Here is a 57,671-nt window from a genome sequence, read left to right as displayed (position 1 = left end):
GTCGGCAGCGCGACCTTCGCCAACTTCACCTCCCTCGGCTGCGCCACCCAGTGGTGGGGCGAGCGCCACGGCGCCGACACCGTCCGCGACGGACTGTCCGGGCTGCCGCGGATGCCGGTGCTCTCCGGGGGCTACGTGCACGCCTCCGCCCGCAAGGCCCTGCAGATGCTCGGACACGGACGGGAAGCGGTCGAGGTCTTCGCCCGCGACGACGTGGGCCGGGTCGACCTCGACGCCGTCGAACGGCGGCTGGCCGAGCTCGGTGGCGCCCCGGCGGTGCTCATCGCCAACGCCGGCGAGGTCAACGCCGGCGACTTCGACCCGGTCGACGCGCTGGCCGCCCTGGCCGAACGGTACGGCGCCTGGCTGCACGTCGACGGCGCGTTCGGGCTGTTCGCCGCCCTGTCGCCGCGCAGCGAGCACCTCGTGCGGGGGATCGAGCGGGCGCAATCCATCGCCGCCGACGGGCACAAGTGGCTCAACGTGCCGTACGAGAGCGGGTTCGCGCTGATCCGGGAGCCGGAGCGGCTGGGCACCGCGTTCGGGATGCCGGGGGCCGCGTACCTGCCCGGACCGCAGGACCCGGGTGGCGGCTACGGCCTGTACGGGCCCGAGTCGTCGCGGCGGGCCCGGTCGCTGCCGATCTGGGCGACGCTGACCGCGTACGGGCGGCAGGGTCACCGGGCCATGGTGGAGCGCCACCTCGACCTGGCCCGGCACCTGGCCCGGCGGGTCGACGAGGCGCCCGAGCTGGAGCGCCTCGCCGACGTGCCGCTGTGCATCGTGTGCTTCCGGGTCGCCCGCCCCGGCCTGGCCGAGCAGGACCTGGACCGGTGGAACCGGGCCGTCGGCGAAGCCCTGATCGCCGACGGCCGGGTCTTCTGCGGCACCACCGTCTACGGCGGCCGGGTGGCGCTGCGGCCGGCGATCGTCAACTGGCGCACGACCGAGGCCGACATCGACCTGTTCGTCGACGTGGTCCGGGAGCTCGCCGCCCGCACCCGGCCGGACGCACCTTCCTCCTAGCGGGTGGTCGCCGCGCTGTCGCGGGCGATGCGGACCAGTTCGAGCAGGCCGTCCGCGTACTCCTGGGATTCGGCGTGGGCCTCGTCGAACGGGGGCTGGAAGCCCACGCCCTCCCACTGCTGGGTGTCCTCGTTCCAGATGTCGTTGCCGACCTCGAAGTCCCAGGCCGCGATGCCCAGTTCGTAGTAGAGCTGGTCGGCCGAGTTGCCCGCCGCCGAGTACAGGACGTCGGCGACCGGGCCCGTGTACGCCGGCCAGGTCACCGTGCCGCGCGAGGCGGAGATCGCCCCGACGATGCGGCGGGCGCTGTCCTGGAAGTACTTCGCCTCGTCGATCGACGGCCGGGGCAGGGTGACCCGGCCCGCCGCCTTGTACGCCCCCGGTGACCACATGAAGTAGCCGCCGTAGCTGTGCACGTTCAGGGCGTACTTGATGTGCGGGTTGGCCTTGGCCAGCGCGATCACGTTGTTGCTCTCGGCCTCCGACAGCTCGCCGGTGCCGGCGTACGTGCCGGACAGGCAGTTCGGGCTGCCACCCACGTAACCGTCGAAGTAGGAGCCGACCGTGTAGTTGCGGTTGATGTCGACGCCCCACGAGTTGCGCAGGGCGGGGTCGCGGGATGCGCCCGTGCAGTGGTTGACCAGGTTCTTGCGCTGGAAGTTGTAGTCGTTGAACGAGTAGTTCGCGCCGTCCGGGTTGACCGTCGGGATGACGAAGACCTCGACCGAGTTCAGCAGCTCGCGGGTCGCCGGGTCGGTCGCGTAGTTGGCCAGCAGGCGCTCGGCGAACTCCAGCGTGACCAGCGGCGTCGCCCATTCCCGGGCGTGCTCCTGCGAGTAGGCCAGCACGCCGACCTTGGAGCCGTCGCGCACCGCGCCGATCCGCAGCGCCTGCACCGTCCACGGCCGCTGCGGCACCTCGCTGCCGGCCAGGCCGTCGTCGAGCCGGGCCGGGCCGGTGACCGGCATCGGCACGCCCGCCGAGCCCTCCTCGACGAACGCGGTGAAGCGCTGCGGGTAGCGCGCGGTGATGAACGCGGCCACGTCGTCGGTCGTGCTGATCACCTTGCCGCCGGCGTCGGTCGCCAGCGACACGGTCAGCACCCGGTCCCGGTACGTCGCACCGAGCGGCCTGTTCGCCCGCCCCGGGTCCACCGTGCGCACCTGCACGCCGTTCATCCCCTGGTCACCGAACTTGACCGACTCGACCACGACGGCCGCCGCGGCCGGGTCGCCGAGGTACGCCGCCGCCGTACGCCGGTATCCCTGGGTGCGGCGCGGCAGATCGACCACGTCGACCAGGTCGTCGTACTGCCGGCCCAGCCGCTGGATCCGTGCCCTGATGTCGATGGGCGTCATGTACGCGTCGATGAAGTCCTTCTGGTAGCCCGTCGGCAGCGGCGGCGGGGTCGCGTTCGGCCAGGCTGTCGGCGTGACCACGCGGGACCGGCCGCCGAGACTGGAGGTGGCGCTGACCTTGACCGGCTTCGCGGGCAGCCGCTGCGGGACCTCCACGTGGTACTGGTATTCGCCCGAGTCCTCGAAGCGGTAGAGCGGGTAGCTGCCGGTGGTGCCGTCGGCGGTCGTCCAGGTCACGGTGATCTCGACGTCCGGGTCGTCGGAGGCGGAGGTGGCGACCTGGGTCTGCAGGAAGGTCCGCCCGTTGCTGGTCCACCAGTACGCCTGCAGGAACTGCAGGGTGTCCTCGCCGGCCAGGCGCGCCGAGCGCCGGCCCTCGGCGAGCCGGCGGGCACCGTCGGCCTCGGTCTGGATCACCTGGACGGCCACCGCGCCGCGCCGGGTGAGCGCGGCCAGCTCGGCGGACGTCACCACGACGTCGGCCATGACCTGCCCGTCGGTGGTGCGCGGCCGGGTGGCGACGTCCGCTCCGGAGGCGACGAGCTGCTGGAACGCGGCCTCGTCGGGCAGCCGGAAACGGATGAGGGCACTCTGGCCGGGGTCGAGGGCGATCTCCGGCGCGGTGGCCGGCGCGCTCGGTGGAGCCGCGGCACTCGCACCGGGGTGGGTGAGTAGTCCGACGGTCAGCACGGCTGTTGCGGCGGTGGCCGCCCAGCGGCGTCTGGATGACATCGAGCCTCCTGCGACATCGAAGGATGATGACACCCAGACCAGTCCATCCATCGACCTGTGTCAACTGCCGCCGGCGCGCTCCCGGAAGTGGCCGCGGGCGCTGGCCGGGCGGCTCCCGTCGAGGTCGGTGAAGCCGTACTCCTCGGCGAGCTCGGCCGCCACCAGGCAATGTCCGGTGTGGCGGGCCACCGCGGGATCGCCCGCCAGGGCCACCACCGCGCGCCCCACGAACTCCGGTGACTCCGAGTTGGACAGGTCCATGAACTCCGCCGCCCTCAGGACGCCCTCGGTGCGGACCAGGCCGGGGTAGAGGCTCACAGCGGTGACCTGCCGCGGCCGCAGCTGCTCGGCCATCACCGCGATCATGCGGTCGTCCGCGGCCTTGGCCACGCTGTACGCCACCTGGTCCTCGCCGCTGAGATAGCTGCCGGGGAAGAACGACACCGTGACGACCAGGGCGCCCGGGCGCAGCACCGGCACGGCCAGCACGGTGGTGGTGTAGTGGGCGCGGACGCCGCCGGTGAACATGTCGTCCCAGACCGACAGCGGCTGCTCCCAGAACACGCCCTCCATGTCGGTGTGCCTGTCCTCGTGGTACGGCCGGTAGCCGGCCCAGACGTTGTTGACCAGCAGGTCGAGGCCGCCGCTGCGGTCGCGGACCGCGTCGATCACGTCCGCGACCCGGCTGTCGTCGGTGTGGTCGCACACCATCGGGACGCCCCGGCCGCCGGCCGCCGTGACCTCCCGCGCGGTCTGCTCGACGCTGCCCCCGACGCGCGGATAGGTGATGCTGCCGCCGGTGGACCGGCCGGTGACGTACACGGTGTGGCCGGCCGCGCCGAGGGCCAGCGCGATGCCCTTGCCGACCCCGCGGCTGGCCCCGGTCACCAACGCGATGCGCTCATCAGTCATGCCGGGATCCTGCCGCGGGGGTACGACAAGAACGGGCTATCCGACCGGCGCGGGGACCGCGGGCCGGCTGCCGTCGCGCAGCCGCAGGAACAGCCCGGCCGAGGCGAGCAGGACCACCGCGCTGATGGTGTAGCCGGCCTCGATGCCGTGGCGGGTGGCCTGCCAGCCGATCACCGGGATGGCCACCGCACCCACCGCCTGCATGAGCAGCGACTGCACCGACAGCATCGTGGCGCGTTCGCCCGGCTCGACCCGCTCGTGCAGCAGGTGGGCCTGCGCCGGGAAGGCGGCGCCCAGCCCGATGAAGAGCACGCAGTACGCGATCCCGGCGAGCACCAGGGCCACCGTCCCGGACAGCATCGCGCAGCCCGCCAGCCCGGCCAGGGCCACCGCCGACACGGTCCAGCCGGCCGTCGCCGCCCGGGCGTGCGAGGCGAAACGGCGTACCGCCCCGGCGGCCAGCATGCCGCCGATCGCGTCCGCGCCGAAGCCGGCCGCCGCGACCACCGCGTACGTGGCGGCGGCCCGGGGCCCGGTGGAGAGGCCGGCCAGCCAGGCGGGCGTGAGCAGTTCGATCGTGCCCAGCGCCACGCCCGCCCCGCCCGCGGCCAGCATGAGCCGGGTCAGGGCCCGGTCGCGGCCGGCCATCCGCAGCCCGGTGACCACGGTGGCCGGCACGCCCCGCAGCACGACACCGAGTGCCGGACGCGCGTGCGGCGGCTCGGGCAGGCTGGTGGTGAGCACCGCCCGCAGCACCTCGACGCCGGCGGCCATCAGTACCGGCACGGCCAGGGCCGGCAGCGGACCGACCCGGCCCAGGACCAGCGGCAGCAGCCCGCCGATCAGGGTGCCCGCGCCCAGGGCCAGCGACGCGGCGACCTCGCCGCGGGCCAGACCGGCGGTCAGGTCGGTCTCGCGTCCCCGCTCGGCGTGCACGGTGTCGACGTACCAGGCTTCGAGCGGGCCGGTGGACAGGGCCCGGGCCGCGCCGCGCAGCACGGCCGAGGCCAGGAACAGGGCGACCGTGTCGGCCAGACCGAGCAGCAGCAGGCCGGCGGCGCCCGCGACCGCCGAGGCGATCAGCACCGGCCGGCGTCCGAGCACGTCGGCCAGCCCGCCGGTGGGCAGCTCGAGCACGGCGATGGTGAGGCCGTAGGCGACGCCGACGACCGCGATCGTCGACACCGTCAGGCCGCGGTCGAGCATCAGCAGGACCAGGGGGACCAGGTAGAGCCCGGCCGGCAGCCAGAGCAGAGCGTTCAGCAACGCGTAGCGGCGCGCGGCCGCGACGGCGGTCATCGGTCCGCGGCGCGGGGGAACCCGGCCACCACGACGGAGACCACGGCGGCCGCCGGATCGTCGGAGTCACGGGCGCGCAGCTCGTCGAGGTGGGCGTAGAAGCGGTCCCACAGCTCGCTCAAGGACGGCTCGGTCAGCCGGACCACGAGGTCGCCGATGCCCGCGGCCTCGACCCACGCCGGGGCGAGCCGGTCCTGCTCGGCCTCGAAGCGTTCGACGTCGCCGATCAGGACCTCGACCTGGCGGCGGCGCATCATCGCGGCCGCTTCCCGCCCGGCGTCGGTGGCCGCGAGCTGGGTGTTGCTCCAGCCGGTCGTGCGGTGCACGGCGGCCCAGCGGCGTTCGCGGGGATGTCGGCGCTCCCGCGGCTCGGCCGGCGCCTCGGCGACGAATCCGTGCCTGGCCAGGATGCGCAGGTGGTAGCTGGTGGATCCGGTCTCGGTGTCGAGCCGGTGAGCCAGCTCGGTGGCGGTCGCCGGGCCGTGCCGGCGCAACAGCGCGAGCATGCGCACCCGCAGCGGGTGGGCGACGGCCTTGAGGTCGGCGGGATCGGTGACGTGGCGCTCCTGCTGAGGATCGGTCATGGGCTCACCCTAGACCGTGCAGAGACTTCTATGCAGAGATTATTCTGCAAGGATTCCGACCGGGCGGCGGCGGGCCGCCCACCGCGTCACCGGTACGGTGGCCAGCCCGGCCACCGCGATCAGGACGCCCAGGATCAGCCAGCCCGTCGCGCCGTACCCCAGGATCAGACCGGTCAGCGCGGCCGGGCCGAGAATCCGGGCCAGCGGGATGCCGCTGTTGTACATGCCCTGGTAGAGGCCGTGGCGTCCGGCCGGGGCCAGCCCGAAGCTGAGCTCCCAGCTGCCGGCCGCCTGCAACATCTCGGCCAGCACCTGCAGCAGTCCGGCCACCACGAGCACCACGCAGGTCAGACCGGGGGAGGGAGTGCTGCCCGTGACCGCGAAGACAGCACAGGCGCCGAGCATCACCAGCCCAGCGGTACGGACAGTGCGCGCTGCCGACGACACATCGGTGACCCGGCGGGCCACCCGCATCTGCCAGAGCATCACGCTGACCGTGTTGAGCGCCAGCACGACCGCCGCCATCCACGTCGGCGCCTCGGTGGCCGCCACGATCCACAGCGGAATCACCAGGCTGAGCAGCGGCATGTAGAGCAGCATCACGGCGTTGAGCAAGGTCAGCACCGCGTACGGGCGGTCCCGCAGGACCGTCAGCGCCCGCTCGCCCCCGGCCACCGGCGTCGGCGCCGTGCCGCTCGGCAGCCGGCTCAGCAGCAGCGCGGCGATCCCGAACGCGACGGCGTCGAGGGCCAGCACCGTCACGTACGCCGCCCGGGTGTCCAGGGCGAGAGCGATCGCGCCGACGACCGAGCCCAGGGCCAGCCCGCCGTTGATCCGCGACTGCAGCCGGGCCCGGACCCGGGTCCGTTCCGCGGGCTCGACCAGCCGGGTCAGCAGCGCCTGGCGGGCGGCGATCAGGCCGGACTGGCAGACGCCGTACGCGCAGATGACCACCAGGAAGGCCGGGAAGCCACGCGCCACCGGCAGCACCGCCACCGCCACCGCGGTGCCCGCCGCCAGGGCGACCGCGGCGCGACGAGGGCCGATCCGGTCGGCCAGATGGCCCAGCGGCATGCTGGCCAGGAACCCGGCGCCCCAGGCGAGCGACACACCCAGCCCGAACCGGGTCGCGGACAACCCGACCACGTGCGTGAAGTACAGCGCGAACGTGACGTAGAAGGCGCCGTCCCCGATCGCGTTGACCAGGTGGGTACGCGCCAGCGTGGTGGCGACCCGGGCGGTGTCGGCGTTCATGGTCTCCACCTTCGGCGTTGATCGGTACGCCGCAGAAGTGCCAATGACCGCCGAACCGTTCGGGCCAATCCGGCTCACGGGGTGAAGCAGCGGGCCAGCCGGCGCAGTGCCTCGGGGAGGCGGTCGGTGGGGATGCTGCCGTACCCGATCACCAGGCCGTCGCGTTCCGGCGGCGCCGCGCAGAAGTCGGCCAGGCTCTGCACGCCGACCCCGGCGCGCTCGGCCCGGGCGACCACGGTGGCGGCGTCCACCCCGGCGTCCGGGCGCAGGTGGGCGGTCAGGTGCAGGCCGGCCACCGAGGGCACCGGAACGAGCCGGCGGCCCAGGTCGCCGTCCAGCGCGGCGAGCAGCAGGGCGCGGCGGGCGCCGTACACCTTGGTGGCCGTGCGCAGGTGCCGGCCGAACAGGCCCTCCTCGATGAAGGCCGCCAGGGCCGCCTGGGTGCCGATGTCGCCGTGCCAGTCAGCGACCTGCCGGGCCAGCCGCAGGGCCGGGAGCAGCGTGGCCGGCGCGACCAGGAAGCCCAGCCGCAGCGCCGGCAGCATGGTCTTGGAGAAGGAACCGACGTAGCTGACGTGACCGCCGCGGTCGAGGCTCTGCAACGGCTCCAGCGGCCTCTTCTCGAAGCGGAACTCACTGTCGTAGTCGTCCTCGACGACGGCGCTGCCGTGCCGTTCCGCCCATGACAGCAGCTCTCTGCGCCGGGCGTGCGACATCGGGACGCCCAGCGGGAACTGGTGTGACGGTGTCGTGTAGACGATCCGCGCCCGCGGTGGCAGCGCGTCGACGACCAGCCCTTCGTCGTCGACGGGCACACCGACCACGGTGGCGCCGTGGGACCGGAACAACCGGCGGGCGGGCGGATAGCCCGGCTCCTCCACCGCCACGACGTCACCGGGCTCCACCAGCACCCGGGCGATGAGGTCGAGCGCCTGCTGGGCGCCGTCGGTGACCAGCACGTCGCCGGGCCCGGTGCGCACCGAGCGGGAGATGCCGAGCCAGCGGGCCACCGCGGCGCGCAACGCGGGATGCCCGGCCGGGTCGGCGTAGCTGCCCGCGGCCAGGGTGCCGGTGCGCAGCTCCCGGTTGACCAGGCGACGCCACGACGGCAACGGGAACAGCGCCGGGTCCGGGGTGCCGACCCGCAGGTCGTACCGGGGCTCCGGGCGCTGCGGAGGAGCCGAGGCGAGCTCCGGCCAGATCCCGCGGGGCTGGAGGCTGCCACCGGGCGCGGCGCCGGCGGGCCGGTCCAGGGCGGCAGAGCCGTCGACGAAGGTGCCCGAGCCGACCCGCGCCGTGACGAAACCCTCCGCCAGCAGCCGCTCGTACGCCGTCGAGACGGTGTTGCGGGACACCGCCGCGCTGCGGGCGAGCTCACGGGTGGGCGGCAGCCGCTCGCCGGGGCGCAGCCGGCCGTCCAGGATGGCCTCCCGGAGCTGCCGGTACACCTGGACGACAAGATCCCCGGAACCGGTCAGGTGCACCTGGAAGCTCATCGTCCCCGCGATTGGTCTGCTCGGAAGGCGCCGAATTGGCCCTTGGGAGGTGCCACTCTACCGTCGTAGGCTCGGCCGGCCAACGAGAAGAGGAGCTGACGTGACCAGGGTGGATTTCTACTTCGACGCGGCCTGCCCGTTCGCCTGGATCACCTCCCGCTGGATTCTGGAGGTCCAGCGGCTGCGCGAGCTGGAGCTGCGTTTCCGGCCGATGAGCCTGTACGTGCTCAACGAGCACCGCGAGCTCCCGGAGTGGTACCGCGAACTGGTCGACCGGTCGCTCGGCCCGGCCCGGGTGGTGACCGCCGCCGCCCAGGAGCACGGCGAGCAGGTGCTGGGCGACCTCTACACGGCGCTGGGCACCCGCATCCACCAGCACCGCCGGCAGGACTTCGACGCGGTGGTCGGTCAGGCGCTGGCCGAGGCCGGGCTGCCGGCGACGCTGGCCGCGGCCGCCACCAGCACCGACTACGACGAGGCGCTGCGCAAGAGCCACCACGAGGGCATGGACCCGGTCGGCGAGGACGTCGGCACACCCACCATGCACATCGACGGGGTGGCGTTCTTCGGCCCGGTGCTGTCCAGCATCCCGCGCGGCGAGCAGGCGGCCAGGATCTTCGACGGCGCCCTGGCGCTGGCTTCCTTCCCGGACTTCTTCGAGCTCAAGCGCACCCGGACCGGCGAGCTGTCGTTCGACTGAGCCCGGGTCAGCCCAACCGGTCGAGGATCTCGCGGCAGGTCCCCGGCCGGGCCTGGCCGAACGCCGTCCCGGCCCACAGGTGCAGCGCCCCGGCGTCACCGGCCCGGGCCGCGGCGGCCCGGATGGGCGCGGTCAGGTGGTGCACCGCCGGGTAGCCGATCGGCGCGTCCGCGGAGTACGTGTCCGTGAACCGGTTGCGCAGCCCGCGGGCCGGCTGGCCGGTGAAGGCCCGGGTCACCACGGTCGAGGCGCCGTCGCTGCCCAGCGCCGCCCGATGCGCCTCCCGCGTGCCGGCCTCGGCGGCGAGCAGGAACATCGTGCCCACCTGGACGGCGGTCGCCCCGGCCGCGACCAACCCGGCGACGTCGGCCGCGCTGCCGACCCCGCCGGCTGCCACCACGGGTACGGGCACCGCCGCCCGCACCTCGCGGACGAGCTCGACCGTGCCCCGGTCCCCGACGTAGCTCGCGGGACGGGTCGTCGCGGAGTGCCCACCGGCGCTGCCGCCCTGAGCCACCACCATGTCGGCGCCCGCGGCCACGGCAGCTCTCGCCTCGTCCGCGTCGGTCACGGTGATCAGCACTGCCGAGCCCGCCCGGCGCAGCGCGTCGACCACGGCCGCGTCCGGGATGCCGAAGGTGAAGCTCACCCACGCCGGTGCCGCGGCCACGGCCAGCTCGACCTTGGCCGCGAAGTGGTCGTCGTCGTGCAGACGCAGCGGGGGCAGCTCGACGCCGTACCGCTCGGCCTCGGGAGCCAGCCGCGCCCGGTAGGCCTCCACTGCCGCCGCGTCGGGAGCGGTCCCCGACGGCACGAAGATGTTGAGCCCGTACGGATGACCGGCATCGTCCAGCTCCCGCAGCTGAGCCTCGACCACCTCGGGCGTCAGGTAACCGGCGGGCAGGAATCCCGCCGTCCCGGCCTCGGCCGCCGCCCGCACCAGCGCGGTCGTGGAGACCCCACCGGCCATGGGCGCGACGACGACGGACCGCTCGCAACCGTCCAGCATCCCGCCACTGTAGGACGCCGCGCTCATCTCAGGTCTTGGCGGTACGGACCTCACCGGAGCGGTGCAGCAGGAATCCGGTCAGCACGCCCGCCACCGTGAGCAGCGCGAACAGGCCGACGGTGACGGCGGGGGAGAGGTCGAGCAGAGCGATCAGCAGGGCCAGCGGTACGCCGGCACCGGGCCACACCACCGCCCCCCGGATCCGCTCGCCCAGCTGGCCCTGCATGACGGCGGCACTGAGCAGGTAGCCGGCGGTGGCGATGCCCAGCACCCATCTCGTACCGGCGGACAGGTGGTCGTCGGCTCCGTGCAGCACGGCGTGTTCGAGCCCGACCGCCACCGCCGCCAGCGAGACCGCGAGGGGCAGGTGCACGTACACGTAGAAGTCGTGCACGCCGTGCTTGGTCGCATGGTCGTCCTCGGCGGCCAGCCGTCGTTTGGCCGCACCGCCGGACAGGTCGAAGTAGATCCACCACAACGTCGCCGCCACCACGAACGCCGCCACCGCCGTGATCACCACGGCCGGCTGCCACTCGCCGTCGTGCAGGCCGGTCACCACCGCGGCCACGGACTCGCCGAGGACCAGGATGACGAAGAGCCCGAAGCGTTCCGGCAGGTGCTCCAGGTGCAGCGGGACGGCGTCCTTCAACCGGGCCGCGGCGGTCGGCCACACCAGGTCCGCGAGCACGCCGACGCCCCACAGCACGTACCGCGCCGGGGCCGGCACAGCCAGCGAGACGAGCCAGATCGCCGCGCCCAGCCCGTGCCCGATCAGGTACAGCCGGGCCGTCGAGCGGGCCTTGGGCACGTGCCGCCAGGCCCGTACGTAGCCGGCGATCAGCGCCAGCCGGATGATCACGTAGCCGATGACGAACCAGCGGCCGGTGGCTTCATCGATCTTGTCCACCGCGGCGGCCATCGCCACCACGCCGGCCATGGCGGTGAGGGTGATCAGCCGGAACACCGCGTCGTCGGTGTCGAACCGGTTGGCGTACAGGGTGGCGCTGGCCCACGCCCACCAGCCGATCGAGAGCACCGCCGCGAACACGGCGGCGCCGGACCAGGTCTCGTCCTTGGCCAGCACGTCGGCGCAGCGGGCGACGAACAGCACGAAGGCCAGGTCGAAGAAGAGCTCGAGGCGGGTCGCCGAGCGGTTCGACTCCTGGTTGAGGTCGGGCGGCCGGACGGGTTCGACCTGCTCGGCCTCCTCCTCGTCGAGGTGCTCACGCTCGTCCTGGCCGAGCTGGTCCTCCGCGTTCGTCACTGGGCCTCCAACGCCGGGTCGCCGTGCGCTCGCACTACCCCCGGCAGTGTCCGGTCATACCCGTATGTGCACGGTCGGCACGCTCAGGCCACTCACATGGATCTTTGAGGTGGGCGGCCTAGCCTGGGGTGATGGTCATCGACCTCACGGGCGGCAGTGAGCCGGAACGGACCCGGACCCGCCGTCTGCTGCCCTGGGCGGCGATCGTCGCCGCGCTGGCGCTCACCGCGGCGATCTTCTTCCGCTGGGGTGCGGCCGGCGACCCGCCGCCGGTCGCCGCGCGACCCACCCCCCTCCGCCTCGGCCACCGCCCTCACCGTTCCGCAGGTCTACGAGACGCTGCTGCCGTCGGTGGTCTTCATCCAGGCCACCGGCGGTTCCTCCGACGTCGCCCGGGGCGCCACCGCCGAGGCTGCCACCGGCACCGGCGTGGTCGTCAACGCGGACGGCACGGTGCTCACCGCACTGCACGTCGTCCAGGGCGCGACCGCCATTCAGGTGACCTTCGCCGACGGCACCCGCTCGGCGGCCGAGGTCGCCACCGCCGAGGCCGCCGACGACATCGCGACGCTGACCGTCAGCAAGCTGCCCGCGGTGGTCGTGCCGGCCGTGCTCGGCGGCGCGGGACTGGGCGTGGGCGACGCCGTGGTCGCCGTCGGCAACCAGCTCGGCCTGCGCAACAGCACCACCGCCGGGGTCGGCTCCGGGCTCGACCGTTCGGTCGGACGCGGCCGCACCGCGGACCTGACCGGGCTCATCCAGTTCGACGCGGCGGTCAACCCGGGCAGCTCCGGCGGGCCGCTGATCAACACCCGGGGCGAGGTGGTCGGCGTCATCGTCGCCCTGGCCAACCCGACCGACGCCGGCACGTTCATCGGCATCGGCTTCGCCGTGCCGATCGGCACCGCCCTCGGTGGCGACGGTCCCGGCGACGGACCAGCTCTACCGCTCTGACCACGACCACCGATTCGCGAGGACGGTTCCATGAACGCACCGGTACCCGGCCAGGACTGGACCGACGGCGGCCGCCGGTCTGCGGGCGGTTCCCCGGCCGGACCGGTGGAGCAGGTGCTCTACGAGGTCAAGAAGGTCATCGTCGGGCAGGACGGGCTGATCGAACGGCTGCTGGTCGCCCTGCTGGCCCGCGGGCACATCCTGGTCGAGGGCGTGCCGGGGCTGGCCAAGACGCTGGCCGTCAAGTCGCTGGCCGAGGCGATCGGCGGGCAGTTCCACCGGGTCCAGTTCACCCCCGACCTGGTGCCGGCCGACATCCTCGGCACCCGGATCTACCACCAGCCGACCGGCGAGTTCCAGGTCTCGCTGGGCCCGGTGTTCACCAACCTGCTGCTGGCCGACGAGATCAACCGGGCCCCGGCCAAGGTGCAGAGCGCCCTGCTGGAGGTGATGCAGGAGCAGCAGGTCACCATCGGCCGCGAGACCCATCGGGTGCCGCTGCCGTTCCTGGTGATGGCCACCCAGAACCCGATCGAGTCCGAGGGCACCTATCCGCTGCCCGAGGCCCAGGTCGACCGGTTCATGATGAAGGTCGTCGTGGGCTACCCGAGCGCCACCGAGGAGTTCGTCGTCGTCGAGCGGGCGATCGGCCCGGCCGCGGCGATCGTGCGGATCATCGACCCGGACACCCTGGTGGCCATGCAGGGTGACGTCGACCGGGTCTACATCGACCCGTCGCTCATCGAGTACGCGGTCAGCCTCGCCCACGCCAGCCGCGAACCCGGCACGGTGGGCCTGGCCGACCTGGCCCGGTACGTCACCTTCGGGGCCAGCCCGCGCGCGTCGATCAGCCTGGTGCTGGCCGCCCGGGCCCTGGCCTTCATCCGCGGCCGGGACTACGTCGTCCCGCAGGACCTGACCGACCTGGCCCTCGACGTGCTGCGGCACCGGCTGGTGCTGTCCTACGAGGCGTTGTCCGACGACGTGACCGCCGACGCCGTCCTGCAGAAGATCCTGGCGGCGCTGCCGATCCCGGCGCCTGTCGGCCGGGCCCGCTGAGCGATGGCCACCGCCACCGACCGGTTGCTGCGCCGCCTGGAATGGCAGGTGGTGCGCCGCCTCGACGGGCGGCTGCAGGGCGCGTACCGCACGTTGTGGCACGGGGCCGGCACCGACTTCACCGACCTGCGCACGTACACGCCCGAGGACGACGTCCGGCACATCGACTGGAACGTCACCGCGCGCCTGGACGAGCCGTTCGTGCGGCAGTACGCCGAGGACCGGGACATGACGGCCTGGCTGGTGCTGGACCGCTCGGCGTCGATGCGCTTCGGCGCGGCCGGGCACGGCAAGGACTCGGTCTCGGCCGAGCTGGTCGTCGCCCTGGCCCGGCTGCTCACCCAGGGCGGCAACCGGATCGGCGCGATCCTGTACGACAACCGGGCGCACCAGGTCATCCCGCCGCGTACCGGACGCAACCAGATCCTGCGGCTGGCCCACGAGCTCACCAGGCCCCAGCCGGCCACCGGGCCGGGCGCGACGACCGACCTCGCCGCGATGCTGCGGCTGGCCGCCGCCACCACCTCGGTCCGCCGCAGCCTGGTCTTCGTGGTCTCGGACTTCATCGGCGACCCGGGCTGGGACCGGCCGCTGGGCATGCTGACCCACCGGCACGAGGTGGTGGCCGTCCGGATCGTCGACCCGGCCGAGCTGGAGCTGCCCGACGTGGGCCTGGTGCTGGTCGAGGACGCCGAGACCGGGGAGCAGCTGCTCGTCGACTCCAGCGACCCGTTGCTGCGCCGCCGGCTGGCCGAGCAGGTCGGCGCCCACGAGCAGGCGGTGACCGAGGGCATGCGCCGGGCCGGGGTCCGCCCGCACCGGATCACCACGGATCAGGACCTGCTGCGGGCGCTGGTCGGCCTCGTGCTGCAGTCGGGACGGCGGTGACCGTGCGATATCCGTTCATGCTGGTGGTGGCGGTGGTGGTCACGGTTGCCGCCGTGTGGGCGTACCTGATCCGGCAACGCCGCCGCACGGCCGCGCTGGCCGCGTTCGGGGTCGGTGGTCCGGGTGGATCGCGCCGCGGGGCCGTGCGCCGCCACCTGCCGTACGCGTTGTTGCTGGCGGCCCTGCCGCTGCTGCTGGGCGGGCTCGCCCGGCCGCAGGCCACGATCGACGTGCCGCGCGTCTCGGGCACGGTCGTGCTGGTCTTCGACGTCTCCAACAGCATGGCGGCCCAGGACGTGGCGCCCAACCGGCTGGCCGCCGCCCAGGCCGCGGCGACGAGCTTCGTCGAGGAGCAACCGGACACCGTGGACATCGGCGTGGTCGTCTTCGGCGACCAGGCACTGACCACGCAGGCGCCCACCGACGACCACGCGGCGGCGCTGGCCGCGATCAACCGGCTGACCGCGACCGGCGGCACGTCGCTCGGGCAGGCGATCCTGGCCGCGCTGACCACGATCACCGGCAAGCCGGTGACCCTGCCCGAGGCCGGTGCGGCGCCGCCGCAGCTGGGCTACTGGGGATCGGCGAGCGTCGTGGTCCTCTCCGACGGCGAGGACACCGGAGACCCCGCGCAGGCCGAGGCGGCCGCGGACCTGGCCGCCGCGGCCGGGGTACGCATCCAGACCGTCGGCGTCGGCACCACCGCCGGCGCCACCGTGCAGGTCGCGGGCTACCAGCTCGCGACCAGGCTGAACGAGCAGGTGCTGCGCGGCCTGGCCGACGCCACCGGCGGCACCTACCTGACGGCGGGGGACTCCGGCGCGCTGGCCGCCTCGACCCGGTCGATCGACCTGAAGCTGACCAGCCGTGAGGAGTCGGTCGAGCTCACCGCCCCGGTGGCCGGCCTGGCGCTGCTGCTGCTCGCGGCCGGTGCGCTGCTGATGATCCGCTGGCACGGAAGGATCGTCTGATGTCGCTGAGCTGGCCGTGGGCGCTGGCCGCCCTGCTCGTGGTCCCGCTGCTGCTGCTGGTCCGCTGGTGGGCCGGCAAGCGGCGCAAGCGCGCGGCCCTGCGGGTGTCGAGCGTCGCGCTGATCCGCGCGGCCCTGCCCGGCCGGTCGCAGTGGCGGCGGCGGATCCCGGTGATCCTGTTCCTGACCGGCCTGCTGGCCCTGGCCGGCGCGCTGACCCGGCCCCAGGCGTCCCTGTCCGTGCCGTCGACCGAGAGCACCATCATGCTGGCCATCGACGTGTCCGGCTCGATGTGCGCGACGGACGTGGCCCCGAACAGGCTGACCGCGGCGACCGAGGCGGCCAGGAAGTTCGTCGAGGACCAGGACGGCCGGACCCCGATCGGCCTGGTGGCGTTCTCCGGCATCGCGGCCCTGCTGGTTCCGCCGACGACCGACCAGCAGGCCCTGCTGAAGGCGATCGACGGCCTGACCACAGCCCGCGGCACGGCCATCGGCCAGGCGATCCTGACCGCGATCGACGCGGTGGCCGAGGTGAACCCGGACGTGCCGGCGACCGGCGTCGACCTGGGCGACGGCCCACCGGGAACGGCGGCCACCGACTACGAGCCGGACACGATCGTGGTCCTGACCGACGGCGCCAACACCCGCGGCGTCGACCCGGTGACGGCCGCCGAGCAGGCCGCGGCCCGGCGGCTGCGGGTCTTCACGATCGGCTTCGGCACCACGGAACCGAGCCAGATGGTCTGCACGCCGGAGCAGGTGGGCAGCGGATCCCCGATGCGCGGCGACCCACAGGGCTTCGGCGGAGGCGGCGGCCGCAACCCGCAGATCGACGAGGAGGCGCTGACCCAGGTGGCCGACCTGACGGGCGGCCGCTACTTCCAGGCCGAGGACGCGGAACAGCTGAGCGACGTCCTGGGCGACCTGCCGGGCGAGATCGGCCTGCGCCGCGAGGACGTCGAGATCACCGCGTGGTTCGTGCTGGCCGGGACACTGCTGGCGTTCGCCGGGGTGGGTCTGTCGCTGTGGTGGAACCGGGGGCCCGCCGTCCGTCGCGCGCCGACCGCCTGACGACGGTCAGCCGGGCAGCCTCGCGACGAGTAGCGGCGGGGCACCGCCACCGAGGACATCCTTCGCGTCTATGGACGCACTACACGAGCGGGCCGTCAGTTTCCACCGGTTCCGAGGCGGAGACGCCGGGGACAGGCCGGCCGTTCGGGTTCGTCCTGGCAGCACTGTCCGGAAGGACGCTCCAGGCGCTGATCCCCAGCCGGCCGGTGCTGCCCAGGTCGAGTCCGCCACCCGGTTCGATGATCTGGGACGGGCGCCCGGCCAGCGGGGCGATGTCAAGGAACGTCACCGTCACCGGTGGCTGCCGGATGTCGTCGTACGTGTTGCGCCAGGCCACAGCCGTGCCGGCCTGCTGTCCCGGCTTCAGGACCACGAGCCTCGGCGGGTCGTCCCTCGGGATGGCCGTACCGAGGATCTCCTTGACCCCGTGCAGGATCCGAACCTTCAGCTCTGCCTGATCGTCGTCGAGCGGCCGCACGGCCGGGTAGCCCTTCAGCCGGTAGGTCTTGGACCCGCAGTTGACCAAGGTGATGCTGAGCACCCGGAGCCCCATCGCGGCGTCCCCCGCGCCGACCTGGATCCGGACGCCCTCGGGCGGGCACGTCACCGGGGTCGCCGACGGGGTCACCAGCCCGGACGGAAAGGGCATCGGGTCGGGAACAGCGGACGGCTCGGCCGGCCGAGCGCAGCCGACGAGCAGCGTCGCAACGGCCAGCGGGACGACGAAGCGGTAGCCCCGGGTCTTGATCACCCGGCCCATTCTGGCCGTCCCGGACAACCCCGTGCTGCTGACCAGTGAGACTTGCCGGGGGAACCGATGATGCTCCGCCCGCGCCTGATCGCTTGGCTCGACAACTCGACCCCGAGGGAGGGGCAATGCACAGCCTGATCAGGTTGGTCACGATCGTGGCGGCGGTGGGCGTGGTGGCCGCGTGTGCCCACCCGGCGGATCCTGCTCCGGCGGCGGCAACGCCGGTGCCCATGGGCTCGCCGACAGCACCGGCCGGCTGGCGCTGGGAATCGTTCGGCGGCGTCCAGGTCGGCGTGCCCGGAGACTGGGGATGGGACAACCAGGCCCTCCGCCTGGACGCGTGGTGCATCAAACCCGGCAACCATCCGCCCGCGGTCTCCCGCCCCGGCGCTCCGACCCCGGCCATCGGGTGCGGATCTGATCGGCAAAGTCCGCCGGGCCAGTACCTGATCGCGAACACCGGATGGACGGTCGGCTTCAACCGTACGGAAAAGGGCGACGGCACCGACCAAGCGGGCGACCGCACGACCGTGCGCCTCGACGGTGTCGAGGTGATCATCCAGGCGCCGAAGGAGTGGCGGGACCGGATCGCCGCCACCGTGCACCGGGTCGACGTCGACCACGCCGGCTGCCCGACCACCCACCGGATCAGCAGCGGGCCGGATCTGCGCCCCAGCCCGCCGGCGGACATCGCGGCCATGCGGGGCGTGACCTCGATATCGGTCTGCAAGTACCCCGTACCGGAAATGAGCTCTGCGCGGTTGCCCGCACCGCGTCTGCTGTCCAGCCTGCGCCTGGACGGCGCGGCGGCCGCGGCCGAGATCCGGCAGATCGCCGCAGCGCCGGTCGGCGGCGGTCCGGACAACCCGGCGGACTGCGCACCGGAGGTGGCGCACGGCGACGAGATCATCGTGCTCATGGCGCGGTCCGCGACCGGAAAGGCGGAAGTCACGATGCGCTACGCCGGCTGCATCCAGAACGGCTTCGACGACGGTACAACGGTCCGCAAGCTGACCGCGGCTGGTGTGCGGCCGCTGATCGCCGGCCCCAACCGGGTGTACGGCGGCTTCTCCGGTCACCAGGAGAAGACCGACATGCTCTTGCCGCATGACTGAGTTCCTCGGTTGAGCTTCAGCCTTTCCTTCTGGTGCAGGCTGGTCAGCACAGAGCCGCTATGGCGAATCCCGGGCAACAAGCACGGTGCGACCCGGGGCGGAGGAACCGCGCCTTGTCGGCGCGATTCTTGCATCCACTCCGCCTGCTTGGCCGGCGATCAAATTCGACTTTGCCACCAGCATGTGCTCCTATCTGAACGTGCCAGCACGGATAAACCATCGCGGCCGGTCGGCCGGTTGGTGATCTGCACGGTCGACCAATAGGACCGACCTTGGCGACACGGCGCAGCGCTCTTCGCGGCATCGCGGCATCGCGAACTTGAGGCCGGCACGCGGGCTCCCTAACTGATCGACTTCTCGAATTTTGCTAACGCCTTCTCCCAGGTGCGGCCATGATGAACCTTGCCGGAGCGTTTCCCATCTCCCATCTCTCTGAATGCCCAACCAGTTGAACCATGGGGATCCCTCAGGGCAGGCTGCGTATACGCGTATCCCGCCTGCGCGCCGTCTCGCCAGAGCTCCCATGCGCAAATTGTGTCTTTAGTGTCAGTGCCAATAATCTGGACACCATCAAATTTGCCGAAGGTGCGGGGACTGGAAGGCCTTCCCATATCTCTCCCTAGATTTGTACGTTTACCAGCGCGGCCCTCACAGTATTGCAGTACCGGTGTGGTGTCATCGCCAAATTGCTGCACTCGCCGACACCGGTGATGCATATCTGATTCTTTAGTCCCGCCGGACAGATCCTTCACTGGCGTCACTCGGTGCACTCCACTCGGCAGAAGTCCGCACCGCAATTCAGCAGCGCAGAGGCTGTGCCTTCGCCGGTTGTCAGGACGTCTCTGGCGTAGCGCCGGCCGGTGGTGACGTGTCGAGATCGTCCCGGAAAGTCAGTCCGGACGCCTCCATCGCCGTTCGTAGCCGACCGAGGGCGTACGGCCCGACCCCGTGCAACGCCTGCACCTCCCGCTCGCTGAGCTCGGCGACCTGTTCGAGCCGGACCACGCCGTGCGCGGTCAGTGCACGTGTAGCGGGAGCACCGATGTGTGGCAGCGGAATTCCCGGCTCCGGCTCCGGCCGCCCCCGGGCCGGCCGAGGATGGCCCTCATGGTCCAGGACGGCGGCGCCGCGCGCCGAGAGCCGGTAGCCGATGTCGAGCGACTCGGTCAGGCCGCGTTCCTTCAGCTTGCGCACGTTCTGTTTGAACGACGGGGTGTCGCGCCCCATCCGGTGCGCGAGGTCCGGTGCCCGGGTGGCCGGCAGCTCGTCGATCAGCAGCAGCGTCGCCCGGGTCCACGGCCCGGTCGGTGACGCGCGGTCGAGCCGGTCGAGCCACGCGGCGATCGCCTCGATCTCCGCGGCGTCGGGGACCGCCTCCCGCAGCGCCTGCCGCGGGTCGGTGCCCGCGTATCGCAGCCCGATCCGATACACCGGCCGTTCCCGGTGCACTCGGTCCAACCCTTGGCGGAGCGCGGTCAGCGACGCCGCGCCGGCCCGGCGGGCGTCGGCGGCGGTCAACGAGCTCACCGGTACGCGGTCGACAGACGTCACCTCGACAAGCCCGACCGCAGTCCGCATCCGGGTACCGACTTTGAGCCGCGGCTGGTCCCACCGGCGGAACGCCACGTCGACATCGCCGGCCCGGATCGCCGCCAGTTCCGCAGGACGCATCAGCACGCGTCCAGTTCACCACACACGCTACGGCTCATCCGACGATCGCGCGCTGCCCGCTGCTGAACCACCGGTCATGATGGTGTGGACTGTGGCGGCTCAGCGGGTCGGGCCTTCTGTGGGTAGATCGTCTCGTGCCGGGCCAGCATCGCCACGACCTCGCGGATCTTTCGCTCGCGCGTCTCGGCCCGTTTGACCGCGTTGACCCGGTAGACAATCGCGAACCGGTTGGACTTGGTGAGCACGTCGAACATGCGCTGGGCGTCGGCGTCTGCGGCGATCGCCGCGATGAGATCGGCCGGCGCCTCGGCCTCCGAGGGCGGGGCGTACGCGGCGGCCCATCGCCCGTCCGCCTTCGCGGCTTCCACCGCGGCGCGGCCCAGGGGCAGCATCCGCCCCTGCTCCTCCAGCCGGGCCACATGAGCGACGTTGCGCTGCGACCAGGAGCTGCGGGCCCTGCGCGGGGTCAACCGGATCCAGGAGATGTCCTGATTCCCCTTGCGGGCCTGCCCGTCGATCCAGCCGACGCACAGCGCCTCGTCCACCGCCTGCTGCCAGGTCAGCGTCGTGACTGTGCCGCCCTTCCGGCCCAGAGCCAGCCAGACGCCGGCCGACTCGGCATGGTTGTTCAACAACCACACTCGCAGACCTTCGGCGTCCGCGACGATCAGCTCTTCGAGTTCGTCTTTTGCCACCACGGCAGGCTAACCGCCGACGAGCGGGGCGCCGCTGGCGCAGGCGGCCGAGTCGGCATTGATCGGGAGCCGAACCCCGCGCGGATGGTGGACCCAGAGGTCGGCGGCGCCGACGCCGACGATCCGCTCAGGGTCAGGGTGTGGGGTTGATCCGGTACGGCCCGGGCGATGATGAGGCGCGTGCCGGCCGGGTAGTTGCCGGCGTCGGTGCCGGGCACAACCAGGGCGGTGCCCTACGGAGGCGAACCTCAGGCCGCTGGCGGACCGAATTGCCCCAGCAGGGCGGCGGTCGTCGGCCGGCGCAGGGTACGGGCGGGCACGAAGGTCCGATCTCCGAGCGCGAGTGAAATGTCCTTCGACACGGCTGGGATCGACATGAGCACCACGGGCGGTGGCTGAGCGAGTCGGGCGCGGGACCATGTCCGGGCAAGCGGGAAACGCGCACCACGGAGGAGGCGGCGTGACGAGAGCTCCCACGGGCGAGGAGGACGACCTTCCCGACTTCGGCCCCGACTCGCCCGCCGTCGACGCGGAGTCACGCCAGGCCTACATCGAGAACCTGCTCATCGTCGCGGCCGACGACGCCAAGAACGTGACACTCATATCCACCGTTGCCGTTGCTGCCGTGGCCTTCGCCGCCAAGGAACTCGCTCGTCCGCTCAGCCACGAGCCCGTCGTCCTGAAGCTGCTCGGCCTGCTGGCGGCGGTTTCCCTGCTGGCCGGCGCAGTGCTGTTCTACTTCTACGCGGCAGCGATCAACCACACGAGAATGGGCCTGGTGCACCGGATCGTCTCCCGCGACGCACGCGGCGCCCAACGCATCTGGGCCGGCCAGGAAACCGGAATCTGGCGCCGCAAGGGCAACCTGTGGCGGGCAGGGGCCATCATGCTGGTGGCCGGCAGCACCCTGGGCAGCACAGTGGCGGCAATCGTCTTCCTCACCTAGCCACAGCCCGATGGGCAGAATGAACGAATGACCGAGCTCCTTGTGGGCCAGGACGACCCTGAGCTGGAGAAGCGTCTCTCCGACGAACTGGACGCCATCAACCACGCAGCGATCGCCTCCGACGACGAAAGGCCGTTCTCCATCCGGGTCACGGCCGCGGACGGCGCCCTGATCGGCGGCATCACCGGATGGACCTGGGGCGGCTGCGGCGGAATCACCTCACTGTGGCTGGAACCGCAGCACCGCGGCCAAGGCCTCGGCGCCCGCCTCCTGGCCGCAGCCGAGAACGAGATCCACCGCCGCGGCTGCGACCGCGTCGTCGTCGCCAAAGCCGGAGAAACAACAGAAATCTCTGACCGCAACCGGCGAGGTGCGTACGCAAGACCCACCACCAAGGCCGGCCTGCCCGACAAGATCCCCCGCAAAGACCACAGCGCGGCAGCCGGACCACCAGCCGCAAGGGGATCACCCACGAAGCGCTGCACCCAGCAGCGAGCAACCAAGATCCCGGCCGCAAGTGAATACCATGCAAGGTTGGGGGCCGGGGTGACCAAGAACGGCATAGCTGCTCCTCAAGCCGATCTTGGTCACCCCGGCCCCCAACCGTCCACCGCGACGAATTCAACAAGCGAAGGAATCACCGAAGCCGATCCCGGATCTCCCCTTTGAGGATCTTCCCGACCCGGGACCGGGGAAGCTCCGCCCAGACCTCGATCTGCTTGGGCGCCTTGACACTCCCGATCCGCTCTTTGACAAACGCCACCACATCCGCCGGATCAACCGAGAACCCAGGTGAGGGCTGCACCACCGCGGTGACCCGCTCACCCCACTTGTCATCCGGCAGCCCGATCACCGCGGCCTCGTACACCGCCGGGTGGTGCATCAGAGCCTGCTCCACCTCGGCCGAATAGACGTTGTACCCGCCGGTGATGATCATGTCCTTGGCCCGGTCCACGATGAACAGGTAGTTGTCCGGGTCGAGGTAGCCGATGTCCCCGGTGTGGTGCCACCCGTACGCGCCGGCCTCGGCCGTCGCCGCGGGGTTCTTGTAGTAGCCGCGCATCACCAGCGAACCCCGGACCACGATCTCGCCGCGTTCCCCGGGCGGCAACAGGGCCCCCGTACCGTCCATGATGGCCACCGTGACCAGCGGTGACGGGTGCCCGGCCGACCCGAGCCGGTCCACCGCCAGGCCGCCGCCCGGGTGCAGGTGTTCGGCCGGGGCCATCGTCGAGATCATCATCGGGGCTTCGGACTGGCCGAAGAGCTGGCCCATGACCGGGCCGAACACCTCGATCGCCTCGGTCAGCCGGGCGGTCGACATCGGCGCCGCCCCGTACCAGAAGCATTGCAGGCTTCTCAGGTCGGTCGTGCGCACGTCCGGGTGGGCCAGGGCCAGGTAGATCACCGTCGGTGGCAGGAACGTATGGGTCACCCGTCGCGCCTCGATCAGGTGCAGGAACTCGCCGACGTCGGGGCGGGCCATGATGACGATGCGGCCGCCCAGGGCCATGATCGGGAAGCAGAGCACCCCGGCCGCGTGGGTCAGCGGGGCCAGGGCCAGGTACGTCGGGCGGCCGGTGAACGGGTAGCTCATCAGCGTGATCGCCGACATCGCCTCGAGGTTGCGGTCGGTGAGCATGACGCCCTTGGGCGTGCCCGTGGTTCCCCCGGTGCCGACCAGCATCACGGTGTCGGGCTGCGCGGGCGAGGGCGAGGCAAGAGCAGTGACCGGGGGACCGGCGGTCCAGTCGGCGAAGCTCTCCCCCAGGGGTGTGGGGCCGTCGAGGCAGACGTAGACGCGGATCTTCGGCAGCAGCGGTGCGATCTTCTCCACCAGCGGGGCGTACGCGGCCTGGAAGATCAGGCAGGTGCAGTCGAAGAGGTCGAGCAGCGCCCGGTTCTCCGCGGCCTCGTTGCGGGGGTTGACCGGGCACCACACCGCCCCGAGACGGGAGATGCCGAAGACCGCGGAGAACGCCACCGGGTCGTTGCCGGACAGGATCGCCACGGATTCGCCGGCGCGCACCCCGCTGCGGTGCAGGGCGCCGGCGACCCGGTGGCTCAGGTGCTGGACCTCGGCGTACGTCATCGTCTCGGTCCCGGCGAGCAGGCACGGCTCGCCGGGGCCGAGCGAGGCCCCCTTGTCCAGGTAGTCGGCGAGAGCCATCGCGGGGCTCAGCGGGCGACGGTGACGACGGGTTCGAGGACCAGTCCGAACGTGCGCAGCACGCCGAGCAGCTCGCGGTGCCCGAACGCCTGGCAGGCCGAGGCCAGGCCGGTCCGCCGGGGCGCCTGCTGGACCAGTGACTGCGCGGCCCAGGCCTGCAGCAGGCCGGTCTGCTTGTAGTTGGAGTTGCCGTGGATGACGCAGTGCGCGCGGCCCAGCGGACCGGAGGCGTACACGGAGTCCACCGAGGTGTTGAGGCGGGGGTTCTCCCTCGGCGGCATGCCGGTCTGCCACTGCTCGGCGATTGCGGCGAGGGCGGGCCCCTGCTGCTCGGCCGGCAGGGTCTTGATCTCGGCCTGCACCATCATGGTGGTGGCCGCGACCGCCTCCATGACGTCGCGGTTCATGACGCCGCCGATCGCCCGGCAGGTGGCGACGCGCGGGTCGTCGGCGAACCAGACCGGGTGGCACATGCCGCCCCAGGGCAGCGCCAGGGAGGTTGCGTGCCGGCCGGGCACGGTGACCTCGAAGCGGGCTGTCGGGTCCCACTGCACGTACTTGTTCTCGGCCAGGTGGAACCAGTCGGCGGCCAGGATCGCGAAGATGGTCTGCGTCGAGGCGATGGTGGGCGCGCCCTCCCACAGCACCAGGATGTCGAGGGTGTCCATGCCGGGATGTTCGAGGCACAGGTTCGCCGCGATCTCGCCGGTCGTGTACATCTGCGCGACCCCGGGGGAGATCAGCAGGCCCGCGTCGGCGTACGGCCGTCCCCACTTCTCCTTCGCGTGCAGCAGCCAGTCCTGCTCGCCGGTGGTGTCCAGGTAGTGGCAGCCCGCGGCCAGCGCCGCCTCGGCCACCGGGTCGCCGAGGGTGATGAACGGGCCGACGGTGTTGCACACGACGCTCGCGCCGCGGAACAGCTCGGTCAGGGCGCCGGCCTCGTGCTCGACCTCCGCCACCTCGTAGTCGGCGGTCTCGATGCCGGGGACCCGGTCCAGCACCTCGCGGATCCGGTCCTTGTCGCGTCCGGCGGCGATGAAGGGCAGGTTGAGCTCGCGCAGGTACTCGCAGATGAGTCGTCCGGTGTAGCCGGAGGCGCCGTAGACCACGACGGGGCGCATGTCACATCCCCATTCCGCCGTCGACGGGCACGCCGGCGCCGGTGATGAACCGGGCCGCGTCGGAGGCGAGGAAGACCACCACGTCGCCCATCTCGCGGGCCTCGCCGAGCCGGCCCATCGGGGTCTGGTCGACGACCGCGGCGATCGCGTGGTCGGTGCTGGCGAACAGTCCGATCGCGGTCACGTCGACGGCCAGTTTCACCCCCATCTCGGTCGGGACCAGACCGGGATAGATGCAGTTCACCCGTACGCCGTAACCGAGCTTGCCGGACTCCATGGCCGCCACCCGGGTCAGCCGGTCGACGGCTGACTTGGAGGCCGAGTAGCCGGCGATGCCGGGGAAGGCGATGGTCGCCGCGACCGACGAGATGTTGACGATCGAGCCGCCGCGGCCGGCCGTCCCGCCGGGCCGCATGCTGCGGAAGGCGTGCTTGATGCCCAGGGCCGTGCCGACGATGTTGACCTCGAGCATCCGGGACAGCTCGGCCGGGTCGAAGTCGGCCAGCAGCGCGGTGACCTCGACGCCGGCGTTGTTGACCAGGATGTCGAAGCCGCCCAGCCCGGCCACCGTGGTGGCGGTCGCCGCCTCCCAGGACGCCTCGTCGGTGATGTCCAGCCGGGTGAAGGCCGCGGTCGCGCCGGTCTTGGCGATCAGCTCGGCGGTCTCGCGGCCGAGGTCCTCCAGGACGTCGCCGATCATGACCGCCGCGCCGGCCTCGGCCAGGGACTGGGCGATGGCTGCCCCGAATCCCCGGGCACCGCCGGTCACGAGCGCCCGCTTGCCGCTCAGATCGATTGAGGTCATGCCTGCCTCCGCTTGTGGTCACGTCGTTGGGCACCGCGGCTCGTGATGCAGGTCACAACGTACGAAGGAAACTGGACGGGTGTCAAGAAAACCTTGGACACCTGTCCAGGAATGGGGAGGCGGCGTATCGTCCCCGGTCAACGGGTCGCGCGCGAGGCTGCGGCCAGGGAGGATGGGCGGGTGACCAACGCGCTGAACACGGACCGGCCGGCCGGGACGGCGACCCCGTCCGGGCCACCGAACGCTGATCGGGTCTCCCGGCGCCAGGTCGACAAGTTCGCCCAGCGCCGCGACCAGCTGGCCGCGGCGGCGCTGCAGACGCTGGCCGAGCTGGGCTACGCGCGCACCAGCCTGCGGGAGATCGCCCAGAACACGGACTTCTCGCACGGAGTCCTGCACTACTACTTCGCCGACAAGGTGGATCTGATCATCCACTGCGTCAAGCACTACAAGGCGATCTGCGTGCGGCGTTACGACGAGATCCTGGCCGCCTCGGCCACCGCCGCCGAGCTGGCCGAGGGCTTCGCCGCCGGGCTGGCGGTCACGGCCGGGCAGGACGCGACCCTGCATCGGCTCTGGTACGACATGCGCTCGCAGTCGCTGTTCGAGCCGGCGTTCCGCGCCGACGTGCTGGAGATCGACGACAGCCTGCAGCGGATGATCTGGCGGGTGGTGAGCCGCTACGCCGAGCTCAGCGACCGGACTCCCACCGTCGTGCCGGCGACGGCTTACGCGATGTTCGACGGCCTCTTCCAGCACGCGCTGCTGCGCCACCTGGCCGGCGCCCCGGACGCCCTGGACACCTTGCGGGCCGAGGCGCTGGCGCTGCTGCCCCGCCTGACCCGGGACTGACCTGGCCGAGACCCGTTCGCTCAGCGGTTGACGGCCGGGCCCGGCGCGACCGGCAGGCTCTGCAGCCCGCGCATGATGACGCCCGGACGCCAGGTCAGCTCCGCGGCCGGCGCCGCCAGCCGCAGCTGCGGGAACCGGGCCAGCAGCCGGCCGAAGGCGATCTGGGCCTCCAGCCGGGCCAGCGGCGCCCCGAGGCAGTAGTGGATGCCGTGGCCGAAGGCGAGGTGCGGATTCTGGGTGCGGTCCAGCCGCAGCTCGTCGGCCTCCGGGAACCGCCTCTCGTCGCGGTCGGCTGCGAGCAGCGCCACCAGGACCGCATCGCCCGCGTGCACGGTGGTGCCGCCGATCTCCAGGTCCTCGGTCGCGACGCGGAAGGTGGCGGTCTCGACCGGCCCCTCGAAACGCAGGAACTCCTCGATCGCGCCGGGCAGCAACGCCGGTTCGGCGCGCAGCCGGTCCCATCGCTCGCGCCGGTCGAGCAGCAGCCAGGCGCCGTTGCCGATCAGGTTGACCGTGGTCTCGTGACCGGCGATGAGCAGCAGGAAGACCATCGAGGACAGCTCGTCCTCGGACAGCCGGTCCTGCTCGTCGCGGACGCCGATCAGGCCGGACAACAGGTCGTCGCCGGGATGCCCGCGCCGCTCGGCGATCAGCCGGCGGATGTAGGCGACCATCGCCTGCAACGCGCCGGGCAGCTGCTCACGGTGCGCCGAGCCGGCCACGATGATGTTCGACCAGGTGCGGAACGAGTCCCGGTCGGCCGCCGGCACCCCGAGCAGCTCGCAGATGACCTGGATCGGCAACGGGAACGCGAACGCGTCGATCAGGTCGACCTGCTCCCGGTCGGCCATCGCGGTCAGCAGCTCCTCGGTGATCTCCTCGATCCGCGGCCGTAGAGCCTCGATGCGCCGGGCGGTGAAGGCGCCGGCGACCAGGCGGCGCAACCGGGTGTGGTCGGGCGGATCGGCCGAGAGCATGTGCCGGGAGATGGCGGCGTTGATCAACGGCGGCAGGGCGCGGTCGGTGGCCTGGCCGACCGGGCGGGCCTTCGACAGCCGCGGGTCGGTCAGGGCGTGGCGGGCGTCCTCGTACCGGGTCACCAGCCAGGCGGTCACTCCGCTGGGGAGCCGGACGCGGCGGACCGGGGTGGTGGCGCGCCATCGGGCGTACACCGGGTGGGGATCGGCCTGGAACGCCGGATCGGCGAAGTCCTCCTGGAGTTCCTGGGTCACGCGCCGCTCCGTCCTATCGGCAACCGTCTATGACGATACCCCGCCGGCCGACCCGGTCGGGGCCGGCGGCGGATGCCGGGCATGGTGGCCCGCGACATCGCCGGCTACCGCGAGCTCGGCCCGGGCGAGCTGATCGTCCCGAACGGCACGATCCCCGCCCTCGACCGCGGTGGAGGCGCCGAACCGGGCGTTTACCCCGGGACGCCTCGGGTAGCCGGGCCGCGGGAGGTACAAGATGCGAGCAATGGTCTATCGCGGTCCATACCGGGTCCGGGTCGAGGAGAAGGACCGCCCGGTGATCGAGCATCCCAACGATGCGATCGTCCGGGTCACCCGAGCCGCGATCTGCGGCTCCGACCTGCACCTCTATCACGGGATGATGCCCGACACCCGGGTCGGTTCGACCTTCGGGCACGAGTTCATCGGGGTCGTCGACGAGGTGGGCTCGTCGGTGCGCAACCTCGAGCCGGGCGATCGGGTCATGGTCCCCTTCAACATCTTCTGCGGCACGTGTTTCTTCTGCGCCCGCGGCCTCTATTCCAACTGCCACAACGTGAACCCGAACGCCACGGCGGTCGGCGGGATCTACGGCTACTCGCACACCACCGGCGGCTACGACGGTGGCCAGTCGGAGTTCGTCCGGGTGCCCTTCGCCGACGTCGGGCCCACGATCATCCCGGACTGGATGGACGAGGACGACGCGGTGCTGCTGACCGACGCCACCGCCACCGGCTACTTCGGCGCCCAGCTGGGCGACATCGTCGAGGGTGACGTGGTCGTGGTCTTCGGGGCCGGGCCGGTGGGACTGATCGCCGCCAAATCGGCCTGGCTGATGGGCGCCGGCCGGGTCATCGTCATCGACCACCTGGAATACCGGCTGGCCAAGGCGCGTACTTTCGCGCACGCCGAGACCTACAACTTCACCGAGTACGACGACATCGTCGTGCACATGAAGAAGATCACCGACCACCTGGGCGCCGACGTGGCGATCGACGCCGTGGGCGCGGAGGCGGACGGCAACTTCCTGCAGCACGTGACGACCACCAAGCTCAAGCTGCAGGGCGGGTCGCCGATCGCGCTGAACTGGGCGATCGACTCGGTGCGCAAGGGCGGCACGATCTCGGTGATGGGGGCCTACGGGCCGATGTTCAGCGCGGTCAAGTTCGGTGACGCCATGAACAAGGGCCTCACCCTGCGGATGAACCAGTGCCCGGTGAAGCGGCAGTGGCCCCGGCTGTTCGAGCACGTGAAGAACGGCTACCTCAAGCCCAGCGAGATCGTCACGCACCGGATCCCGCTGGAGCACATCGCCGAGGGCTACCACATCTTCTCGGCGAAGCTCGACGACTGCATCAAGCCGATCATCGTCCCGAACGCCGCCTGACCCGACCGGAGGTTGTCATGGCATACACACCGGAGAAGCCGAAGCCGGCCGAGTCGAGCGACCAGCTGCGCGCCCGGATCCCGGGCTGGGGCGTCGATCTCGACCCGAAGGACCGGCCGTCGGTGCCGCGGGAGCAGTTCGATCCGACCTTCAGCGGCGCGCACTGGGAGTTCCCGGAACGCCAGCCGGAGAAGTTCCCCCGGGAACGCTCGATCGAGCACAAGTTCCTCACCCCGGTCTTCGGCACGTCCTGCCCGCCCAAGGGCCTGTCCGGGGTGATCCGCCGGTACGCCTACAAGGAGTACAGCGAGGGCCGGGCCGCACACTGGCTGCTCCTGCTGGCCGCCGACCGGGTGGACACCGTGGAGAGCACGCTGCGCTCGTTCGTGAGCCTGCACCCGGACAATCCGATCACGGAGACCGGGGTGCTCAGCGAGTTCAGCCACCACGGCATCGCGTCGCGGTTCGGCCGCAAGCGCACTGACGTCAGGCACCAGTGGATCGACCCGATCATCGTCGGTGCGCCGTGGGTGCTGGGCGGGGTGCTGGCGTACCGGATCGCCAAGCGGGTGGCCGGCCGCTAGGGCCGCGTTCGCGCAGGTCGGCTACCGTGGGCGGCCATGTCCGAGCAGCCGCCTCCCGCCTGGATCCACTGGCCGGTCCGGGTCCTCGCCGTGGTCTTCATCCTGCCGTTCCGGCTGCTGTGGGAGCTGGCCCGGCTGATCGGCCGGTTCCTGGGCCGCTACGTCGGCCGGCCCCTGGCCTGGCTGTGGCACTGCGCGGTGGCGGTCCCGGCCGCGTTCCTGTGGCACTACCTGGTCGCGGTCCCGGCCGCCTTCCTGTGGCGTTACCTGGTGGCCGTCCCGGTGGCCTGGCTGTGGCGGCGGGCCCTGCGGCCGGCACTGGAGTGGCTGGCGCGGTGGTTGATCGTCGTGCCGGCGCAGTGGCTGTGGCGGCACCGGCGGCAATTGCTCCGGCCCTTCGCGCTGGTGCTGCACTACCTGCTGGTCGTGCCTCTCGTCTGGCTGGGGGCGGTGACCGCACCGGTGTGGCGTGGAGTGTGGTGGGTGCTCGCCGCGACAGGCCGGGGCATCGCCGCGGTGCTGACCGCCGGGTGGCGTGGTGCCGGCCGGCTGCTGCGGCAGTTCTACCGGTGGGTGCTGCGACCGGCCGGCCTGGCGATCGCCTGGTGCTGGCGGTGGACCGTCCTGCCGGTGTGGCACGCGGTCACCGCCGCCGGTCGGTGGGTGCACTTCGCGATCCTGCATCCGGCGGCTGAGGCGGCCCGGGCCGTGCTGGTCGCCGTGGGCGTGCGCCGCTGACCGTCCCGGCGTTGTTGACACGACGGAAACCTGCGGGCAATCTGTGTTAACGGTCACATCGATTGTCACCGATTGGAAGGCAGGTCGTGATGCCGCTCGGACGCTGCGCGCGGGCTCTCCTCGCCGTTCTGGCCGGGACCGCCACGGTCCTCGCCCTCACCGGGGCGCCGGTGCTCGCGGCGCCGGTGACGGTGGCCAACGGGACACAGTTCACCGACACCTCCGGGGCTGTGGTGCACGCGCACGGCGGCGGCGTGCTCAAGGTGGGTGCGTACTACTACTGGTTCGGCGAGAACCGTAACGCCGACAACACCTTCCGGTACGTCTCGGCGTACCGCTCGACCGACCTCAGGACCTGGGAGTTCCGCAACCACGTGCTCACCCAGTCGTCGGCCGCCGAGCTGGCCAGTGCCAACATCGAGCGGCCCAAGGTGATGTACAACGCGAGCACCCGGCAGTTCGTCATGTGGATGCACAAGGAGACCGCGACGGACTACGCCCAGGCCCGGGCCGCGGTGGCCGTGTCCAGCACTGTGGACGGCGCCTACACGTACCGGGGCAGCTTCCGGCCGCTGGGCACCCACATGTCGCGGGACATCACCACGTTCGTCGACGACGACGGCACCGGCTACATGGTGTCCTCGGCCAACGAGAACCGCGACCTCAACGTCTACCGGCTGACCAGCGACTACACCGGCGTGGCCGCGCTGGTCCGCAGCTGGCCGGGCGACGTGCGGGAGGCGCCGGCGCTGTTCAAGCGCAACGGCGTCTACTTCATGCTCACCTCCGGGGCCACCGGCTGGAACCCCAACCAGCAGAAGTACTCGTCGGCCACCAGCATCACCGGCCCGTGGAGTGCCTGGAGCAACGCGGGCGACGCGACGGCGTACGGCTCGCAGACCGCGTACGTCCTGCCGGTCGCGGGCACGGCCGGGACCGCGTACCTGTACCTGGGCGACCGCTGGGGCAACTCGATCGGCGGGACGGTGAACGACTCCCGCTACGTCTGGGCGCCGCTGCGTTTCCCGAGCGCCACCACGCTGGCCCTGGACTACTTCCCGTCGCTGGTCATCGACACCGCCGCCGGCACGGTCGCCGGGCCGGCGGGCTCCTGGAGCACCGTGGTCGCGCGGCACTCCGGCAAGTGCGTCGACGTGGTCGGCGGATCGACCGCTGATCTCGCCGAGGCGATCCAGTACACCTGCGGCACCGGCCTCAACCAGCAGTGGCACCGCCGCGACCTGGGCAACGGCTACGTGCAGCTGGAGGCCCGGCACAGCGGCAAGTGCCTGGACGTGGCGAACGCGTCGACCGCCGACAACGCCCGGGTCGTGCAGTACACCTGCGGGACGGGCACCAACCAGCAGTGGCAGGTGCAGGACGCCGGCGGTGGCTACTACCGGCTCGTGGCCCGGCACAGCGGCCGCTGCCTCGACGTCATCAGCGGCGGGACCGCGGACGGCGTCCGGCTCATCCAGTACGCCTGCGGCACGGGCGCCAACCAGCAGTGGCTCAGCCGGGCCGCCTGACATCGGCGCGGGCGTGGCGCTCAGATCCGGACACTGGTGGCCGATGGGCAGCAAGGAGGGTGCACAACGCCCCGGTCGCTGAGAAGGGCAAAACGTGTCTGGACGTCGAGCGCCACAGGTGGCCGCGGCCCCGGCCGGTCCGCTGCCGCCCGGGATCGACGCCGCCGTGCTCGCCGCGGCGCTGCCGCACGCCGTCTGGGTGCTCACCGAGGCGGGTGCGATCGAGTTCGCCAACCGCGGCCCCGGGCGCCCGGGCGAGCCGTGGAGCTCCCTGGTGCATCCGGAGGACCTCGCGGCCGTGGAGTCCACGGTCGCGGCGGCGGACGCGACGCCGTACGAGCTGGAGTGCCGGCTCGAGCGGGTGGACGGCTCGTTCGGCCGGCACAGCGTGCGCTTCACTCCCGTGGACGCCCGGCCCGGCTCGTGGATCGCGACCGGCACGGATGTCGAGGAGCGGGCGGCGCTGCGCGAGGAGCTCACCGGCACCCGGCGCTGCGTCACCGAGACCCTCTCCCTGCTGGAGGCCCTGGAGGCGGCCGCGCCGGCCGGGTTCGGCTTCGTGGACAGCGGCTCCCGGCTGATCCGCGTCAACGAGACACTGGCCGCCATGGGCAGCGGCCCGCGCGCCGAGCAGCTCGGGCGGCCGGTCCACGAGGTGCTGCCGGGCGTGTGGCCGCAGATCGAGGCGAACTACCGCCGCGCCTGGCAGACGGAGAAGGCGATCGTCGGCACGATGGTCACGGCCCCGTCGCCGGGCGAGGCCGACGTTCCCCGTGCGTGGCTCGCCGGCTGCTACCCGGTGCGGGTCGAGGACCGGATGATGGGCGTCGGCCTGGTGCTGGTCGACGTCACCGAACGCGAGCAGGCCCAGGCGTTCCGCTCGGTGATCATGGACGACATGGCCGAGGGGCTCTACACGGTCGACGGCGACGGCAAGCTGACCTCGATGAACCGGGCCGCCTCGGAGATGCTCGGCTGGGCCGAGAAGGACCTGCTCGGCCTCTCCGTGCACGCCACGGTGCACGCGGTGCCGTGGCACGGCACGCCGCAGCCGGAGAGCGAATGCCCGCTGCGCCACATCCGCACGGCCGGGCAGGCCGTGCAGACCGTCGACGAGACCTTCGTGCGCCGCGACGGCACCACGTTCGGTGTCGCCTGCTCGGTCGCACCGCTGGAGACCGGCGGTGGGCAGCCGGGCGCGGTGGTCACCTTCCGGGACATGACCGAGGTACGGCGGGCCGAGCTCGAGGCGCGGCACGACCAGAAGCTGGAGTCCCTGGGCCGGCTCTCGGCCGGACTGGCCCACGAGATCAACACGCCGATCCAGTTCGTCGGGGACAACACCCGGTTCCTGGCCGACGCGTACCAGGACATGCTCGACCTGCTGCTGGTCTACCGGGAGTGCATGGCGCCCGCGCTGGGGGAGCTGCGGTGGAGCGAGCGCACCGAGCGCGCCCAGCGGGCCGAGGCCAAGGCCGACCTCGAATACCTCGCCGCCGAGATCCCGGCCGCGGTCAGCCAGAGCCTGGAGGGCGTCGAGCGGGTGGCCTCGCTGGTCCGGGCGATGAAGTCGTTCAGCTACAAGGACTCCACCGAGCAGTCGTACGCCGACCTCAACGAGGCCGTCCGGACCACCCTCACCGTGGCCCGCAACGAGGTCAAGTACGTCGCCGACGTGGTCCTGGACCTCGGCGAGCTGCCCGACGTGCTGTGCCACCTGGGCGACCTCAACCAGGTCTTCCTCAATCTGCTGGTCAACGCGGCCGACGCGCTCAAGGACCAGGCCGAGCGGGGCGAGATCCGGATCAGCTCGCGGACGGACGGCCCGGCCGCGGTGCTGACCTTCGCCGACAACGGCACCGGCATCCCGGCGGACATCCAGCAGTCGATCTTCGAGCCGTTCTTCACCACCAAGGAGGTCGGCAAGGGCACCGGGCAGGGCCTGGCGCTGGCCCGGGCGGTGCTGGAGAAGCACGGCGGCAGCATCGAGGTGCGGTCCGTGGTGGGCGAGGGGACCGAGTTCATCCTGCGCCTGCCCATCGCCGGCAAGCCGGACGCCGCATGAGCAGGGCCCGCGCCCTGTTCGTCGACGACGAACCGCGCATTCTCGACGGGCTGCGCCGCTCCCTGCGGGGCAAACGGGGCGAGTGGGAGATGGCGTTCGTCTCCGACGGCGCCGAGGCGCTCGAGCTGCTCGCCCAGCAGCCGTACGACGTGGTGGTCTCGGACATGCGGATGCCCGGGATGGACGGCGCCGAGCTGCTCACCAACGTCAGCCGGCGGCACCCCGAGGTGGCCCGGGTGGTGCTGTCCGGGCACATCGAGCCGGAGGCGGCGATCCAGGTGGCCGTGGCCGGGCACCGCTTCCTCACCAAGCCGTCCGACGCCGAGAGCCTGATCGCCGTCATCGAGCAGCTGCTGATCCGGACCTCCAGCGCCCATCAGGACGAGGCCCGGCGGATCGCCGGCGGGGTCCGGGCCATCCCCACCCTGCCCGAGCACACCGACGGGATCATCGGCCTGCTCGCCCCGGACGCCAACCTGTCGTACGCGGTCCAGATGGCCATGCACGACGTCGGACTGACCGCCAAGCTGCTCCAGCTGTCGAACTCGCGGTTCTTCGGCTCGCGCCCGCGCAACTCCTCGGTCGAGTCGATCGTCAACGCGATGGGCGTGCCCATGGTGCAGGCCGTGGCCGGCGCGGGACACGTGCTGCGCCCGACCTCGGCCTGGGATCCGGCGATCGAGCAGCATCTGCGCACCGCCTGGCGGCACGCGGTGGCCACCGCCTGCCTGGTGGACTTCGTGGCCTCCCCGGCGAACCGGCCGCACGCGCAGGCCGCGGCGCTGCTGCAGGACGTCGGGCGGCTGGTCTGCCTGGCCGCGGTGGGGGACAAGGAGGGGTCCGCGGTCGATCTGGACGCGGAGACCCGGGACGGGGTCCCGTTCCGTGACGTCGGGGTGGAGCTGTTGCACCTGTGGGGGCTGCCGCCGCCGATCGTGACCGCCGTCGCCCAGCGCGACGCCGAGCAGACGCCTGACCTCTCCGGGCTGGGTGTGGCCGCGGCGGTGCGGACGGCCCACCTGCTGATCCAGGGCACCGAGTCCGCCTGTCCGGCCGCCGGCCGGCACGAGGAGGAGCTGGCTCAGCTGTTGTCCCACCCCCAGTTGAAGGCCCAGGCCGTGGACTGGCGCCGTGCCGCCGACGAGGCGTCGCGCCAGGCCGGGCTCTGGCACAGCCACGGCAGGCACTGAGGCGGGGAGAAGGAACCCATGGCACGCATCCTGGTGGTCGACGACGACCCGGCGATCCGGCAGCTGCTCACCGACGTCCTCGAGATGGACGGCTACGAGGTGAGCGTCGCGGTGGACGGGCTCGCGGCCGTCCGGGAGGTACAGGCGGCCCCGCCCGACTTCGTGATCCTGGACGTGATGATGCCGGGCCTGGACGGCTTCGGGGTGCTCAGCACCATCCGGGCCCAGCCCGGCGAGCCGGTGCCGGTGCTGATGCTGACCGCGGCGGCCGAGTCCGACGCCAATGCCCGGGCCTGGGCCGGCGGCGTCGACTACTACCTGGCCAAGCCGTTCACGGCCGACGCCGTGCTCGACCTCGTCGACGGCGTGCTGACCGGGCCGGTGGGCGCCGCCGATTCGTGAGACGTCTTGCTCAGGATGACGCCGGCACCGCCGATGTTCCCGCCACGGACGGAGGCGGCCCGCGCTGTCGACGGCATCACACAGTTACTCACAGTGAGACGGAGTGCGCAGACCGTGAACTTCACCAGCCTGGCGGGATCGGCCGGCGCCGCCGCCGTGAACCGCCGACGCGTCGCGGCAATCGTCGCCGCCGCCCTCGCTGTCGTCAGCCTCCCGGCTCCGTCCGCCGCGCGGGCCACCGCCGCGCAATGGCACGACGTCGTCGTGACCGGTACGGATGCCGAGGGCGCGGCCCGCGCGGTCCGCGCGGCCGGTGGCCGAGTTGTCACCTCACTGCCGGTCGTTCGCGGCGTCGCGGCGCAACTGCTGCAGGGCAGCACCCTCGACCCGGCCTGGTCGGTGGCCCCCCAGCGGGAGATCACCGTCGCCGAGGCGGAGACCCCGGCCGGGACCGCGGGTACGGCCACCGTCCGCCAGATGGTCGGCCTGCCCGCCGGCGGCGACGAGGGCCGCGGCGTCACGGTGGCCGTGGTCGACACCGGCATCGCCGACGTCCCCGACCTCGCCGGGCAGCTGGCCGGCCGGGTCGACCTGACCGGCACCGGCGCCGGCGACGGGTACGGCCACGGCACGTTCATGGCCGGCCTGATCGCCGCCACCGGCAAGGCGTCGGACGGCCGGTACCGGGGCGTGGCGCCCGGGGCGAAGCTCATCGACGTCAAGGTGGCCGACGCGGACGGGCGTACCGACCTCACCACGGTGCTGCGCGGCCTGCAGTGGGTCAGCGACCACCGCCGCGACGTGCAGGTGGTCAACCTGTCGCTGTCCTCGAACAGCCCGTTGCCGTACCAGATCGATCCGCTGACCCAGGCGCTCGAGTCGTTGTGGCACCAGGGCGTCACGGTGGTCGTACCGTCGGGCAACGACGGACCCGGCACCGGCTCGGTCACCTCGCCCGGCAACGACCCTCTGCTGCTCACCACGGGCGGGCTGGACGCCGCCGGCACGGCCGGCCGCGGCGACGACGTGGTCGGCGCCTGGTCCGGCCGAGGGCCGACCTGGCAGGGCGACGCCAAGCCGGACCTGGTGGCAGCCGGGGGCCACGTGGTCAGCCTGCGCTCGCCGGGCAGCGTGGTCGACACGGGCAACCCGCAGGCCCGCGTCGGTGACGGCTACTTCCGCGGCTCCGGCACCTCGATGGCCGCCGCGGTCACCTCCGGGGTCATCGCGGGCACCCTGGCCGTGCAGCCCAGGCTGCGGCCCGACGCGATCAAGAACCTGCTCGTCAGCACCGCGTACCCGAGTGCCGGGCTGAGCCGCGCGTCCGGTGGCGGCGCCGGGGGCCTGGACGCCGCCCGGGTGCTCGCCGCCGCGCCCCGCTGGAACGCGGGCCAGGCGCAGCAGCAGTACGACGCCGACACCACCACCGTCGGCCGTGACGCCAAGCGCTGGGCCGCCTTCTCCGAGGCCCTGGTCGACGGCGACCAGCCGGCCGCCGACAAGGCGTGGAAGAAGCTGACCCCGGCCTCCCGGGACTGGGCCGCCCGCGCCTGGGCGCAGCTCGACCCGGCCGCCCGGGCCTGGGCCGCCCGGGCCTGGGCCGGCTCGGACTTCACGGCGCGGGCCTGGGCCGACAGTGAGTGGGTGGCGCGGGCCTGGGCGGCCCGGGCGTGGGCCGCGCGGGCCTGGGCGTCCGACGACTGGGCCGCCCGGGCCTGGGCGGGCGAGGAATGGGCGGCCCGGGCCTGGGCCGCCGACGACTGGGCCGCGCGGGCCTGGGCGGCGGACCGCTGGAACGCCCGGGCCTGGGCCTGGCTGCCCAGCTCGTGAGTTCAGCGCAGGCCGACGCCGACCGTCCGGGGATACCCCGGGCGGTCGGCGCCCTGCGCACCCAGTTGCGTGACCCGATCCAGCGCCGGGTGGTGGGCGTCGTCCTGGTGGGCGCCGCCCTGGCCGGCGTCGTGGCGTTCGGCCTCGCCGGGCACGACAGCGTGCTGCGCGGGCTCGGCGTGCCGGCCACGGCGCTGCTGCCCGGCCTGACCGTGCTGAGCTGCCTGGCCGAGCTGGCCGTGGTGCGGCTGCGGCACGGCGAGGCGGTCGAGGAACTCAGCCTCTACGAGGCGGCGCTCATCATCGACGTGCTGCTCCTGCCGCCCCGCGGCGCCCTCATCGCCGCCGCGGCCGGGCTCGTGCTGGCCGGCACGCTGCAACGGCGACCGGTCGTCAAGGCCGTCTTCAACCTCGGGACCTACACGGCCGCCACCGCCGTACTGATCCTGATCGTGCATCTGCTCGGTGGCCGGCCCGGTGAGATGACCCTGGGCGTCCTGGTCGGTGTGGTGGTGGGCACGCTGGCCTTCACCGGCGTGAACCTGCTGTGCCTGGCGCAGATCCTGGGCGTGCTCAACAAGGTCGCGCCGTGGCGGATCGTGCGCTCGGAGGCCCGGCTGTCGGCGTACATGGCCGTCGGGACGATGGTGACCGGGCTGACCACCACCGAGATCGCGTTGCACTCACCGTTGCTGCTGCCGTTCATGGCGATGCCCGCCCTGGCCGTCACCTACGCGTACCGGGCGGCGGCGCGGGAGGCCGACGAGCACGCCCGGTCCGCGTGCCTGCTCCAGCTGTCGCACGCCCTGGCCGAGCGCGAGGACGTGGTGCGCCAGTTCCTGGTGCTGGTGCGGGAGGCGTTCGGCGCCGACCTGGCCGTCGTGGTGCTGGAGAACGACGACACGGCCCTGTCGGTGGAGAGCACGGACCCCACCGCGCTGCGGCCCGGGCCGATCCCGCGGCATCTCGCCACGCTCGGCCGTATCGACGGCCCGGTGCATCTGGCCGAGGATCTGCCCGGCGGACTGCGCCGCATGGTGGTCGTACCGGTGCAGGGCGGCGGGCGCCGATTCGGTACGGCGGCCTTCGCCACCCGCGACCGCAGCCGGGGCTGGATGACCACGGGTGACGTCACTCTGCTGGCCTCCCTGGCCAGCGCGCTCGCCGTGGCCATGCGCGGCGCCGAGCACCTGGACCGGCTGGTGGACGAGACCAGCAAGCTGCAGGCGGTCGTGGAGCAGTCCGCCGAGGGCATCATGGTGATCGACGGTGACGGCACGGTCCAGGTGTGGAGCCGCGCGCTGGCCGACATCACCGGTGTCGACGCCGCCGAGGCGACCGGCCGGCCGCTCGCCACGGTGCTGGACGTGCCGGTGGAGGAGGAACACCGGCTGCTCATGCCGGTGTCGGTGGAGCAGCCGAAGGCCGTCGCCGAGCTGACCGTCCGCCGCCGGGACGGCGAGTCGCGCCGGCTGCGGCTCGCGCACTCGGCCGTCTTCACCGCCGGGCTGCTGGTCCGCGACGTGGTGGTGATCAGCGACCTGACCCGCGAGTACCGCACCGAGCGGCTCAAGTCGGACTTCATCGCCATGGTCTCGCACGAGCTGCGTACGCCGCTGACACCGATCATCGGCTACGTCGACCTGCTGCGGTCGCGCGGCGAACGGATGACCCCGCAGAAGCGCCTGGACGCGCTGAACCTGATCGGCGACCGCGCCGGGCACCTGTCCCGGCTGGTGGAGGACCTGCTGCTCGCCTCGCGCTTCGGCGACAACCCCGACGACGTCTCGCTGCAGGTGTCGGCGGGCACCCACGACCTGTGCGCGCTGGCCACCCAGGCGGCCCGGGACCTCGGCTCCGCGCGCCTGGTGCTCGACCTGCCGCCGGGCCCGGTCCTCGCCCACTGCGACGACGGCCGGGCCCTGCAGGTGCTCACCAACCTGATCGGCAACGGTCTCAAGTACTCCGCCGAGGACACCGAGGTGGCGATCGGTATGCGGCTGGACGGGGCCCGGGTGCACGTGGACGTCCGCGACCACGGCCGCGGCATCCCGGCCGACCAGCTCGCGAAGGTCTTCGACAAGTTCCACCGGGTCGAGGACCCGATGACGATGAGCACCAGCGGCACCGGCCTGGGCCTGTTCATCGCCCGCCGGCTGGCCCGGGCGATGGGCGGCGACGTCACCGTGGTCTCCGCCCTCAACAGCGGATCGGTCTTCACTCTGTCGCTGACCCGCGCGAACCCCGAACCACCCGCCGAATAGCCCCGTAATCGATATATTGGGGTAATTCGGACCAGGTTGCTCGGACCAGCAGGGAGCCCGCATGACGACGCCGGTCGAGAAACCCCGGATCCTGCTGGTCGACGACGAGCCCAACCTTCTCGACGGCCTCCGCCGGCAGCTGCGCCGCGACTTCACCGTCGAGACCGCCGTCGGCGCCGCGAACGGCCTGTTCGCCCTCAAGCCGGGCGACCCGTTCGCGGTGATCGTGTCCGACTTCCTGATGCCCGGCATCAACGGCGCCGAGTTCCTGGCCGCGGCGGCGAAGGCGGCTCCCACCAGCACGCGCATGCTGCTCACCGGCCACACCAGCCTGGCCGACGCCGCGGTCACCGTGAACCAGGGCCGGGTGTTCCGGATGCTGCTCAAGCCGGTCGACACCGAGACCATGACGGCCGCCCTGCGCGACTGCGTGACCCAGCACAAGCTGGTGGTGTCCGAACGCGAGCTGCTGGAACGCACCCTGCAGGGCAGCGTCAAGGCCCTGTCCGACGTGCTGTCGCTGGCCAGCCCGGCGGCGTTCGGCCGCGCCGCCCGGATGCGCCGGGTGGCCTCCGCGATCCTGGACCAGGTGGAGGTCGAGGACCGGTGGGCCGTCGAGCTCGCCGTCGAGATGGCGCAGCTGGGCATCGTCTCGCTGCCGCCGACCGTGGCCGCCAAACTGGACTCCGGCGCCGAGCTGGCCCCCGCCGAGCAGGAGATGGTGGACCAGCTGCCCGCCGTCGCCGAGCAGCTCATCTCGCCGATTCCCCGGATGGCCCCGGTGGCCGAGTGCATCCACTACTCGCACAAGGGATTCGACGGATCCGGCACGCCGGCGGACGGCGTCGCCGGCGACCGGATCCCGTTCGGCGGCCGGCTGCTGCGGCTGGTGCAGGACCATGACGCGCTGCTGCTGCAGGGGATGTCACCGACGGTGGCGCTGGCGACCCTGCGGACCCAGTCGCACCTCTACGATCCCGCCCTGCTGGAGGCCTTCTCGTCCACCGCCGCGGCGGCCGCCGAGACGATCCGCGGCGTCATGCTGGCCGACCTGCAGGCCGGCATGGTGCTGGCCGCGGCCGTCCGCAACCGGTCGGACGTCCTGCTGGTCAACGCCGGTCAGGAGGTCACCGTCGGTCTCATCACCCGGCTGCGCAACTTCGCCGCGCTCGAGGACGGCGTCGCCGAGCCCCTGATGATCCTGGACGAGGCCGGCGTCAGCGCCGCGAGCGTTCCCGTCGCCATCGGGTGATCACCGCGAGGTCACGCTCGGTCAGCTGATCCTCGGCCAGGGGCGTCGCGCCGAGCGGTCCGCACACCGGTCCCAGCTCCGCCTCGACGACCACGTGGGCCAGCGCGACGGCGGTGGACGCGTCGGCGACCGCGGCCGGCTGCACTGTCACGGCGTGGCTTGCGACAGCCTCGATCACCGGATCCGGCAGTCCCCAGAACCGCAGCAGGTCGGCGCCCGCGTCGATGTGCGAGAAGCCGATGATCGAGGACTCGGCCACGCACAGGAAGGTGGCGTCGGCCGGATCCGCGGCGCGCCATACCGCCAGCGACCCGGCGAACTCCCGCGGTCGCATCGAGGCGAGCACGAGCTGCCCGACCTCGTGCAGCAGGCCCGCGGTGAAGGCGTTGCTCTCCCAGTCGGTGCCGTCGGCGAACATCCGGCACAGCCGCGACGTCTCGACCGAGTGCAGGGTCAGCGCCTCCAGCCACTCCACCGGCAGCCCGCCGCTGACGTCGAACGTGCGGATCAGGTCGTGCATGAGCACCAGGCCGCGTACCGTCTGCACGCCCAGCAGGGCGGTGGCCTGGCCGACGTCGCTGATCTTGCGCCCCACGGTGTACGCCGACGAGTTGACCAGCTGCAGCACCTTGGCGGTGGCGGCGGGGTCCCGTTCGATGACGGTGCCGATCGAGTACGCCGACACGTCGTCGGAGTCCAGAGCCTCGATGAGCTCGACGAGCGTGTGCGGCGGGCTCGGCAGCGACTGCACGTCGGCGCGGTCGGGGCGGGCGCCCGTACCGGTCGGGCTCCGGACGTCGATCAGCCGCTCGACCGTGGCGACCAGTTGCTCCGGCGAGCTCGGCTTGGTCAGGAACTCGTGGGCCAGCACCATGATGCTGAGCAGGTTGTCCTCGTTGGTCTGGCCGGAGAGGATCACCCGGGCCGTACCGGGGTATTCCAGGCGCACGCGTTCCAGCAGCTGTGCGCCGTTCATCCCGGGCATCCGGTAGTCGGAGACGATCACGTCGCACGGCCGGTCCCGCAACGCCGCCAGGGCCGCCTCGGCCCCCTCGGCGAAGGACATGTCCCAGCGGTCCCGGTGCGTCCGCAGCATCCGGCGCAGGCCGCCGAGGATCCGGGGCTCGTCGTCGACGAAGAGGATGTGCGGCCGTGGCGTCACGACGGGCGCCCCGGTCACAGCGACGCCTCCGCGAGCTGGCCGGCCGGCTGCGGCTCGTCGAGGCCGGCCACGGGCAGCCGTACGGTGAAGACCGTGCCCGCCCCGACCGTGCTGGTGAAGTCGATCGTTCCGCCGTGCCGATCGGCCACCAGGGTACGGACCAGGGCGAGTCCCTGACCCGTGCCGGTGCCGACCTCCTTGGTGGTGAAGAACGGGTCGAACAGCTTGTCGGCGATCTCCGCGGGTACGCCGGTGCCGGTGTCGGCGACCTCGATGACGGCGTACCCGTCGTCCAGCCGGGTGCTGATCCGGATGGTGCCCCGGCCGCGGTCCGCCGCGCCGATCGCGTGGGCCGCGTTGACCACCAGGTTGAGCACGACCTGGTTGATGTCGCCGAGATGGCAGTGCACCAGCGGCAGGTCACCGAGGTCCGTCTCGACGTCGGCCGTGTACTTGATCTCGTTGTTGGCCACCACGATGGTGTTCTTGATGGCCTCGTTGAGGTCGGCCCGGCTCTTCTCCTCGGTGCCGGGGTGGCCGAAGGCCTTCATCGCGCGCACGATGTGGGCGACCCGGTTGATGCCTTCCAGGGTCTGCGAGATCGCCACCGGCACCTCCTCCATCACGAACTCGATGTCGACGTCGGTCGCCACCGTCTCCAGCTCGCCCAGCGCGGCCTCGATGTCACCCTGGCCCTGCGCCGTCGCCACCAGCTCCCGGTACGCCGCCAGCAGCCGGTCCAGGTCGGTGAACGCGGTCTCGAGGAAGCGCACGTTGTCCCCGACGAACTGGATCGGTGTGTTGATCTCGTGCGCGATGCCCGCGGCGAGCCGGCCGACCGACTCCAGCTTCTGCGCGTGCCGCAGCTCCAGCTCCAGCCGGTGCCGCTCGGAGACGTCGCGGGCGGTGAAGACGATGCTGCGGGAGCCGTCGTGCTCGCTCACGTACTCGACCAGGGCTTCCACGTCGGTCCACTCGGTGCTGTCCCGGCCGCGGATCCGGCAGGGCAGGGCCGCCGGCCGTTCGAACGACGACGCGACGTCGCGCAGGGCGGCCACGTCGCTCTCGTGCACCAGCGACCAGATGTCGCTGCCCACCAGCTCCTCGTTGGGGCACGCCAGCATCATCTCCGCGGCGGGGTTCACGAAGCGGATCAGGCCCGCCTCGCCGGCCAGGATGAGCGCGTCGGCCGAGTGCTCGACCACGATGCTCAGCCGGGACCGGCTCAGCAGCTGGTCGAGGGTGAGCGCCGCCTCGTCGGCCAGGGTCGTCATCGACGCCGACAGGTCGTCGGTCGGCCGCCGGTCCAGCGCCAGCACCAGCATGCCGAAGACGTCGCCGTGCGCGGCCATCGGCGCCAGCATGACCACTTCGTGCGGTGGCAGCCGGAGGACCTCGGTGACCTCGGCCGCGGCCTCGTCGCAGACCATGGCGTAGCCGCCCGGCCGCAGGGCGGCCCGGGTCTGCTCGGGCAGCTTGGCCAGTTCGGTGACCCAGCCGGAGGCCTCGCCGCCCACGTGCCCGGCCGCGGCGATGACGTGCAGAGCCGGCCCGGTGACGGTGAAGATGAGCGCGGCGCTCGCGGCCCGGTCCATGCTGAGCGCGGCGCCCAGGGTCACGTCCATCGCCTCACCCCGGGTGGTGGAGGCCACCAGCCCGCCGCCGGCCGAGGCCAGAGTGCCCTCCCGGTCGGCCGAACGGTCCCGGGCGCTGCTGCCCCGGGCCAGGACGTGGTTGACGCCGAGGGAGATCAGCGCGGTGCAGCACAGCGGGATCGCCACCCCGGCCGGGATGTCGAACTGCACGAAGCCGAAGCCCATCATCGCGCAGATCACCAGGACCGCGAGGATCTTCTCCCGCAGGCGGCCGTACAGCGACCGGAAGTTGACCCAGACGATGCACAGGCCGATGGTGATGCCGAAGTCCGATCCCGCGGCCACCAGGCCGACGCAGGCGCCCTCGAAGATCCAGCTCCAGGCCGGGAACCGCTGCCGGCGGTACCCGGCGTAGAGCCACCCCACCACGACCAGCGCGGCCAGTACGGCCGGAACGGCCAGCGCGGACCGGTGACCGCTGAGACCCCACAGCCCGAACAGCGGCCAGAGCAGCAGAATGCCCAGGAACAGGGTGCGGACCTGGCCCAGCATCGTGTCCGTGCCACGAAGCCGGCGTCGTACCCACAACGCCCCACCTGCCACGGCCGTCCCTCCAGCCAGACGGAGAACCACCAGTTACCGGACTGATGACCTGTATCGCCTCATACTCTCAGAGACGAGGTGGCCGCCGTGGGCCTAAGCCGTGATGCGCCCGGATTGCTCCCGCCCAGGTCAGAGCGTCGAATGACAGCCCGCGGCCCGGTATCCGGCGGCGGCCGCGGCCAGGTGGGCGGCCCCGTCGAGCCCCAACGGAGACCGCTGTCCCGCGGCGAGGTGACGGCCCAGTTCCTCGTGCGCGCGGGCCAGCTCGTACGGCATCCGCAGCTCCTCGGCCAGCCGCGCCGCCCGCGCCCACGCCCGCAGCGCGCGGCCGTGGTGACCGCGGAGCAGGGCCTGCCGGCCGGTGCAGAGCAACGCCCGCGGCCGGGCCATCGGGAACCGGCTCGCGTAGCGGCGCAGCCGGCGCACGGCGACCGCCGCCGTCGTGCGCAGCTCGGCGGAGGCGGCGGCGGCCGGCGCGGGTCCAGGGCCAGGGCCGGCGTCGAGCAGGGCCAGGCACACCTCGGCCGTGCCGGCGTGCGCCTCCAGCGCGTACTGCTCGAGCGAGGGCTGCGGGCCCACCAGGTGGTCCGCCGTGCGGATCTCCTGCCAGGCCGCCGCCCGGTCACCGGCGATGAGGGCCAGCCGGGCCCGCGCCACGTGCAGCCGGCCGGTGTCGATACCGAGCACCTCCGGCAGCAGCCGCTCGGCCTCGGCCAGCCACCCGGGCAGGGCCGGATCCGCCGGGTCGGTCCGCAGGGCGGTCTCGATCAGCACGAGCAGCCCCCACTTCTGCACGACCGGATCCCGGCGGTCCCGGCCGGCGGTCATCGCCTCGGTGGCCACGGCGGCTGCCTGCTCGTACCGGGCCGTCAGGTAGTGCGCGACCGAGGAGATCAGCAGGGTCTCGTCGCTCCACCGGTGCATGGGGGTGCGCCGGCCCAGCTCGCGGACCGGGCCGGCGACGGTTTCGACCGCGGTCCAGTCGCCGGTCCCGAGCCAGTGCAGGCCGCCGACGATGCCGACCCAGCAGATGGACACCGGATCGGTGGTCCGCTCGGCGGCCGCGGTGACGGCGTCCAGGTGGCGCCGGGCCAGCCGGTGCCGGCCCAGCGTGCCCAGCACCATGCCCAGCCCGGCCCGGCAGCGCAGGGCCAGGTCGAGGTCCCCGGCGCGCTCGGCGTCGGCGAGGGCCCGCAGCGAGGTCGGCAGGACCGGCGTCCGCTCCTGCAGCACCCAGTAGACCTCGATGATGGTGAATCCGGCGGCGGCCCGCTCGTAATCGATCTCCCGCAGGTCGTCGCGGTGCTGCGGCCGGCCACCGGCCACGAGCCGGCGCAGTGTCTGTCCCGCGAGCACCCGGAGCCCGCCGGCGGCCGACACCGGCGCCGGCCGGCCCAGCAGTGCCAGTGCCTGCTCCAGGTGGTGCCGAGCCGCGTGCTCCGCGCCGAGCTGCTGGTGGGCCTCGCCGAGCAGGCGCTCCCAGCGGGCCCGGTGCAGCGGGGTGACATCGTCGCGCCGCAACGCCGTACCGAAGCAGGTCGTCGCCTCGCGGAACGAGCCCGCCCGCCGGTACAGCGGCCAGAGGCGCAGCAGATGCGCGTCCAGGGTGACCGGATCGGCGTGCGCGAGAAGCCAGTCCGTGGCCGCGCGCAGATTCTCCGCCTCCGGCCCGGCCTCGGCCGGTCCGCTCAGCCGGGCGGCGAAGTGCTCGGCGTGCCGGCGGCGCGTGCCCGACTCCTGGGCCGGGTCGGCGGCTAGCTGTTCGGCGGCGTACTGCCGGAGCAGCTCGTGCATGCTGTACCGGCCGTCCGGGCCGACCGTGATCAGCGAGTGGTCGGCCAGGGCGGCCAGCACCGGTAGGCCCGCGTCCGCGACGGCGGTGGCCGCGGCCAGGTCGAAGCCGCCGCGCAGCACCGACAGCCGGCGCAGCACAGCGCACTCCTCCGCGGTGAGCAGCTCACAGGACCAGTCGATGACCGTCCGCAGGCTGCGGTGCCGGGGCTCGACGTCGGCGGACGTGGTCTCCAGCAGGTCCGGTCCGGCCGCCAGCCGGTCGGCGATGGCCCGCGGTGCCGCGCCGCGGACCCAGCGGGCGGCCAGCTCGATGGCCAGCGGTACGCCCGCCACCAGCCGGCAGATCCGCGCCACGTCCTCGTCGCCGGAACCGGAGGCGTAACCCGGGCGCAGCAGCCGCGCGCGTTCGTCGAAGAGCTGCACCGCCTCGTACCCGGCGGTCCGGGCCCCGGCTCCCGGCGGCGGGCACGGCAGGCCGGGCACCTCGACCAGCCACTCCGCGCCCAGCGCCAGCCGGCGGCGGGAGGTGACCAGGATCTGCGTCGCCGGTGCCCGGCGCAGCAGGCCGGCGATCGTCGCCGCGGCGGCGCTCAAGTGCTCGAGGTTGTCCAGCACGAGCAGCATCTCGCGCTCGGCCAGATGCTCGGTGAGCACCTCCAGCGGATCCCGGGGCACGGTACCGGCGGTCCCCAGGGCCCGGGCCAGCGCACTCACCACGACGTCGGCGGTGTCCTCGGTGCCCACGAACGACACGAACACCGTGCCGTCGCGGTGGTGCTCCCGCCGGGCGGTCGCGATCTCCACCGCCAGCCGGGTCTTGCCGATGCCGCCCGGGCCGACCAGCGTGACCAGCCGGCACGCGGGGTCGTTGAGCAGCGCGTGCAGCCGGTCCAGCTCGCCCGTCCGCCCGATCAGCGAGGTCAGCGGCCGGGGGAGCTCAGGGACCGGCGGGGGACCGGGCAGCTCGGTGAAGCCGGCGGCGGCGGCGATCTTGTCGCGCAGGTCCGAGGTGGCCGCCGAGGGCTCCACACCGAGCTCCTCCCGGAGCAGATAGCGGCACGTCTCGTACTGGGCCAGGGCGGCGCTGCGCCGGCCCGCGGCGGCCAGGAACCACATCAGGGCCCGGTGCGCCTCCTCGGTGAGCTGGTCCAGCTCCAGCATCCGGCGCGCGACCTCGACGCCGGTGGCGGTGTCCCGCTGGTCGCGGGCGCAGCGCAGCGCGCGTTCCAGCACTGCGAGCATGTCGGCCCGGACGGCGGCGCGGCGCCCGGTCAGCCACTCGTCGAACACCGGTGCGCCGGGCGCGGTGAAGCCGTCGAGGAGATCGCCGCGGCAGAGTCGTACCGCCGCCGCCAGGTCGGTGCCGTCGTGCTCGGCGGTGGCGGCCCGGGCGACCTCGGCGGCGTCCACCCAGACGGGCTTGTCGGCGGCGAGGGCGACCGTCTGCCGGGTCGCGACCACGTGCTCCGGCAGCGCCCGGCGCAGTTTGGTGAGCACCAGCCGCAGATTCGCCCGTGCGGTCGGCTCGGGCAGCTCGCTCCAGAGCAGCCCGGCGAGCGCGGAGCGGGGGTGCGCGGTGCCGGTGACCGCGAGGTAGAACACGAGGGCCGCCGCCTTGACGGACGCCAGCTCCGCGAGTGGACGCCCACCCACGGTCAGCTCGGCCGAGCCGAGCACCCGGACCCGCAGCTCCTCGTGCGCCATCGTCACCGCCGTCGTCAGCTGGGACCTTACCGCGAACCACGCTGCGCTGACGGTCGGGAAACGGACCGCACACGCTTGCTTCCTACGGTCGCGGACATGACTCTTTCCAGCACGATCCGCAGTGTCCTGCCCGATGTGGAGACCGGCGGGAGCACCGTGCCCGCACTCGTCCTGCGGCACGCCGCCCGGCTCGGCGACAAGCCGGCCCTGATCGACGGGGCCACCGGCCGCGCGCTCACCTATCGCGAACTCGCCACCGGCGTCGACCGGACGGCCGCCGGCCTGGTCGCCCGGGGCTTCGCGCCCGGCGACGTCCTGGCCGTGCTCCTGCCCAACCTGCCGGAGTACGCCGTGATCGCGTACGGGGCGATGGCCGCCGGCGGGATCGTCACCGGCGCGAGCCCGGCGTCCACGGTCGAGGAGCTCACCGCCCAGCTGACCGCCGCCCGGGCCCGGCTGCTGGTCACCGTGCCGGCCCTGGCCGAGCAGGCGGTGGCCGCGGCGGCCCGGGCCGGGGTCGAGGAGGTGTTCGTCCTCGGTACGGCCCCCGGAGCCACCCCCTTCAGCGAGCTGACCGGCCACTCGTACCCGCCGGTGCGCGTGCCGATCGACCCGGACCGCGACCTGGCCGCCCTGCCCTTCTCCAGCGGCACCTCGGGCCTGCCCAAAGGGGTCGAGCTGACGCACACCGCGCTGGTCACCAACGTCCGGCAGGGTGAGGCCTCCCTGGCCTTCCACGAGCAGGACGTGGTCATCGCCGTGGCGCCGTTCTTCCACGCGCTCGGCCTCAACCTGGTGCTGCCGGGCAGCCTGGCCGCCGGCGCCACGGTCGTCACGATGGGCCGCTTCGACCTGGAAGCCTTCCTGACCCTGATCCAGCAGCACCGGGCGACGCTGACCATCGTGGTCCCGCCGATCGCGCTGGCGCTGGCGTACCACCCGATGGTCGGCGACTACGACCTGTCCTCGCTGCGGGCGATCGGTGTCGGTGCCGCACCGTTGGGCGCCGACCAGGAACAGCGGTGTGCCGAGCGGCTGGGCTGCGCCGTCGCGCAGGGCCTCGGCATGACCGAGACGTCGGCCCTCATCTCCGGCGGCCCGCTCGACGCGCCCCGGCGTGGTTCGGTCGGCCGGCTGGTGCCCGGCACCGAGGCGCGCATCGTCGACCCGGGCAGCCACACGGACCTGGCCGCCGGCCGCACCGGCGAGCTGTGGGTACGCGGCCCGCAGCTGATGCGCGGCTACCGCGACGACCCGGCCGCGACCGCCCGGACCATCGACGTCGACGGCTGGCTGCACACCGGCGACCTGTGCTACTTCGACCAGGACGGCTACCTGTACGTGGTCGACCGGCTCAAGGAACTCATCAAGTACAAGGGCTACCAGGTGGCGCCGGCCGAGCTGGAACATCTGCTGCTGACCCACCCGGCGGTCGCCGACGCGGCCGTGGTGGCGCGGCCCGACCCGGACGCCGGCGAGGTGCCGGTCGCGTATGTGGCGCTGCGCGGTCCCGCGACGGCGGAGGAACTGCTCGCGTACGTCGCCGAGCGGGTCGCGCCGTACAAGCGGTTGCGGGCGGTGCGGATCACCGAGTCGGTGCCGCGCTCCCCGGCCGGCAAACTGCTGCGCCGCGTGCTCGTCGAGGCGGAACGGGCCCGCCGTCCGTGACGACCTTGGTATTTCCGGCGGCCCGGCCGCACTCAGATGTTCGGGTGCGGCCGGCACCCGCGGCGAGAGGGGCGCCCATGGCACGCGGGGGACTGCTGAGCTGGGTCGTCAGCCTCGGCGCCACGGTCGCGTCGACGTACGCGCTGGACGCATTCGCCGCCGCGGTGGGCACGGCCGCGGTCACCTCAGGCCTTCTCACCCCGATCGGTACGCCGGGACTGCCGGCCCTGCTGCTGCTCAGCTACGCCGCCTGGGGCTGGGGCCTGCACGCCAACCTCCGGGCCAACTGGGCGCTGCTGACCACGACGGGTACGAGCACCAACATTCTGTCCAAGGTGGCGTACGAGGTGGCCCGGCGGCGACGGGCCGGCGTGCGCGCGCACCGGGTGGCCGCCGCGGCCGGATACGTCGGCACCGAGCTGGCCAAGGAGGTGCCGTACTACCTCGGCGCCTTCGGGGCCGCGGCGCTCACCGACTCGATCACCTCCGGCCAGGCCCTGGTCTTCCTCATCGGCGCGAATCTCGGCGCCGCCCTGTACGAGTACCTGCTGGCCCGGGCCACCGGAGCCTTCATCCGTCGGCGCCGGCCGGCCGGACCCCCCGCGCGCCGGCCGGTCGCCGCCGAGAGCGGGCACCGAGATGGCTGAAGCGCTGATCAGCCGGCCGCGTCGACCAGCCGGGGCAGCAGCTGCGCGGCCGGGTGCACCAGCCCGGAGGTCCCGATGGTCGGCAGCAGGTGACCGGCGGCCGCCGCCTCCGCCGCGTCAGCAGGGCGGCTGCTTCCCGGACGGCCGACTCCTGAGTCATTCGCCCAGTATGCAATCGTCAGGGCCGACCGGCCGGTGACGGCACGGTGTTCGAAGTCCGGTCCGATGGCCGTTAGAAGGCGCCGACCAGGGGTAGGCCTGATCCACGCGCGACCCGGCGACCCGGCCGCGGCAGGACATCCGGCGGAAAGGAGCCCGGCGTGCTGGACATCGAGGCCGACGGCTCGGGAATCGTGGACGTTCTCGTGCGCGGAGAACTGGAGATGCAGCACGCACCCCGGCTCCGGGAGTCCATCATGGCCCTGCTCGACCGCGGCGACGTCACCGGCGTCAACATCGACCTGGCCGCGGTGACCCTGCTCGACGCCACCGGCGCGGGCGCGATCATCGTCGTGCACCGCATCGCCACCCACCGCCGGGTGAGCCTGCGCATCACCGGCGTGAGCCCGACCGTGGTCAAGATCCTGACCCTGGTCGGCGCGGCCACCCTGCTGCCGTCCGGGCAGCGGTCGCCGCCAGGTGTCACCCGTACGCAGCGGGGTACTGCGGCGCGATGCGGGAGAACAGGAAATGACGATGCCGGGGGTGCGGGCCACGGCCCTGGCGAGGGCCGGCTGGGCGGGAGTGCTGCTGGTCGTACCGGAAGTGGTGGTGCGGGCCGGTGGCCCGGGTCCGGTCCCGGCCGCCGCCGTCACGGTGGCCCGGGTGCTCGCGGCCCGGCACCTCGTCCAGGCGGCCGCGAGCGCTGTTTCGCCGACCGGCCCGGTCGCGGGTCTCGGTACCGTCGTCGACACGCTGCACACCGGCACGTGCGTCGCGCTGGCGGCGACGTCGCCCCGATGGCGTCGTGCCGCGCTGCTGGACGCGGCGGTCGAGGCCGGCTTCGCCGCGGCGGGGTGGGCCGGGAGAGCCGCTCGACGCCGCGCGGCCCGGCCGGCGGCCGGAACCCTGTAGATCCCCGCCGAGGTCCGGCCGGATCCGCCGATTGAGCCCGGCGCGGCGGGGTAGACGGGACCTGCCACCGGGAGGAGAACGTCATGGCTGAGCGTACGGTCGCGGATCTGCTCGTGGAACGCCTCAGTGACTGGGGGGTGGACCGCGTGTTCGGGTATTCCGGGGACGGCATCGACGGCGTGATGGGTGCGCTGCGCCGGGCCGGGAAACCCACGTTCGTGCAGGCCCGGCACGAGGAGGCGGCCGCGTTCATGGCTGTCGGGCACGCGAAGTACACCGGCGGGCCGGGGGTCTGCCTGTCCACCCAGGGCCCCGGCGCGGTGCACCTGCTCAACGGCCTCTACGACGCCAAGCTCGACTCCAAGCCGGTCGTGGCGATCGTCGGGCAGCAGGCCTCGACGGTGCTGGGCAGCGCGTACCAGCAGGAGATCGACCTGGTCCGGCTGTTCGGCGACGTGTGCGCCCAGTTCGTCCAGGCCGCGCACCCCCGAGCAGGTGCCGATGCTCATCGACCGGGCCTTCCGGACCGCGCTGGCCACCCGCAGCCCGACCTGCGTGATCCTGCCGCACGACGTGCAGTCGGCGCCCGCGCCCGACCCGACCGCGCACGAGCACGGCGTCATGGTCACCAGTCCGGGCCTGCGCCCGGCCCGGGTCCTGCCGCGCGAGGAGGACCTGCGGGCGGCGGCCGAGGTGCTGCGGGCCGGCGAGCGGGTCGCGATCATGGTGGGTCAGGGCGCGTACGGCGCGGCCGCGGAGATCGTCGAGCTGGCCGATCGGCTCGGGGCGGGCGTCACGGCGTCGCTGCTGGGCAAGCCGGTGCTGGACGAGGGCCTGCCGTTCCACACCGGCGTGATGGGCCACCTCGGCACCACGGCGAGCGAGCAGCTCCTGCGCAACTGCGACACTCTGCTGCTGATCGGCACCAACGACCCGTGGACCGAGTTCTACCCCGCGCCCGGGCAGGCCCGGGCGGTGCAGATCGACATCGACGGGCGGCAGCTCGGCGTGCGCTATCCGATCGAGGTGCCGCTGCTGGGCGACGCCGCCGAGACGGTACGCGGCCTGCTCGCCGAGGTGCCGCCGCGCCCCGACCGCGCCTGGCGCGACCAGGTCGAAGCATGGGTACGCCGGTGGCACGAGATCTCCACCGCCCGCGCCACCGCCCCGGCCGAGCCGCTGAACCCTCAGTTCGTGGTCCACGCCCTCTCCGACCGGCTGCCCGCGGACGCCCAGGTGGCGGTGGACGTCGGCTCGGTCGTCTACTGGTACGCCCGGCACCTGCGCCTGCCGCGTGGCGTCCCGGCCCATCTGTCGAGCACCCTCGCGTCGATGGGCTGCGGGCTGCCGTACGGGATCGCCGCCAAGCTGGCCGCCCCCGGCCGGCCGGTGATCACCCTGACCGGGGACGGCGCCATGCAGATGACCGGCCTCGCCGAGCTGGTCACCGTGGCCGCCCGCTGGCGCGACTGGGCCGACCCGCGGTTCGTGGTCTGCGTGCTGAACAACCGGGACCTCGCCGAGGTGAGCTGGGAACAGCGCGAGATGGAGGGCGAGCCGCGGTTCGCCACCTCCCAGCAGCTGCCGGAGGTGCCGTACGCCGGTTATGCCGAGCTGCTCGGCCTGCGGGGGCTGCGCGTCACGTCGCCCGGCGACCTGCCGGCGGCCTGGGACACCGCGCTGGCGGCCGACCGGCCCGTGGTCATCGACGCCGTCGTCGACCCGGCGGTCCCGCTGCTGCCTCCCGGGCGCCCGTTCGAGAAGGTCAAAGGCATGTACGCGGGCCTGGCCGCGGAGGGCGGGGAGACGGCCCGCCGGGCCGAGGCCCACCTGCGCCGGGAGCGCGCGGACGAGGGCTACGACGACCCGGCCGGCTGAGCGAACGTTCCGCAGCGCCACGTCGGGCATCCGGGCGCTGCCGATCACCCCGCGCGCATCTACCCGGCCCTCCGCCGGCGCAGGATCCGGCGCACCTGGGCGCTGACCCGCTGCGGCGTCAACGGCACCACGGAGATCATGAGCCGGCCGGAGCCCTCCACCGTGCAGGTCAGCGCGAAGAAACGAGCGCCCCGCCGCAGCACCAGCGGCTTCGGGTGGCGCAGCGCGGGCGCCCGCACCGCCATCGCGCCCGCCGCGCCGGTCGCGCTCACCGCACCCAGCGCGCGGGTCGCGTCGAACTCCCCGGCCTGCGAGGAGACGATCCGGCGCCGGCCGGTCGCCGCGGTGGCGGCGACCAGCTCCGCTGCGGCAAAGCTGATCCGTACGGTGGTGCCCGTCTCGTCACTGCCGACGACCTTCACCTCGGCCGGCACCTCCTCGGCGCTCACGGCGATCCGATCGAGGCCGAGGGCGGACAGATCGGCGACGGGCGTACGCGCGGTGATGGTCAGCACCCGCCGGCCGCGCTCGTCGGTCTCCCAGTCGAGCCCGGTCGCGTCGAGGCGGGCCGCCCAGTCCGGGTGCGCGGTCACCTCGAAGCAGGAGTCGGGGAGCCCGCGGCCGGGGTCGCGGAAGCCGGGATAGCGCGCGTACCACCGGCCGTCCTCGACGAGGGTGCCCGGTGCGCCGCGGCGCGCGTCCTGGCGGATGACGGCCAGCAGGTCGTCCAGGCCGCCGTCGCGGGCCACCGCCATCCGGATCCGGGTCTCGGCGCCCAGCTCGGCCGCGATGTCCTCGCTGAGATGGTCGGCGACCAGCCGGCCCACGCCCTCGTGGAGCTGCGCCTGCAGGGCCCGGTCCAGCAGCAGGAAGTCATCCTCCAGCAGACGGGCCACCTCGTGGTCGAACCGGCGCAGCAGCACGGCGTCGCGGCGAGGGCCCGGCTCGATCAGCTTCGCCACGAAGGCCACGATCGTCTCGGCGGTCCGCAACCGGTCCAGGTGCCGGCTGAGGTAGGTGATGTTCGTGGCGCTGAAGCGCCGGACGGCGAAGTAGTAGTCGTAGTCGGCCAGCACCGAGATGCGCCCGGCCCGGTAGCACGCCTCCAGGGTGAACGGCAGGTCGCTGCCGATCCGCATGTCCTCGGGGTAGCGGATGGCGTGCCGTTCGAGCAGCTCCCGCCGGAACAGCTTGGTGTTGGCCAGCGACCGGGGCAGCGGCGAGTCGAACAGGTCCAGGTCGGGTTCGTCGCGGGCGAAGATGTCCTGGTAGATGTGCCGGCTGTTGACGCCGACCACCCGGCCCAGCACCACGTCGGAGCCGTACGTGTCGGCCGCGGCCACCAGCCGGCGCAGCGCGTCCGGACCCAGGTGGTCGTCGGCTCCGACGAAGAACACGTAACGGCCGGTGGCGACGTCGAGCGCCCGGTTGCACGGGCCGGCCGGGCCGCCGGAATTGGCCTGGTGGATGACGGTGAACAGCTCCGGATAGCGCTGCGCGAAACGGTCCAGCTCCGCGCCGCTGCGATCGGTCGAGCCGTCGTCCACGGCGACGATCTGCAGCCGTTCGCGTCCGATGGTCTGCTCCACCAGCGAGTTCAGGCACTGCGTGAGGTACGGCATGGTGTTGTAGACCGGCACCACGATGCTGACGTCGGGCACGCTCATCGCGCGGTGTTCTCCTTGATCGTGCGGCCGGCCAGCAGGCGCCGGTAGAGCGCGTCGAGCACCCGGGCCTGGGCCTCCCAGGTCCACGCGGGCAGCGGACTGTCCGGTCCTTCGTAGACCCCGCGGTAGCGGACCGGATCGGCCAGCACGGCCCGGACCGCCCGCGCCAGGTCGGCCGCGTCCCGGGCCCGGAACACCTCACCCTGCCCGGTGGCCCGGACGGTCCCGGCCATCGTGCGCACGTCGCTGACCACGATGGGCAGGCGGGCGTGGGAGTACTCGAAGAACTTGGTGATCAGCGCGATCTCGTGGTTGGGCCAGTGGTGCAGCGGGATCAGCCCGGCGTCGGCCGACGCCAGCAGGGCCGGCACCTGCCGGTGCGGCACATAGGGCACGGTGTGGACCCGGTCGGCGACTCCGAGCCGGGCCGCGGTGGCGAGCAGCTCCCGCACGTACGGCGCAGAGGCGTCCCCGACGACCAACGCGAGATGCACACCCTCCAGCCGGGGCAGCGCCGCCACGACCGTGTCAAGTCCACGCTGGACAGTGGCGGATCCGCTGTAGACGAGCAGCGGCGTCGTGTCGTCCAGGCCGCACAGCCGGCGCAGATCGGGCGCCACGCCGCTGTCCCGCGGTGGCGTGGTGACCGCCGGGGCGTTGAGCACGACAGCCGGCAGCTCGGCCAGGCGGTGCTCGCGCTGCAGCAGCTCGGCCAGCATGGGGGAGACGGTCACGACCGCGTCCGCGTACGGCACGTACTCCCGCTCGTAGGCCAGATGGGCGGGCAGCCACCGCGCGTTGTCCCGTCTCGGCCGGGCGCCGGGCAGGAACTCGTGCGCGTCCCACAGCAGCTTGACCGGACGACCGGCGGCCCGGGCCCGCAGCGCCGCCCGCGCCCCCACTCCCAGCATCCGGAAGTCGTGCGCGTGGATGAGGTCCGGCGCCAGCTCGTCGATCACCGCACCGAAGGCCCGCTCGTAGTTCCACAGGCCGGGCTCCAGCCGCCGCCAGGCCCGATCGCCCTCGACGGCCCGCCAGAACCACACCTGCGCGTACTCCAGGGGACGCCGGGCCCACCGCGCCGCGCGCAGCAGCGGTCCACCGCGGGCCAGCAGCCGGGCGCGCAGGCCACCCGTTCCTGTCGCGGGACCGGTCATCACGAGCAGGCGCACCTCCGCGCCGCCGAGCCGCCACTGCTCGGCCACCCCGGTCGGTGAACAGCCCAGCAGGACGACGTCCCACCCCGCGTCGGCGGCCGACTGGGCGGTCTTCTGCACCCGGGAGTCGCCCACGACGCCGTTGTCGACCAGCATCACGACACTCCGGCCGGCCCCGGCCTCGTCGATCGTCACGTACGCCTTCCCCGAGCCTGCCGATCTGCCATACGAATGCCGGCGAGTGTATAGGGCCGCCCGGAAAAGGCAATCGGCGTCGGGAATTCGGCTGCTATTGGCATTGTCGCCATTTACCGGTCAGCTGATGTTAACCGGCGTACGTCGTGGAAAGCCGCAGGTGCTTCCGCGTTCTACCTGCATTATCCACCGGCTATTAACCCGCCGGCCGTTCTCGCTGCGTAATTTCCAGCCCGTGCCCCGCGCGCCGCGGGGGCTCGCACTGCGATTCGCTCACGCCAATGCGCTCGTCCTCATTGCGGAGTTGAGAGGTTCACCATGGATGCCCTGCCCGAAGTCAGCGTGGTCATTCCGACGCGTTTCCGTCCGGAACTGGTGACGCGTGCGGTCCGCAGCGCGCTGACCCAGACGGTGGGCAACCTCGAGGTCATCGTGGTGGTCGACGGCCCGGACGAGGCGACCAGCGACGCGCTGGCGCTGATCACCGACGCGCGGCTGCGGGTGCTGGTGCTGCCTCGCTCCGGTGGCGCCCCGAACGCCCGCAACGTCGGCGTCCGCGAGGCCCGCGCACCCTGGACGGCCCTGTTGGACGACGACGACGAGTGGCTGCCCCAGAAGCTGGCGGTGCAGCTCGACGCGGCCCGCGACGCCGGGGTGGCGATGCCGGTGGTGGCCAGCCGCCTGATCAACCGCACCCCGCGCGCCGACTCGGTCCTGCCGCGCCGGCTGCCGGCGCCGGGCGAGCCGGTCAGCGAGTACCTCACCGTGCGCCGCGGCCTGTTCTACGGCGACGGCTTCATCCAGACGTCGACCATCATGGCGCCGACCGCGCTGCTGCGCCGCGAGCCGTTCACCGTCGGGCTGCGCCGCATGCAGGAGCTCGACTGGGTGCTGCGCGCGGTCAGCCACGACGAGGTCGACCTGGTCATCGCGGCCGAGGCGCTGGTGGTCTTCCACCAGGACGAGGACCGCCCCCGGATCACCCTGAGCTCACCCTGGGAGGGGCAGCTCGAGTGGCTGCACCGGAGCCGTCACCTGCTCACCCCACGCGCGTACGCGGCATTGCTCATGAGCGTGATCAGCTCGATGGCCGCACCGACCCGCAGCGCCCGCACCTTCGGGATGCTGCTGCGCGACGCGCGCCGGAACGGCCGTCCCGGCCCGATCGACTACCTGACCTTCCTGCAGATCTGGCTGATCCCGCCGAAGCTGCGCCACAACCTGCGCGACCTGGTCCTGGGCCGCCGCCGCGAACAGCGCGCCGGCGTCACGGCGCCGACGACCGCCGAACGGCGAGTGCCGGGGCTCGGGGACCGCAGTGGGGAGCTGGCGCCGGTGTCCACCGAACGGGG

At 72.7% G+C, this 57,671-nt stretch carries 46 protein-coding genes and 2 pseudogenes (1 of these 48 only partly in view); 28 read left to right on the top strand and 20 right to left on the bottom strand.

Annotated features, from left to right (window positions below):
• On the top strand, nt 1–1,026 hold the 3' portion of the coding sequence (locus AB0C12_RS32155; protein WP_360553617.1) for a pyridoxal-dependent decarboxylase. It extends 420 nt beyond the left edge of the window; only the last 1,026 of its 1,446 coding nucleotides appear in the window; its start codon lies off the left edge, out of view; it ends in the stop codon at nt 1,024–1,026.
• Here AB0C12_RS32155 and AB0C12_RS32150 read toward each other — a convergent pair.
• The 6 genes from AB0C12_RS32150 to AB0C12_RS32125 form a co-directional block, all read right to left on the bottom strand.
• On the bottom strand, nt 1,023–3,116 hold the full coding sequence (locus tag AB0C12_RS32150; protein ID WP_360553616.1) for a M14 family zinc carboxypeptidase: 2,094 nt from the start codon (nt 3,114–3,116) through the stop codon (nt 1,023–1,025). The two genes, AB0C12_RS32155 and AB0C12_RS32150, sit on opposite strands and share 4 nt — an antisense overlap.
• A 60-nt stretch (nt 3,117–3,176) precedes the next feature.
• The gene (locus tag AB0C12_RS32145; RefSeq protein ID WP_360553615.1) at nt 3,177–4,028 is read right to left on the bottom strand and encodes an SDR family NAD(P)-dependent oxidoreductase; all 852 of its coding nucleotides are present in this window, start codon (nt 4,026–4,028) and stop codon (nt 3,177–3,179) included.
• A gap of 36 nt (nt 4,029–4,064) precedes the next feature.
• Nucleotides 4,065–5,327 carry an MFS transporter gene (locus tag AB0C12_RS32140; RefSeq protein WP_360553614.1) on the bottom strand — a complete coding sequence of 421 codons (1,263 nt, stop codon included), beginning with the start codon at nt 5,325–5,327 and terminating at the stop codon, nt 4,065–4,067.
• On the bottom strand, nt 5,324–5,911 hold the full coding sequence (locus AB0C12_RS32135) for a helix-turn-helix domain-containing protein (protein ID WP_360553613.1): 588 nt from the start codon (nt 5,909–5,911) through the stop codon (nt 5,324–5,326). The genes AB0C12_RS32140 and AB0C12_RS32135 overlap by 4 nt, the downstream gene beginning before the upstream one ends.
• 39 nt (nt 5,912–5,950) lie before the next feature.
• A complete protein-coding gene (locus AB0C12_RS32130) occupies nt 5,951–7,165 on the bottom strand; it encodes an MFS transporter (protein ID WP_360553612.1) in 1,215 nt (404 codons plus the stop codon).
• A gap of 74 nt (nt 7,166–7,239) precedes the next feature.
• Nucleotides 7,240–8,661: a PLP-dependent aminotransferase family protein gene (locus AB0C12_RS32125; RefSeq protein ID WP_360553611.1), complete on the bottom strand. Its 1,422-nt coding sequence runs from the start codon at nt 8,659–8,661 to the stop codon at nt 7,240–7,242.
• Between the two features lie 100 nt (nt 8,662–8,761).
• On the opposite strand from AB0C12_RS32125, the gene AB0C12_RS32120 reads away from it, so the two are divergent.
• On the top strand, nt 8,762–9,361 hold the full coding sequence (locus AB0C12_RS32120; RefSeq protein ID WP_360553610.1) for a DsbA family protein: 600 nt from the start codon (nt 8,762–8,764) through the stop codon (nt 9,359–9,361).
• 7 nt (nt 9,362–9,368) lie between these two features.
• Here AB0C12_RS32120 and AB0C12_RS32115 read toward each other — a convergent pair whose 3' ends face one another.
• Complete coding sequence (locus AB0C12_RS32115) at nt 9,369–10,370, bottom strand: nitronate monooxygenase (protein ID WP_360553609.1); 1,002 nt, start codon at nt 10,368–10,370, stop codon at nt 9,369–9,371.
• A 28-nt stretch (nt 10,371–10,398) separates the two neighbouring features.
• The gene (locus tag AB0C12_RS32110; protein WP_360553608.1) at nt 10,399–11,634 is read right to left on the bottom strand and encodes a low temperature requirement protein A; all 1,236 of its coding nucleotides are present in this window, start codon (nt 11,632–11,634) and stop codon (nt 10,399–10,401) included.
• Nucleotides 11,635–11,883: 249 nt separating this feature from the next.
• Here AB0C12_RS32110 and AB0C12_RS32105 point away from each other — a divergent pair, with 249 nt between their 5' ends.
• Genes AB0C12_RS32105 through AB0C12_RS32085 form a run of 5 tightly spaced genes read left to right on the top strand, consistent with a single transcriptional unit; the run spans nt 11,884 to nt 16,579 of the window.
• Complete coding sequence (locus tag AB0C12_RS32105) at nt 11,884–12,588, top strand: trypsin-like peptidase domain-containing protein (protein WP_360553607.1); 705 nt, start codon at nt 11,884–11,886, stop codon at nt 12,586–12,588.
• A gap of 30 nt (nt 12,589–12,618) precedes the next feature.
• The gene (locus AB0C12_RS32100; protein WP_360553606.1) at nt 12,619–13,647 is read left to right on the top strand and encodes a MoxR family ATPase; all 1,029 of its coding nucleotides are present in this window, start codon (nt 12,619–12,621) and stop codon (nt 13,645–13,647) included.
• 3 nt (nt 13,648–13,650) lie between these two features.
• A complete protein-coding gene (locus tag AB0C12_RS32095) occupies nt 13,651–14,535 on the top strand; it encodes a DUF58 domain-containing protein (protein ID WP_360553605.1) in 885 nt (294 codons plus the stop codon).
• Nucleotides 14,532–15,506, top strand: a complete 975-nt coding sequence (locus tag AB0C12_RS32090; RefSeq protein ID WP_360553604.1) for a VWA domain-containing protein — start codon at nt 14,532–14,534, stop codon at nt 15,504–15,506. Before AB0C12_RS32095 ends, AB0C12_RS32090 begins: the two co-directional genes overlap by 4 nt.
• Entirely contained in the window at nt 15,506–16,579 is a 1,074-nt protein-coding gene (locus AB0C12_RS32085) for a VWA domain-containing protein (RefSeq protein ID WP_360553603.1), read from the top strand. Before AB0C12_RS32090 ends, AB0C12_RS32085 begins: the two co-directional genes overlap by 1 nt.
• 79 nt (nt 16,580–16,658) lie before the next feature.
• Here AB0C12_RS32085 and AB0C12_RS32080 read toward each other — a convergent pair whose 3' ends face one another.
• The gene (locus AB0C12_RS32080) at nt 16,659–17,330 is read right to left on the bottom strand and encodes a DUF4232 domain-containing protein (protein ID WP_360553602.1); all 672 of its coding nucleotides are present in this window, start codon (nt 17,328–17,330) and stop codon (nt 16,659–16,661) included.
• Between the two features lie 125 nt (nt 17,331–17,455).
• On the opposite strand from AB0C12_RS32080, the gene AB0C12_RS32075 reads away from it, so the two are divergent.
• Entirely contained in the window at nt 17,456–18,445 is a 990-nt protein-coding gene (locus AB0C12_RS32075) for a hypothetical protein (RefSeq protein WP_360553601.1), read from the top strand.
• A gap of 831 nt (nt 18,446–19,276) precedes the next feature.
• Here AB0C12_RS32075 and AB0C12_RS32070 read toward each other — a convergent pair.
• On the bottom strand, nt 19,277–20,116 hold the full coding sequence (locus AB0C12_RS32070; protein WP_360553745.1) for a hypothetical protein: 840 nt from the start codon (nt 20,114–20,116) through the stop codon (nt 19,277–19,279).
• A gap of 74 nt (nt 20,117–20,190) precedes the next feature.
• Entirely contained in the window at nt 20,191–20,811 is a 621-nt protein-coding gene (locus tag AB0C12_RS32065) for a YdeI/OmpD-associated family protein (protein ID WP_360553600.1), read from the bottom strand.
• Nucleotides 20,812–21,271: 460 nt separating this feature from the next.
• Between AB0C12_RS32065 and AB0C12_RS32060 the strand changes: the two genes are divergently transcribed.
• Nucleotides 21,272–21,757 carry a hypothetical protein gene (locus AB0C12_RS32060; protein WP_360553599.1) on the top strand — a complete coding sequence of 162 codons (486 nt, stop codon included), beginning with the start codon at nt 21,272–21,274 and terminating at the stop codon, nt 21,755–21,757.
• 27 nt (nt 21,758–21,784) lie between these two features.
• Nucleotides 21,785–22,426, top strand: coding sequence for a GNAT family N-acetyltransferase (locus tag AB0C12_RS32055; RefSeq protein WP_360553598.1), 642 nt, complete (start codon nt 21,785–21,787; stop codon nt 22,424–22,426).
• Here AB0C12_RS32055 and AB0C12_RS32050 read toward each other — a convergent pair.
• The 3 genes from AB0C12_RS32050 to AB0C12_RS32040 are packed head-to-tail and all read right to left on the bottom strand — an operon-like array spanning nt 22,395 to nt 25,853.
• On the bottom strand, nt 22,395–23,927 hold the full coding sequence (locus AB0C12_RS32050) for an AMP-binding protein (RefSeq protein WP_360553597.1): 1,533 nt from the start codon (nt 23,925–23,927) through the stop codon (nt 22,395–22,397). The genes AB0C12_RS32055 and AB0C12_RS32050 overlap by 32 nt on opposite strands.
• A gap of 8 nt (nt 23,928–23,935) precedes the next feature.
• A complete protein-coding gene (locus AB0C12_RS32045; RefSeq protein WP_360553596.1) occupies nt 23,936–25,048 on the bottom strand; it encodes a DUF5938 domain-containing protein in 1,113 nt (370 codons plus the stop codon).
• Between the two features lies 1 nt (nt 25,049).
• The gene (locus AB0C12_RS32040) at nt 25,050–25,853 is read right to left on the bottom strand and encodes an SDR family NAD(P)-dependent oxidoreductase (protein WP_360553595.1); all 804 of its coding nucleotides are present in this window, start codon (nt 25,851–25,853) and stop codon (nt 25,050–25,052) included.
• A gap of 180 nt (nt 25,854–26,033) precedes the next feature.
• Between AB0C12_RS32040 and AB0C12_RS32035 the strand changes: the two genes are divergently transcribed.
• A complete protein-coding gene (locus AB0C12_RS32035; protein ID WP_360553594.1) occupies nt 26,034–26,705 on the top strand; it encodes a TetR/AcrR family transcriptional regulator in 672 nt (223 codons plus the stop codon).
• Nucleotides 26,706–26,725: 20 nt separating this feature from the next.
• On the opposite strand, the gene AB0C12_RS32030 is transcribed toward AB0C12_RS32035, so the two are convergent.
• A complete protein-coding gene (locus AB0C12_RS32030) occupies nt 26,726–27,937 on the bottom strand; it encodes a cytochrome P450 (protein WP_360553593.1) in 1,212 nt (403 codons plus the stop codon).
• Nucleotides 27,938–28,181: 244 nt separating this feature from the next.
• Between AB0C12_RS32030 and AB0C12_RS32025 the strand changes: the two genes are divergently transcribed.
• The 10 genes from AB0C12_RS32025 (at nt 28,182) to AB0C12_RS31980 (ending at nt 41,175) form a co-directional block, all read left to right on the top strand.
• Nucleotides 28,182–29,321, top strand: coding sequence for a zinc-dependent alcohol dehydrogenase (locus AB0C12_RS32025; protein WP_360553592.1), 1,140 nt, complete (start codon nt 28,182–28,184; stop codon nt 29,319–29,321).
• A 17-nt stretch (nt 29,322–29,338) separates the two neighbouring features.
• On the top strand, nt 29,339–29,905 hold the full coding sequence (locus AB0C12_RS32020; RefSeq protein ID WP_360553591.1) for a hypothetical protein: 567 nt from the start codon (nt 29,339–29,341) through the stop codon (nt 29,903–29,905).
• A gap of 36 nt (nt 29,906–29,941) precedes the next feature.
• On the top strand, nt 29,942–30,643 hold the full coding sequence (locus AB0C12_RS32015; RefSeq protein WP_360553590.1) for a hypothetical protein: 702 nt from the start codon (nt 29,942–29,944) through the stop codon (nt 30,641–30,643).
• 89 nt (nt 30,644–30,732) lie between these two features.
• Nucleotides 30,733–32,172: an RICIN domain-containing protein gene (locus AB0C12_RS32010; RefSeq protein WP_360553589.1), complete on the top strand. Its 1,440-nt coding sequence runs from the start codon at nt 30,733–30,735 to the stop codon at nt 32,170–32,172.
• A gap of 94 nt (nt 32,173–32,266) precedes the next feature.
• Nucleotides 32,267–34,237: a PAS domain-containing protein gene (locus AB0C12_RS32005; RefSeq protein WP_360553588.1), complete on the top strand. Its 1,971-nt coding sequence runs from the start codon at nt 32,267–32,269 to the stop codon at nt 34,235–34,237.
• Entirely contained in the window at nt 34,234–35,427 is a 1,194-nt protein-coding gene (locus AB0C12_RS32000; RefSeq protein ID WP_360553587.1) for a response regulator, read from the top strand. Before AB0C12_RS32005 ends, AB0C12_RS32000 begins: the two co-directional genes overlap by 4 nt.
• An 18-nt stretch (nt 35,428–35,445) precedes the next feature.
• Entirely contained in the window at nt 35,446–35,829 is a 384-nt protein-coding gene (locus AB0C12_RS31995) for a response regulator transcription factor (RefSeq protein WP_360553586.1), read from the top strand.
• 93 nt (nt 35,830–35,922) lie between these two features.
• A complete protein-coding gene (locus AB0C12_RS31990) occupies nt 35,923–37,659 on the top strand; it encodes a S8 family peptidase (protein ID WP_360553585.1) in 1,737 nt (578 codons plus the stop codon).
• Nucleotides 37,656–39,923, top strand: a complete 2,268-nt coding sequence (locus AB0C12_RS31985) for an ATP-binding protein (protein WP_360553584.1) — start codon at nt 37,656–37,658, stop codon at nt 39,921–39,923. The genes AB0C12_RS31990 and AB0C12_RS31985 overlap by 4 nt, the downstream gene beginning before the upstream one ends.
• A 61-nt stretch (nt 39,924–39,984) precedes the next feature.
• Nucleotides 39,985–41,175 (top strand): HD domain-containing phosphohydrolase, encoded by a 1,191-nt coding sequence (locus AB0C12_RS31980; RefSeq protein ID WP_360553583.1) that lies wholly within the window; start codon nt 39,985–39,987, stop codon nt 41,173–41,175.
• Here the strand turns inward: AB0C12_RS31980 and AB0C12_RS31975 are convergent.
• The 3 genes from AB0C12_RS31975 to AB0C12_RS31965 all read right to left on the bottom strand — a co-directional run bounded on the left by AB0C12_RS31975 (nt 41,141) and on the right by AB0C12_RS31965 (nt 48,033).
• The gene (locus AB0C12_RS31975; RefSeq protein WP_360553582.1) at nt 41,141–42,355 is read right to left on the bottom strand and encodes a response regulator; all 1,215 of its coding nucleotides are present in this window, start codon (nt 42,353–42,355) and stop codon (nt 41,141–41,143) included. The genes AB0C12_RS31980 and AB0C12_RS31975 overlap by 35 nt on opposite strands.
• The gene (locus AB0C12_RS31970; RefSeq protein WP_360553581.1) at nt 42,352–44,520 is read right to left on the bottom strand and encodes an ATP-binding protein; all 2,169 of its coding nucleotides are present in this window, start codon (nt 44,518–44,520) and stop codon (nt 42,352–42,354) included. Before AB0C12_RS31970 ends, AB0C12_RS31975 begins: the two co-directional genes overlap by 4 nt.
• A 144-nt stretch (nt 44,521–44,664) precedes the next feature.
• Complete coding sequence (locus AB0C12_RS31965) at nt 44,665–48,033, bottom strand: BTAD domain-containing putative transcriptional regulator (protein WP_360553580.1); 3,369 nt, start codon at nt 48,031–48,033, stop codon at nt 44,665–44,667.
• 96 nt (nt 48,034–48,129) lie between these two features.
• On the opposite strand from AB0C12_RS31965, the gene AB0C12_RS31960 reads away from it, so the two are divergent.
• The 6 genes and pseudogenes from AB0C12_RS31960 to AB0C12_RS31935 all read left to right on the top strand — a co-directional run bounded on the left by AB0C12_RS31960 (nt 48,130) and on the right by AB0C12_RS31935 (nt 53,300).
• Nucleotides 48,130–49,701, top strand: a complete 1,572-nt coding sequence (locus AB0C12_RS31960; RefSeq protein WP_360553579.1) for an AMP-binding protein — start codon at nt 48,130–48,132, stop codon at nt 49,699–49,701.
• A 77-nt stretch (nt 49,702–49,778) separates the two neighbouring features.
• Nucleotides 49,779–50,348: a hypothetical protein gene (locus tag AB0C12_RS31955; RefSeq protein WP_360553578.1), complete on the top strand. Its 570-nt coding sequence runs from the start codon at nt 49,779–49,781 to the stop codon at nt 50,346–50,348.
• Between the two features lie 383 nt (nt 50,349–50,731).
• Nucleotides 50,732–50,893 (top strand): annotated as a pseudogene (locus tag AB0C12_RS31950) (STAS domain-containing protein); the annotation flags it as partial.
• A gap of 145 nt (nt 50,894–51,038) precedes the next feature.
• Complete coding sequence (locus tag AB0C12_RS31945; protein ID WP_360553748.1) at nt 51,039–51,422, top strand: hypothetical protein; 384 nt, start codon at nt 51,039–51,041, stop codon at nt 51,420–51,422.
• 83 nt (nt 51,423–51,505) lie between these two features.
• Nucleotides 51,506–51,802: pseudogene (locus AB0C12_RS31940) on the top strand (thiamine pyrophosphate-binding protein); the annotation flags it as partial.
• 121 nt (nt 51,803–51,923) lie between these two features.
• Entirely contained in the window at nt 51,924–53,300 is a 1,377-nt protein-coding gene (locus AB0C12_RS31935) for a thiamine pyrophosphate-dependent enzyme (protein WP_360553577.1), read from the top strand.
• Between the two features lie 59 nt (nt 53,301–53,359).
• On the opposite strand, the gene AB0C12_RS31930 is transcribed toward AB0C12_RS31935, so the two are convergent.
• The gene (locus AB0C12_RS31930; RefSeq protein ID WP_360553576.1) at nt 53,360–54,967 is read right to left on the bottom strand and encodes a glycosyltransferase; all 1,608 of its coding nucleotides are present in this window, start codon (nt 54,965–54,967) and stop codon (nt 53,360–53,362) included.
• Nucleotides 54,964–56,280, bottom strand: a complete 1,317-nt coding sequence (locus AB0C12_RS31925) for a glycosyltransferase (protein WP_360553744.1) — start codon at nt 56,278–56,280, stop codon at nt 54,964–54,966. The genes AB0C12_RS31930 and AB0C12_RS31925 overlap by 4 nt, the downstream gene beginning before the upstream one ends.
• Before the next feature lie 357 nt (nt 56,281–56,637).
• Here AB0C12_RS31925 and AB0C12_RS31920 point away from each other — a divergent pair.
• Nucleotides 56,638–57,671 (top strand): glycosyltransferase family 2 protein (locus tag AB0C12_RS31920; protein ID WP_360553575.1); only part of this gene is annotated, 1,034 nt, incomplete at its 3' end.

Origin of the sequence: Actinoplanes sp. NPDC048967, assembly GCF_040649415.1 — a bacterium.
Taxonomy (GTDB): Bacteria; Actinomycetota; Actinomycetes; order Mycobacteriales; family Micromonosporaceae; genus Actinoplanes.
This window is presented reverse-complemented; position numbering and strand designations above follow the sequence as displayed.

Coding starts and splice junctions, on each gene's coding strand:
- AB0C12_RS32150 (WP_360553616.1), bottom strand. CDS start 3,116: ATGTCATCCAGACGCCGCTGGGCGGCCACCGCCGCAACAGCCGTGCTG.
- AB0C12_RS32145 (WP_360553615.1), bottom strand. CDS start 4,028: ATGACTGATGAGCGCATCGCGTTGGTGACCGGGGCCAGCCGCGGGGTC.
- AB0C12_RS32140 (WP_360553614.1), bottom strand. CDS start 5,327: ATGACCGCCGTCGCGGCCGCGCGCCGCTACGCGTTGCTGAACGCTCTG.
- AB0C12_RS32135 (WP_360553613.1), bottom strand. CDS start 5,911: ATGACCGATCCTCAGCAGGAGCGCCACGTCACCGATCCCGCCGACCTC.
- AB0C12_RS32130 (WP_360553612.1), bottom strand. CDS start 7,165: ATGAACGCCGACACCGCCCGGGTCGCCACCACGCTGGCGCGTACCCAC.
- AB0C12_RS32125 (WP_360553611.1), bottom strand. CDS start 8,661: ATGAGCTTCCAGGTGCACCTGACCGGTTCCGGGGATCTTGTCGTCCAG.
- AB0C12_RS32115 (WP_360553609.1), bottom strand. CDS start 10,370: ATGCTGGACGGTTGCGAGCGGTCCGTCGTCGTCGCGCCCATGGCCGGT.
- AB0C12_RS32100 (WP_360553606.1), top strand. CDS start 12,619: ATGAACGCACCGGTACCCGGCCAGGACTGGACCGACGGCGGCCGCCGG.
- AB0C12_RS32095 (WP_360553605.1), top strand. CDS start 13,651: ATGGCCACCGCCACCGACCGGTTGCTGCGCCGCCTGGAATGGCAGGTG.
- AB0C12_RS32085 (WP_360553603.1), top strand. CDS start 15,506: ATGTCGCTGAGCTGGCCGTGGGCGCTGGCCGCCCTGCTCGTGGTCCCG.
- AB0C12_RS32075 (WP_360553601.1), top strand. CDS start 17,456: ATGCACAGCCTGATCAGGTTGGTCACGATCGTGGCGGCGGTGGGCGTG.
- AB0C12_RS32070 (WP_360553745.1), bottom strand. CDS start 20,116: ATGCGTCCTGCGGAACTGGCGGCGATCCGGGCCGGCGATGTCGACGTG.
- AB0C12_RS32055 (WP_360553598.1), top strand. CDS start 21,785: ATGACCGAGCTCCTTGTGGGCCAGGACGACCCTGAGCTGGAGAAGCGT.
- AB0C12_RS32050 (WP_360553597.1), bottom strand. CDS start 23,927: ATGGCTCTCGCCGACTACCTGGACAAGGGGGCCTCGCTCGGCCCCGGC.
- AB0C12_RS32045 (WP_360553596.1), bottom strand. CDS start 25,048: ATGCGCCCCGTCGTGGTCTACGGCGCCTCCGGCTACACCGGACGACTC.
- AB0C12_RS32040 (WP_360553595.1), bottom strand. CDS start 25,853: ATGACCTCAATCGATCTGAGCGGCAAGCGGGCGCTCGTGACCGGCGGT.
- AB0C12_RS32025 (WP_360553592.1), top strand. CDS start 28,182: ATGGTCTATCGCGGTCCATACCGGGTCCGGGTCGAGGAGAAGGACCGC.
- AB0C12_RS32020 (WP_360553591.1), top strand. CDS start 29,339: ATGGCATACACACCGGAGAAGCCGAAGCCGGCCGAGTCGAGCGACCAG.
- AB0C12_RS32015 (WP_360553590.1), top strand. CDS start 29,942: ATGTCCGAGCAGCCGCCTCCCGCCTGGATCCACTGGCCGGTCCGGGTC.
- AB0C12_RS32010 (WP_360553589.1), top strand. CDS start 30,733: ATGCCGCTCGGACGCTGCGCGCGGGCTCTCCTCGCCGTTCTGGCCGGG.
- AB0C12_RS32000 (WP_360553587.1), top strand. CDS start 34,234: ATGAGCAGGGCCCGCGCCCTGTTCGTCGACGACGAACCGCGCATTCTC.
- AB0C12_RS31995 (WP_360553586.1), top strand. CDS start 35,446: ATGGCACGCATCCTGGTGGTCGACGACGACCCGGCGATCCGGCAGCTG.
- AB0C12_RS31980 (WP_360553583.1), top strand. CDS start 39,985: ATGACGACGCCGGTCGAGAAACCCCGGATCCTGCTGGTCGACGACGAG.
- AB0C12_RS31965 (WP_360553580.1), bottom strand. CDS start 48,033: ATGGCGCACGAGGAGCTGCGGGTCCGGGTGCTCGGCTCGGCCGAGCTG.
- AB0C12_RS31960 (WP_360553579.1), top strand. CDS start 48,130: ATGACTCTTTCCAGCACGATCCGCAGTGTCCTGCCCGATGTGGAGACC.
- AB0C12_RS31955 (WP_360553578.1), top strand. CDS start 49,779: ATGGCACGCGGGGGACTGCTGAGCTGGGTCGTCAGCCTCGGCGCCACG.
- AB0C12_RS31945 (WP_360553748.1), top strand. CDS start 51,039: ATGACGATGCCGGGGGTGCGGGCCACGGCCCTGGCGAGGGCCGGCTGG.
- AB0C12_RS31935 (WP_360553577.1), top strand. CDS start 51,924: ATGCTCATCGACCGGGCCTTCCGGACCGCGCTGGCCACCCGCAGCCCG.
- AB0C12_RS31930 (WP_360553576.1), bottom strand. CDS start 54,967: ATGAGCGTGCCCGACGTCAGCATCGTGGTGCCGGTCTACAACACCATG.
- AB0C12_RS31925 (WP_360553744.1), bottom strand. CDS start 56,280: ATGCTGGTCGACAACGGCGTCGTGGGCGACTCCCGGGTGCAGAAGACC.